At 72.9% G+C, this 57,276-nt stretch carries 47 protein-coding genes, 4 tRNA genes and 1 pseudogene (1 of these 52 running past the window's edge); 25 read left to right on the top strand and 27 right to left on the bottom strand.

Going from position 1 to position 57,276, the window contains the following annotated elements; genetic code table 11:
- From glxA to ABTY56_RS13015, 4 genes are all read right to left on the bottom strand, one after another.
- A protein-coding gene (glxA, locus tag ABTY56_RS13030) for a radical copper oxidase GlxA (protein ID WP_502893096.1) crosses the window boundary here: on the bottom strand, positions 1-568 show its 5' portion. Its footprint begins 1,364 nt before the window's first position; 568 of the gene's 1,932 nt are visible here — the first part of the coding sequence; the start codon lies at positions 566-568; its stop codon lies beyond the left edge, outside the window.
- A 16-nt stretch (positions 569-584) separates the two neighbouring features.
- On the bottom strand, positions 585-2,768 hold the full coding sequence (locus ABTY56_RS13025; protein WP_350628781.1) for a glycosyltransferase family 2 protein: 2,184 nt from the start codon (positions 2,766-2,768) through the stop codon (positions 585-587).
- Between the two features lie 390 nt (positions 2,769-3,158).
- Positions 3,159-3,890, bottom strand: a complete 732-nt coding sequence (locus tag ABTY56_RS13020; RefSeq protein ID WP_350628779.1) for a 3-oxoacid CoA-transferase subunit B — start codon at positions 3,888-3,890, stop codon at positions 3,159-3,161.
- 4 nt (positions 3,891-3,894) lie between these two features.
- A complete protein-coding gene (locus tag ABTY56_RS13015; RefSeq protein WP_350628777.1) occupies positions 3,895-4,656 on the bottom strand; it encodes a CoA transferase subunit A in 762 nt (253 codons plus the stop codon).
- Between the two features lie 416 nt (positions 4,657-5,072).
- On the opposite strand from ABTY56_RS13015, the gene ABTY56_RS13010 reads away from it, so the two are divergent.
- The 6 genes from ABTY56_RS13010 to ABTY56_RS12985 all read left to right on the top strand — a co-directional run bounded on the left by ABTY56_RS13010 (position 5,073) and on the right by ABTY56_RS12985 (position 11,109).
- A complete protein-coding gene (locus tag ABTY56_RS13010) occupies positions 5,073-6,344 on the top strand; it encodes a substrate-binding domain-containing protein (RefSeq protein ID WP_350628775.1) in 1,272 nt (423 codons plus the stop codon).
- A gap of 5 nt (positions 6,345-6,349) precedes the next feature.
- Positions 6,350-7,147, top strand: coding sequence for an ABC transporter ATP-binding protein (locus ABTY56_RS13005; protein WP_350628773.1), 798 nt, complete (start codon positions 6,350-6,352; stop codon positions 7,145-7,147).
- Positions 7,148-7,203: 56 nt separating this feature from the next.
- On the top strand, positions 7,204-8,007 hold the full coding sequence (locus ABTY56_RS13000) for an ABC transporter ATP-binding protein (protein WP_350628886.1): 804 nt from the start codon (positions 7,204-7,206) through the stop codon (positions 8,005-8,007).
- Entirely contained in the window at positions 8,007-8,873 is an 867-nt protein-coding gene (locus ABTY56_RS12995; protein WP_350628771.1) for a branched-chain amino acid ABC transporter permease, read from the top strand. Before ABTY56_RS13000 ends, ABTY56_RS12995 begins: the two co-directional genes overlap by 1 nt.
- A 248-nt stretch (positions 8,874-9,121) precedes the next feature.
- A complete protein-coding gene (locus ABTY56_RS12990; RefSeq protein ID WP_350628769.1) occupies positions 9,122-10,207 on the top strand; it encodes a branched-chain amino acid ABC transporter permease in 1,086 nt (361 codons plus the stop codon).
- On the top strand, positions 10,204-11,109 hold the full coding sequence (locus tag ABTY56_RS12985; RefSeq protein ID WP_350628767.1) for an alpha/beta fold hydrolase: 906 nt from the start codon (positions 10,204-10,206) through the stop codon (positions 11,107-11,109). The genes ABTY56_RS12990 and ABTY56_RS12985 overlap by 4 nt, the downstream gene beginning before the upstream one ends.
- 180 nt (positions 11,110-11,289) lie before the next feature.
- Here the strand turns inward: ABTY56_RS12985 and ABTY56_RS12980 are convergent, their stop codons facing one another.
- Positions 11,290-12,570 (bottom strand): polysaccharide deacetylase family protein, encoded by a 1,281-nt coding sequence (locus ABTY56_RS12980; RefSeq protein ID WP_350628766.1) that lies wholly within the window; start codon positions 12,568-12,570, stop codon positions 11,290-11,292.
- Between the two features lie 453 nt (positions 12,571-13,023).
- Positions 13,024-13,611, bottom strand: a complete 588-nt coding sequence (locus tag ABTY56_RS12975; RefSeq protein ID WP_350628885.1) for a DedA family protein — start codon at positions 13,609-13,611, stop codon at positions 13,024-13,026.
- Between the two features lie 626 nt (positions 13,612-14,237).
- Here ABTY56_RS12975 and ABTY56_RS12970 point away from each other — a divergent pair.
- Positions 14,238-15,329 (top strand): LLM class flavin-dependent oxidoreductase, encoded by a 1,092-nt coding sequence (locus ABTY56_RS12970; RefSeq protein ID WP_350628764.1) that lies wholly within the window; start codon positions 14,238-14,240, stop codon positions 15,327-15,329.
- Positions 15,330-15,594: 265 nt separating this feature from the next.
- Here the strand turns inward: ABTY56_RS12970 and ABTY56_RS12965 are convergent, their stop codons facing one another.
- Positions 15,595-17,562, bottom strand: coding sequence for a putative bifunctional diguanylate cyclase/phosphodiesterase (locus ABTY56_RS12965; RefSeq protein ID WP_350628762.1), 1,968 nt, complete (start codon positions 17,560-17,562; stop codon positions 15,595-15,597).
- A 590-nt stretch (positions 17,563-18,152) separates the two neighbouring features.
- Complete coding sequence (locus ABTY56_RS12960; RefSeq protein ID WP_350628760.1) at positions 18,153-18,578, bottom strand: OsmC family protein; 426 nt, start codon at positions 18,576-18,578, stop codon at positions 18,153-18,155.
- Positions 18,579-18,862: 284 nt separating this feature from the next.
- Between ABTY56_RS12960 and ABTY56_RS12955 the strand changes: the two genes are divergently transcribed.
- Positions 18,863-19,198: a chorismate mutase gene (locus tag ABTY56_RS12955; RefSeq protein ID WP_350628758.1), complete on the top strand. Its 336-nt coding sequence runs from the start codon at positions 18,863-18,865 to the stop codon at positions 19,196-19,198.
- A gap of 197 nt (positions 19,199-19,395) precedes the next feature.
- On the top strand, positions 19,396-20,217 hold the full coding sequence (gene lepB, locus ABTY56_RS12950) for a signal peptidase I (RefSeq protein ID WP_350628756.1): 822 nt from the start codon (positions 19,396-19,398) through the stop codon (positions 20,215-20,217).
- A gap of 103 nt (positions 20,218-20,320) precedes the next feature.
- On the opposite strand, the gene ABTY56_RS12945 is transcribed toward lepB, so the two are convergent.
- The 3 genes from ABTY56_RS12945 to ABTY56_RS12935 form a co-directional block, all read right to left on the bottom strand.
- The gene (locus tag ABTY56_RS12945) at positions 20,321-21,382 is read right to left on the bottom strand and encodes an EamA family transporter (RefSeq protein WP_350628754.1); all 1,062 of its coding nucleotides are present in this window, start codon (positions 21,380-21,382) and stop codon (positions 20,321-20,323) included.
- A gap of 227 nt (positions 21,383-21,609) precedes the next feature.
- The gene (locus ABTY56_RS12940) at positions 21,610-24,057 is read right to left on the bottom strand and encodes a transglycosylase domain-containing protein (protein ID WP_350628752.1); all 2,448 of its coding nucleotides are present in this window, start codon (positions 24,055-24,057) and stop codon (positions 21,610-21,612) included.
- 224 nt (positions 24,058-24,281) lie between these two features.
- A tRNA-Lys gene (locus ABTY56_RS12935) sits at positions 24,282-24,355 on the bottom strand.
- A 123-nt stretch (positions 24,356-24,478) separates the two neighbouring features.
- Between ABTY56_RS12935 and ABTY56_RS12930 the strand changes: the two genes are divergently transcribed.
- Complete coding sequence (locus ABTY56_RS12930; RefSeq protein ID WP_350628750.1) at positions 24,479-25,273, top strand: DUF998 domain-containing protein; 795 nt, start codon at positions 24,479-24,481, stop codon at positions 25,271-25,273.
- A complete protein-coding gene (locus ABTY56_RS12925) occupies positions 25,270-26,280 on the top strand; it encodes an alpha/beta fold hydrolase (RefSeq protein ID WP_350628748.1) in 1,011 nt (336 codons plus the stop codon). Before ABTY56_RS12930 ends, ABTY56_RS12925 begins: the two co-directional genes overlap by 4 nt.
- 91 nt (positions 26,281-26,371) lie before the next feature.
- Here the strand turns inward: ABTY56_RS12925 and ABTY56_RS12920 are convergent, their stop codons facing one another.
- From ABTY56_RS12920 to ABTY56_RS12900, 5 genes are all read right to left on the bottom strand, one after another.
- Complete coding sequence (locus tag ABTY56_RS12920) at positions 26,372-27,043, bottom strand: GOLPH3/VPS74 family protein (protein WP_350628747.1); 672 nt, start codon at positions 27,041-27,043, stop codon at positions 26,372-26,374.
- A 73-nt stretch (positions 27,044-27,116) separates the two neighbouring features.
- Positions 27,117-27,190: transfer RNA gene (locus tag ABTY56_RS12915), tRNA-Lys, on the bottom strand.
- Positions 27,191-27,250: 60 nt separating this feature from the next.
- On the bottom strand, positions 27,251-29,344 hold the full coding sequence (locus ABTY56_RS12910; RefSeq protein WP_350628745.1) for an ABC transporter ATP-binding protein: 2,094 nt from the start codon (positions 29,342-29,344) through the stop codon (positions 27,251-27,253).
- Complete coding sequence (locus ABTY56_RS12905; RefSeq protein WP_350628743.1) at positions 29,341-30,372, bottom strand: ABC transporter permease; 1,032 nt, start codon at positions 30,370-30,372, stop codon at positions 29,341-29,343. The genes ABTY56_RS12910 and ABTY56_RS12905 overlap by 4 nt, the downstream gene beginning before the upstream one ends.
- 16 nt (positions 30,373-30,388) lie before the next feature.
- Positions 30,389-31,369, bottom strand: a complete 981-nt coding sequence (locus ABTY56_RS12900) for an ABC transporter permease (RefSeq protein ID WP_350628741.1) — start codon at positions 31,367-31,369, stop codon at positions 30,389-30,391.
- Positions 31,370-31,782: 413 nt separating this feature from the next.
- Between ABTY56_RS12900 and ABTY56_RS12895 the strand changes: the two genes are divergently transcribed.
- Entirely contained in the window at positions 31,783-33,486 is a 1,704-nt protein-coding gene (locus tag ABTY56_RS12895; RefSeq protein ID WP_350628739.1) for an ABC transporter family substrate-binding protein, read from the top strand.
- A 466-nt stretch (positions 33,487-33,952) separates the two neighbouring features.
- The gene (locus ABTY56_RS12890; RefSeq protein ID WP_350628737.1) at positions 33,953-35,167 is read left to right on the top strand and encodes a low temperature requirement protein A; all 1,215 of its coding nucleotides are present in this window, start codon (positions 33,953-33,955) and stop codon (positions 35,165-35,167) included.
- 61 nt (positions 35,168-35,228) lie between these two features.
- Here the strand turns inward: ABTY56_RS12890 and ABTY56_RS12885 are convergent, their stop codons facing one another.
- The gene (locus ABTY56_RS12885; protein WP_350628735.1) at positions 35,229-36,203 is read right to left on the bottom strand and encodes a LysR family transcriptional regulator; all 975 of its coding nucleotides are present in this window, start codon (positions 36,201-36,203) and stop codon (positions 35,229-35,231) included.
- Between the two features lie 269 nt (positions 36,204-36,472).
- On the opposite strand from ABTY56_RS12885, the gene snpA (ABTY56_RS12880) reads away from it, so the two are divergent.
- From snpA (ABTY56_RS12880) to ABTY56_RS12865, 4 genes are all read left to right on the top strand, one after another.
- The gene (gene snpA, locus ABTY56_RS12880) at positions 36,473-37,144 is read left to right on the top strand and encodes a snapalysin (protein WP_350628733.1); all 672 of its coding nucleotides are present in this window, start codon (positions 36,473-36,475) and stop codon (positions 37,142-37,144) included.
- Positions 37,145-37,445: 301 nt separating this feature from the next.
- On the top strand, positions 37,446-38,069 hold the full coding sequence (snpA, locus tag ABTY56_RS12875; protein WP_350628731.1) for a snapalysin: 624 nt from the start codon (positions 37,446-37,448) through the stop codon (positions 38,067-38,069).
- Between the two features lie 175 nt (positions 38,070-38,244).
- Positions 38,245-38,904, top strand: a complete 660-nt coding sequence (locus ABTY56_RS12870) for a pentapeptide repeat-containing protein (RefSeq protein ID WP_350628729.1) — start codon at positions 38,245-38,247, stop codon at positions 38,902-38,904.
- Between the two features lie 197 nt (positions 38,905-39,101).
- On the top strand, positions 39,102-41,168 hold the full coding sequence (locus ABTY56_RS12865) for a phosphocholine-specific phospholipase C (RefSeq protein ID WP_350628727.1): 2,067 nt from the start codon (positions 39,102-39,104) through the stop codon (positions 41,166-41,168).
- Positions 41,169-41,232: 64 nt separating this feature from the next.
- Here the strand turns inward: ABTY56_RS12865 and ABTY56_RS12860 are convergent, their stop codons facing one another.
- The 3 genes from ABTY56_RS12860 to ABTY56_RS12850 all read right to left on the bottom strand — a co-directional run bounded on the left by ABTY56_RS12860 (position 41,233) and on the right by ABTY56_RS12850 (position 43,006).
- Positions 41,233-41,877 (bottom strand): dihydrofolate reductase family protein, encoded by a 645-nt coding sequence (locus tag ABTY56_RS12860; RefSeq protein WP_350628725.1) that lies wholly within the window; start codon positions 41,875-41,877, stop codon positions 41,233-41,235.
- 101 nt (positions 41,878-41,978) lie between these two features.
- The gene (locus ABTY56_RS12855; protein ID WP_350628723.1) at positions 41,979-42,182 is read right to left on the bottom strand and encodes a DUF397 domain-containing protein; all 204 of its coding nucleotides are present in this window, start codon (positions 42,180-42,182) and stop codon (positions 41,979-41,981) included.
- The gene (locus ABTY56_RS12850; RefSeq protein WP_350628721.1) at positions 42,179-43,006 is read right to left on the bottom strand and encodes a helix-turn-helix domain-containing protein; all 828 of its coding nucleotides are present in this window, start codon (positions 43,004-43,006) and stop codon (positions 42,179-42,181) included. Before ABTY56_RS12850 ends, ABTY56_RS12855 begins: the two co-directional genes overlap by 4 nt.
- A gap of 110 nt (positions 43,007-43,116) precedes the next feature.
- On the opposite strand from ABTY56_RS12850, the gene ABTY56_RS12845 reads away from it, so the two are divergent.
- Genes ABTY56_RS12845 through ABTY56_RS12835 form a run of 3 tightly spaced genes read left to right on the top strand, consistent with a single transcriptional unit; the run spans position 43,117 to position 43,953 of the window.
- A complete protein-coding gene (locus tag ABTY56_RS12845) occupies positions 43,117-43,383 on the top strand; it encodes a hypothetical protein (protein ID WP_350628719.1) in 267 nt (88 codons plus the stop codon).
- A 7-nt stretch (positions 43,384-43,390) separates the two neighbouring features.
- On the top strand, positions 43,391-43,606 hold the full coding sequence (locus tag ABTY56_RS12840) for a hypothetical protein (protein ID WP_350628717.1): 216 nt from the start codon (positions 43,391-43,393) through the stop codon (positions 43,604-43,606).
- Complete coding sequence (locus ABTY56_RS12835; protein ID WP_350628715.1) at positions 43,600-43,953, top strand: hypothetical protein; 354 nt, start codon at positions 43,600-43,602, stop codon at positions 43,951-43,953. Before ABTY56_RS12840 ends, ABTY56_RS12835 begins: the two co-directional genes overlap by 7 nt.
- A gap of 9 nt (positions 43,954-43,962) precedes the next feature.
- On the opposite strand, the gene ABTY56_RS12830 is transcribed toward ABTY56_RS12835, so the two are convergent.
- Positions 43,963-44,769: a phosphoribosyl-dephospho-CoA transferase MdcG domain-containing protein gene (locus ABTY56_RS12830; protein WP_350628714.1), complete on the bottom strand. Its 807-nt coding sequence runs from the start codon at positions 44,767-44,769 to the stop codon at positions 43,963-43,965.
- Between the two features lie 232 nt (positions 44,770-45,001).
- Here ABTY56_RS12830 and ABTY56_RS12825 point away from each other — a divergent pair, with 232 nt between their 5' ends.
- Positions 45,002-45,232 (top strand): hypothetical protein, encoded by a 231-nt coding sequence (locus ABTY56_RS12825; protein WP_350628712.1) that lies wholly within the window; start codon positions 45,002-45,004, stop codon positions 45,230-45,232.
- An 85-nt stretch (positions 45,233-45,317) separates the two neighbouring features.
- On the opposite strand, the gene ABTY56_RS12820 is transcribed toward ABTY56_RS12825, so the two are convergent.
- Entirely contained in the window at positions 45,318-48,524 is a 3,207-nt protein-coding gene (locus tag ABTY56_RS12820) for a S41 family peptidase (protein WP_350628710.1), read from the bottom strand.
- A 438-nt stretch (positions 48,525-48,962) separates the two neighbouring features.
- Between ABTY56_RS12820 and ABTY56_RS12815 the strand changes: the two are divergent.
- Together ABTY56_RS12815 and ABTY56_RS12810 are read left to right on the top strand one after the other, a co-directional pair.
- A pseudogene (locus ABTY56_RS12815) lies at positions 48,963-49,295 on the top strand (chitinase); the annotation flags it as partial.
- A 61-nt stretch (positions 49,296-49,356) separates the two neighbouring features.
- On the top strand, positions 49,357-50,559 hold the full coding sequence (locus ABTY56_RS12810; protein WP_350628708.1) for an MFS transporter: 1,203 nt from the start codon (positions 49,357-49,359) through the stop codon (positions 50,557-50,559).
- Here ABTY56_RS12810 and ABTY56_RS12805 read toward each other — a convergent pair.
- From ABTY56_RS12805 to ABTY56_RS12790, 4 genes are all read right to left on the bottom strand, one after another.
- Positions 50,552-51,184, bottom strand: coding sequence for a DJ-1/PfpI family protein (locus ABTY56_RS12805; protein WP_350628707.1), 633 nt, complete (start codon positions 51,182-51,184; stop codon positions 50,552-50,554). The two genes, ABTY56_RS12810 and ABTY56_RS12805, sit on opposite strands and share 8 nt — an antisense overlap.
- Entirely contained in the window at positions 51,184-52,155 is a 972-nt protein-coding gene (locus tag ABTY56_RS12800) for a GlxA family transcriptional regulator (RefSeq protein ID WP_350628705.1), read from the bottom strand. The genes ABTY56_RS12805 and ABTY56_RS12800 overlap by 1 nt, the downstream gene beginning before the upstream one ends.
- A gap of 141 nt (positions 52,156-52,296) precedes the next feature.
- Positions 52,297-52,370 (bottom strand) — tRNA-Lys (locus tag ABTY56_RS12795).
- 67 nt (positions 52,371-52,437) lie between these two features.
- Positions 52,438-53,346, bottom strand: coding sequence for an NADP-dependent oxidoreductase (locus ABTY56_RS12790; RefSeq protein ID WP_350628703.1), 909 nt, complete (start codon positions 53,344-53,346; stop codon positions 52,438-52,440).
- 184 nt (positions 53,347-53,530) lie between these two features.
- Here ABTY56_RS12790 and ABTY56_RS12785 point away from each other — a divergent pair, with 184 nt between their 5' ends.
- Both ABTY56_RS12785 and pgi read left to right on the top strand, forming a co-directional pair.
- On the top strand, positions 53,531-55,114 hold the full coding sequence (locus tag ABTY56_RS12785) for a Na+/H+ antiporter (RefSeq protein ID WP_350628701.1): 1,584 nt from the start codon (positions 53,531-53,533) through the stop codon (positions 55,112-55,114).
- Positions 55,115-55,405: 291 nt separating this feature from the next.
- Entirely contained in the window at positions 55,406-57,067 is a 1,662-nt protein-coding gene (gene pgi / locus ABTY56_RS12780; RefSeq protein WP_350628700.1) for a glucose-6-phosphate isomerase, read from the top strand.
- A 146-nt stretch (positions 57,068-57,213) separates the two neighbouring features.
- Here the strand turns inward: pgi and ABTY56_RS12775 are convergent.
- Positions 57,214-57,276: transfer RNA gene (locus tag ABTY56_RS12775), tRNA-Lys, on the bottom strand.

Genomic DNA, 57,276 nt, shown 5'->3' with positions numbered 1-57,276 from the left:
GGACGGTCACCGGGGCGGTGGTGGCGTACTCGCGGCCGTTCGGGGCGACGAAGACGGTGCCCTTCGGGAAGGTCCGGGCGCGCTCCGGGCTCTCGTTGCGCACCCGCATGACGCCGGCCGCCTTCTTCACCGCGCCCGCCAGCTTCTCGTACCGCTGGGTGCCGCCGGCGACCAGGACCCGGCCGTCCGGCAGCGAGGTGTGCCCGCCGCAGAACATGTCGGCCGGGGTGGGTATCAGTTTGTAGGTGTTCTTGACCGGGTCCCAGAGCAGGCTCTTGAAGGTGCCCGCGTTGAACTGCTTCTCGTCGTTGCCGGAGCCGGCCACGATCAGCACCTTGCCGGTGCGCAGCAGGGTGGCGTGGACGGCGTTGACCCGGAACTCGGCGGGCAGCGTCAGGGTCTGCCAGTGGCCGTACTGCGCCTTGTACTCGGGGCGGTTGATCACGTACTGGTGGTACTGCTGGGTCGCGAAGCCGAGGACGGCCGGCGCGTTCATCCCCGCCACGGTCAGTGCGACGGTGCTGCCGAGGGCGAAGCGCTTGGTGCGGCCGGTCTTGTGGATCCTCACGGTGATTGCTACTCCCTCAGTGGATGGGGGTGCCGCTCTCGTGCTGCGGGGCCCGGACGAACTGTGCGGCGGGGTGCGCGGGTTGCACCGGCTGCTGCGGGCGCTGCGGGTGCTGATCGTCCTGCGGGCGCCGAGCGAGCTGAGCGAGCTGAGCGGGCTGAGCGGGCTGCGGGGCCCGGGGGTCGCGGGCGTGGCGCGGGCGGCGCTTCTCCAGGAGTACCTTCGGGGTCGCCGGGCCGCCCGTGACGGTGAGGGTGGCGGTGGGCCGGGTGCGGCGGCGGCGCACGGTGTCACCGGCCAGGATCAGGAGCGGCAGCAGGGTCAGCGCCAGGGCGATCCAGGCCCAGGCGCGCATCGCGACGTGGTCGTAGCCGGTGACGTACGAGGCGGTGATCGCGCCGCCGAACACCAGCGTCCAGAACAGGTGGAAGCGGAAGGTGCCGAGGCGGTCGGTGCTGGCCGAGCGGCCCTTCGGGGTCACCTCGAAGCGGCTGCGGCGACGCACCAGCGCCTGGAGCAGCGCGGCCGCGTAGATCGGGCCGCAGAGTGCCGACATCACCATGCCGGCGACCCCGGACGAGCCGGCCGGCTCGTGCGGACTCACGTTGTGCTTGCGGTTCCAGGTGTAGAGCAGGAGTTGGAGGGCGGCGGCGTCGCTGTAGAGCATCATCCAGATCTCGGAGGAGACGTGGACGCCCGAGGCGCCGAAGCCCAGGTAGAGCACGCTGGACAGGCCGCCGAGCAGCCAGGTGAGCGCGGCCATCGGGTAGAAGAGCACCATCAGCGAGTAGTTGAGCAGTCGGCCCGGTGAGAGCTGCCAGAGCACCCGCCAGTACCGGGTGAGCAGGGTCTCGTAGGTGCCCCGGCTCCAGCGGAGCTGCTGGGAGAAGAAGTCGGTCCAGGAGGACGGGCCTTCGCCGACCGCGAGCACGTCCGGGGTGTACACGGACTTCCAGCGCTCTCCGCTCTCCGGGTTCCGGCTCCGGTGGAACTCCAGACCGGTCGCCATGTCCTCGGTGATGGAGTCGGACAACCCGCCGATCGACTGGAGCGCGCGGATTCTGACGGCGTTGTTGGTGCCGACGAACATGGGCGAGCCGTAACGGTTTCCGGCGCGCTGGATGAGGGCGTGGAAGAGGTACTGCTGGCTCTCGGAGAATTTGGTGACGGCCGAGCCCGAGCTGCGGTAGTTCCCGTACACCTGGGGGCCGACCACGAATGCCACGTCGGGGTCGCGGAAGTAGCCGAGCATGCGCTCGCAGAAGTCCGGCAGCGGAACGTGGTCGGTGTCGACGGACACCCAGAAGTCGTAGTCGTCGCCGTGTGCCTGGAGCCAGGCGTTGTAGTTGCCGTGCTTGCTCCTGGCGCGGAACCGGCCCTCGGGGCGGTTCCAGTGCGGCCGGCCGGCGCGGGTGAAGTGGCGGACGCCCAGCTCGGCGCAGAGCTCCCGCATTGCAGAATCGTTTCCCTCGTCCAACAACCAGACGTCGTACGGTCCGTCGTGCCGCACGGCGCGGGCGGCGACCAGCGTGGCCCGGACCATCTCGGGCGGCTCCTTGCCCGGCACGCAGGTGGTGAGGAAGGCGACCCGGGTGCCCCGTTCCGGGGTCACGGGAATCGGATCGCGGGCGACGAGGGTGGCGTGGGTGTTGGAGACCACGTTGACCAGCCGGAAGACCTCGACCACGGCGATGATCCCGATCATCACCTTGTCGCCGAGCAGCACCAGGGCGTTCGTCTCGTCCAGCCGCTCCGGCCAGTGCTCCGGCAGCAGGAGCCAGATCAGCAGCACCGCCTCCACCACGGGGGCGGCCGTCAGCAGCAGGGCGGCCCGGATCCGGTGCGGCTCGCGGCGCAGCAGGCTGCGATAGCGGACACGGTAGGGGGCGCGGTACGGGGCGGCGGGGGGCTCAGGCGGCGAAGCGCCTGCTGCGGGCGGGGACGCTCGGCCGGACAGGCGGGCTGTCGCGGGGCTGGGGCGGGCCGGCTCGGGGCGGGCCGGCTCGGGGCGGTAGATCCCGCCGCCGAGGTCGCCGTCATCGTCCGGGTCGTGCGCCGGGCCGGCGAGGCGGCTGAAGTGGCCGTAGTCGTAAGGGGCTTCGGGTACGGATAACTCGCTCAGGGCGGCCCCGTCGAGCTGCCCGGTGCCTCGCCCGCGGGCCGTTCCGATGCCCTTTCGTCGCGAGAACGGCGTGGTCATAGCTGCTCCCCCCGGAGTTCACCTTGCGGTACTGCTCGGCCTCGTCGTGGAGTCGCCGTCCAGACAGAACACGGCCCGGTGAACTGCGGCCTTTCCAGGCAGTTCACCGGGCTGTTCGGCACATGAAGTGTGCGACTGGTTCAGTTGTGCGCCTGCACGGTGACTCGAATGCGGGACCCGGCGAACTCCCCGGCTTCCCCTCCGGGCACTCAGATCCGCTAGGTGGCCAACTCTCCCGGAGCGTCACGGTGTTTGCAACCGTTCCGAGAAACGATCACCACCCAGGCATGAAGACCCCACGGTTCCAGGCCAACCTCGCGCCCTGAAGTGATATGGATACGAATTCCGCCCGGGACCGAGCCTTGTGGCACGCCGGAGCGGTCGCCGGGGTCACCCGGGAGGCAGCAGGGCGGCTCCGGTCGCCGCCCGGACCTCGTCGAACCCGACGCCCGGCGCGGTCTCCAGCACGCACAGCCCCGCCGGGGTCACGTCGATCACCGCGAGATCGGTGACGATCCGGTCCACGACTCCTCGGCCCGTCGCGGGCAGCGACAGCTCGTCGACGATCTTCGGTGAGCCGTCCCTGGCGGTGTGCTCCATCACGACGATCAGCCGACGGGCCCCGTGCACCAGATCCATCGCACCGCCCATGCCCTTGACCATCTTGCCGGGGATCATCCAGTTCGCGAGGTCACCGGCGGCCGACACCTGCATCGCGCCGAGCACCGAGACGTCGATCCGGCCGGCCCGGATCATGCCGAAGGAGAAGGCGGAGTCGAAGTACGAGGCCCCGGGCGCGACCGTCACCGTCTCCTTCCCGGCATTGATCAGGTCCGCGTGCTCGGCGCCCTGCTCCGGGTACGGGCCGACGCCGAGGATGCCGTTCTCGGAGTGCAGCACCACCTCGACGCCCGGCGGGAGGTGGTTGGGGATCAGGGTGGGCAGGCCGATGCCCAGGTTCACGTACTGCCCGTTGCCCAACTCCCGTGCGGCGCGGGCGGCCAGGGCGTTGCGCGGGTCGAGGGCTGTGGCAGTCTTCGTCGCGGCGCCGGCGTCGGGGGTGGCGTCGGGGCCGAGGGTAGCGTCGGCGCCGGGGCCGGGGGTGCTGCTCGGGGCGGACATCGGATCAGGCCTCCTGGAGCGCGGGGCGGACGGTCCGGCGCTCGATGCGGCGGTCCTCGGGGTCGGCGGCCACCACCCGGTCCACGTACACACCGGGCAGGTGCACGGCGTCCGGCGGCAGCTCTCCCGGCTCGACGATCCGGTCCGCCTCGACCAGGGTGATCCGGCCCGCCGCCGCGCAGAGCGGGTTGAAGTTACGGGCGGCCGCGTGGAACACGCAGTTGCCGTGCCGGTCCGCCACCTCGGCGCGGACCAGCGCGAAGTCCGCCCTGATCGCCTCCTCCAGCAGGTACCGGCGGCCGCCGAACTCCCGGACCTCCTTGGGCGGCGAGGCCAGGTCCACCGAACCGTCCGCCGCGTAGCGCCACGGCAGCCCGCCCTCCTCGACCTGGGTGCCGACCCCGGCCGGGGTGAAGAACGCCGGAATGCCGGCGCCGCCCGCCCGCAGCCGTTCGGCCAGCGTGCCCTGCGGGGTCAGCTCCACCTCCAGCTCGCCGGAGAGGTACTGCCTGGCGAACTCCTTGTTCTCCCCGACGTACGACGAGGTCATCCGCGCGATCCGGCCCGCCCGCAGCAGCAGGCCCAGCCCCCAGTCGTCCACCCCGCAGTTGTTCGAGACCACGTGCAGACCGGCCGCGCCGGCGTCCACCAGCGCGCCGATCAGGGTGCTCGGGATGCCGCAGAGGCCGAAGCCACCGACGGCAAGCACGGCGCCGTCGGGGATGTCCCCGACCGCGTCGGCGGGGGAGTCCAGGACCTTGTCCAAGGGATCACCTCGTGAGGGAGTGGGAGGAAGCGGGAGTGGGAGTGGGCGGGAGCCGAAGTGCGCGAGTGGGAGTGGGAGTGGCGGGAGCGTGGGGAGTGGGAACGGAGGAGAGGCGCGGGTGCATCGGCGCGGTGGGCCGGGCCCACCCCTGCCCGGCGGGCTGTCCCGGCTCGACGCCGCCCCTCCACCGTCACCGGGCACGGGCCGACGCGGCCATGGCGGCCACCGCCACGGGTGGGCGCGGACCCGTGTCGGCAGGCCACACCCGGCTGTCCCGGGGGCGTCACCGGACCGGCGGTATGTCGACCAGGGCCACATCCCGCCGGGCCGATGCGTCGCTCGGCCACATGTCGCCGCTCCCACCGCACACCTACGGTTCCGGCATCCACCCCGCCGCACCTCAGGAGTCGGTCACCATGCGCAGCTCGACAGCCCCCACCAGGACCGCCTCCGGCGTAGGCCCGGGCGAGTCCCTGACCGGCGGACCGGCCCGGAAGCTCGCCGTCCTCGCGGCGTGCGTCCTGCTCGCCGCAGGTTGCGCCAAGGCCGGTACCGCCGGGACGAGCGCGGCGGACGGCGGCGGCAAGGGCCCGGTCAAGGTCGGCCTGGTGTACTCCAAGACCGGACCGCTGGCCGCCTACGGCAAGCAGTACCTGGAGGGCTTCAAGGCCGGACTGACCTACGCGACCAAGGGCACCGGCGCGGTCGACGGGCACAGGATCGAGTTCGAGGAACAGGACGACGCGGGCGACCCGGCCAAGGCGGTGTCCGCCGCCAAGGACCTGATCGGCAAGGGCTACAAGGTCCTGGCCGGCTCCACCGCCTCCGGCGTGGCCCTCCAGGTCGGCCCGATCGCCGCCCAGAACAAGGTGCTCTTCATCAGCGGCCCGGCCGCCGCTGACAAGGTCACCGGTCTGAACACGTACACCTTCCGTTCCGGCCGCCAGTCCTACCAGGACATCAGGACCGCGGCCTCGTTCGTCGGTGACGCCAAGGGCAAGAAGGTCACCGTGCTCGCTCAGGACAACGCCTTCGGGCAGGCCAACGTGGCCGCCGTCAAGGCGGTGCTCGGTGCCGAGGGAGCGACGGTCGACCAGGTGCTCGCCCCGCCGAGCGCCACCGACCTCACCCCCTTCGCCACCCAGGCCAAGGCCGCCAAGCCCGACCTGCTGTTCGTCGCATGGGCCGGCGACACCGCCTCGGCCCTGTGGACGGCGCTCAACCAGCAGGACGTGTTCACCGGCACCAAGGTCGTCACCGGCCTCGACCTGGCGGCCTCCTACCCGCTGTTCGGCCCGGCCGGCGAGAAGATCTCCTTCCTGAACCACTACTTCGGGGGTGCCGCCGGCACCTCGGTCGAGAAGGCCATGGACGAGGCCGTGACCGCCGCCGGAGGGAAGACCGACATCTTCACCCCTGACGGCTTCACCGCCGCCCAGATGATCGTGCACGCCGTCGAGGCCAACCACGGCTCCGCCGACGACACGTCGGCCCTGGTCAAGGCGCTGGAGGGCTGGAGCTTCGACGGGGTGAAGGGCAAGACCACGGTCCGCGCCGAGGACCACGCCCTCCTCCAGCCGATGTTCCAGGTCCGGCTGACCGGCACCGGGGCTGCTGCCAAGCCCTCGGTGGAGAAGACGCTGACCGCGGACGAGGCGGCGCCCCCGGTCACCCCGATGGCGGGCTGACCCCGATGCCCGCCCGTACTGCCACCACTCCTTCCACGTCGTCCGTGCGCTCCTCCTCCCCGGTGCTGAGACTGGACGGGCTCGGCTGGTCCGTCCGCGGCGTACCGATCGTCGAGGACGTCTCCTTCTCGGTCGGCGAAGGCGAGTTCATCGCCTTCATCGGGCCCAACGGCGCCGGCAAGACCTCCCTCTTCAACCTGATCTCCGGCATCTACCCGGCGACCCACGGCAGGCTCCACCTCGACGGCGCCGACGTCACGGCCGAGAGCGTGCACGCCAGGGCCCGCCGGGGGCTCGGCCGCACCTTCCAGACCTCCTCCCTCTGGCCGGGCATGACGGTCGCCGACCATGTCCGGCTGGCCGCCCAGGCGGCCGCCGGTCCGCGCGCCTCCTACCGGCTCTGGCGCCGCGCCGACCGCTACGAGGAGCAGCTGGCCGACACCCTGCACCGCACCGAACTCACCCATCGCGCCGACACCCTGGCCGGCGCGCTCTCGCACGGGGAGAAGCGCAAACTGGAGCTGGCCGTCCTGCTGGTCTCCGACCCGCGGCTGATCCTGCTGGACGAGCCGATGGCCGGTGTCAGCGCGGAGGAGGTGCCGGCCCTCACCGAGCTGATCCGTTCCGTGCACCGTGACCTGGGCCGGACCGTCCTGATGGTCGAGCACCACATGGACGTCCTGCTCGGTCTGGCCGACAGGCTTGCGGTCATGCACCACGGCGCCCTGCTCGCCCTGGACACCCCCGAGGCCGTGATGGCCGACCCGACCGTGCAACAGGCCTACCTGGGCGAGGCGTTGTGACCTCCTCTCCGCTCTCCTCGCCGCAGTCGTCCAGTACTCCTCGGCCGTCCTCCTCGTTGCCGTCGGCGGCCGAACCCCTCCTCTCCGTCCGTGATCTGCGGGTGGTCATCGACGGGCTGCACATCCTGCACGGTGTCGACCTCGACGTGGCTCCCGCCGGGGTCACCGCGCTCCTCGGCCGCAACGGCGCCGGCAAGACCACCACCGTCAAGGCCGTCATGGGCTTGGTACCGCGTACGGGCAGCATCCGGCTCGACGGTGCCGAACTCTCCTCCCTTCCCACGCATCTGGTCGTTCGCCATGGCATCGGTTACGCGCCCGAGGACCGGGGGATCTTCGTCGGACTGACGGTCGCCGAGAACCTCCGCCTCGCCGAGCGCGGCGCCCGGGGCGGGGAGAGCGCCGCCGAGCCGAACTACACGCTCGTCCACGAGCTCTTCCCCGAACTGAAGCACCGCGCCGGACAGTTGGCCGGGACGCTCTCCGGTGGCCAGCAGCAGATGGTGGCGATCGGCCGGACGCTGCTCAACCGCAACCGGTTGATCATCGCCGACGAGCCCACCAAGGGCCTGGCGCCGAAGATCGTCGCCGAGGTGGCCGAGGTGCTGGCGCGTGCGGCCGAGGCCGTGCCCGTCCTCCTCGTCGAGCAGAACCTCGCCCTCGTCCGCCGGCTGGCCGGCAGCTGCGCCGTCCTGGCGGACGGTCGTACCGCCCACCGCGGGGACACCGCCGAGCTGTTGGCCGACGAGGAAGCCGCCCGCCGCCTGCTCGGCGTCGGCTCCCGTCACCCGCTCGCCGGCGGGCCCCGGCCCGCCGCCTCCCCGGCCACTCCTGCCGTCACCACGGAGGTGAAGCCCTGATGGACACCGTCGTCCTCCTCTCCTGTACCGGGCTCGGTCTCGGTGCGCTGTACTTCCTGGTCGCCTCCGGTCTGTCGCTGATCTTCGGTCTGATGGACGTGCTCAACTTCGCGCACGGCGCCCTGCTCTCCATCGGCGCGTACGCCACCTGGTGGGCGGGCGCCGAGGCCGGTCTCTCCTTCTGGCTCGCGGTGCCCTTCGGCACCCTGGTCGGGACGGCCGCCGCTGTCCTGCTGGAGCTCTTCCTGATCCGGCCGCTCTACAGCCGCCCGCGCGATCAGATCCTCGCCACCGTCGGGGTCGGGCTCGCCGTGCCCGCCCTGCTCATGGGGATCTGGGGCGCGGACGCCCGCCCCTTCCCCCAGCCGGCCCTGCTGTCCGGCACCTGGCACGTGCTCGGTGCGACCGTCCCGGTCAACCGCTTCGTGCTGGTGGCTGCCGCCGCGCTGCTGTTGCTCACTCTTCGGTTGTTCCTCGCCCGCACCCGCTACGGGCTGGTCGTCCGGGCCGGCGTCGAGGACCGGGCGATGGTCACGGCGCTCGGCATCGACGTCCGGAAGGCGTTCACCCTCGTCTTCGCCATCGGCGGGGCGGCCGCCGCGCTCGGCGGCGCCCTCGGCGGCCTCTACTTCGGTTCGGTCAATCCCGGCCAGGGGACCGGCCTGCTCATCTTCGCCTTCGTCGTCGTGGTCATGGGCGGCATGGGATCCGTGACCGGGGCCGCCGCCGCCTCGGTGGGCGTCGGCCTCGTCCAGCAGTTCGCCAACTACTACACCGGCGCCGGGCTCGGCGACCTCTCGGTCGTCGTCCTGCTCGCCGTGCTGCTTCTGGTCCGACCCCGTGGACTCACCGGGAGGCTCGCGTGACCGCCGAAACCCCGATCACGAGCACCGGAGGCCCCGCGGCCCACCGCAGCGCCGCCGCGACAGGGGGGACTGACACCAGCCCTGCCGTGACCGCCGTGCCGACAGAGGGGACTGACACCAGCTCCGCCGACACCGCCACTGTGGCAAGGGGGACTGACACCAGCCTTGCCGAGAACCATTGTGAACACACTCGCGAGCCCGGCGCCATCCCTCGAACAGGTGATTCAGTCACTAATCGCTGGACAGTGGTGCACAGAGCGCTACGCTGGTGGCCGATCGCCCTGCTGATCACGCTCCTTGTCGCCCCATACAGTGCGCTTCCCCTCCCGGGACTGCTCGACGGGCCGCTCGGCAGCCCCGGAAGCCTCCAACTCCTCGCCCTGTGCCTGCTCTACGGGGCTCTCGCCACCGGCTACGACCTCCTGCTCGGCCGTACCGGACTCCTCTCCTTCGGCCACGCGCTCTACTTCGCGACCGGCCTCTACGCCACCGACCTCGGCATGCTGGAGCTGCAACTGCCCTTCGCCGCCGCCGCGGTGTTCGGCGTCGCCTGCACCGTACTGCTGGCCCTGCTGCTCGGCTCGGTGAGCCTGCGCGTCACCGGCATCGGCTTCTCCATGGTCACCCTCGCCTTCGCCCAGGCCGGCTCCATCCTCGTCCAGCGGAACCCCGGTGGCGTCACGGGCGGCGAGGAGGGTCGCTCCGCCCCGGCCGATCTGCTGCCCTCCGGCCTGCTGGGGATCGAGAACACCGCCAACCTCTACTGGATCGCCGTCGGCTACCTGGTGCTGACGGTCGCCGCGGTGCACTGGGTCGTCAACTCGCCGATCGGTCGGGTCTGGGAGGGCATCAAGGAGAACGAGCGCCGGGTCGAGGTGCTCGGACTGCGGCCCTACGGGTACAAGTTGGTCGCCTTCGTGCTGGCCGGCGCGCTCGCCGGGCTGGGCGGGGTGGTCTATCTGCTGCTGACCGGCGGCGCCACCCCGCAGGCCGCCTCCTCGGACGCCACGCTCGCCCTCCTGGTCATGGTCGTCCTCGGCGGGTCCGGAACCCGCTGGGGTCCACTGCTCGGCGGTGTCCTGTACACCTGGGCGAGCCACCGGCTCGGCGACCTCGCCAACTCCACAGCCGTTGCGGACCTGCCCGCGGCGCTGCGCGTGCCGCTCTCCCAACCCCTGTTCCTGCTGGGCGCGTTGTTCGTCGCCGTGGTCTACCTGCTGCCCGGTGGCCTGGCTAGACTGCCCGCCCGTATCCGCGCCGCCCGATCCGCCCGGTCGGCCCGGACGCCGGCCGGCGTCCGGACCGACCGCCCCACCGGAGGTACCCCCGCGTGAGCCAGTCACCGCTGAAACCCGAGGAGTTGACCGTTCCCGTGCCCGGCGGGGACCTGACCGTCCTGCGCTGGCCCGCCGAGGAGTCCGGGGCGCCGACGGTCGTGGCGGTGCACGGGATCACCGCCAACGGCCTCGCTTGGTACGAGGTCGCCCGCCGGCTTGCCGGGCGGGTCACCCTGCTCGCGCCCGACCTGCGGGGCCGCGGCGCCAGCCGCTCGGTCGCCGGACCGTACGGGCTGGCCCGGCACGCCGACGACGTGGCCGCGCTGATCACCGCCCTCGACGCGGGGCCCGCCGTGGTCGTCGGCCACTCGATGGGGGCCTGGGTCGCCGCCCTGGCCGCTGTGCGGCACCCCGGACTCGTCCGCCGGGTCCTGCTGGTGGACGGTGCGGTGACCTTCCCGCTGCCGGAGGGCGTCCGCGAGGAGGACGCCCTGGCCGCGGTGCTCGGGCCCGCACTGGCCCGGTTGTCCATGACCTTCCCGGACCACGAGGCCTACCGGGAGTTCTGGCGCCGACACCCGGCCTTCGATGGTGCATGGTCCGAGGGGATCGACGCCTACACCCAGCGCGACCTCGTCGGCACGGTGCCCGAACTGCGCTCCTCCTGCGTGCTGGAGGCCGTGCAGACCGACGGCACCCAGGTGCTCCTGGACCGGGAGGCGGCCGCCGCCGTGCACCGGCTGCCCTGCCCGGCCGAACTGCTCTGGGCGGAACGCGGCCTGCTCGACGAGCCGCAGGGCCTCTACGACCACCAGCGGATCGGGCTGGCCGGGCTGGACCCGGACCGCGTTCCGGCCTCGCCGGTGCCGGACACCAACCACTACTCGATCCTCTGGGGCGAGGATGGGGCCGACCGCATCGTCCGCAGCCTGCTCGCGAACACCCCCGCCGCGGGGTAGCCCCCGCCCGGCCCGACCCGGGACAGCAGCGGCCGGCGGGTCCGAACACCCGTCGGCCGCAACGCCCCCGACGGACTCTCTTCCCGTCGGTCCTGTCTATGGCGGTCCTGACCCCGGCGGTCCTGCTGCCCGCCGTCCCGCTCCCGGCGCTCCTGCTCCCGGCCGTACCCCGCCGGCGCGTCAGCCGGCGGTGCCGAGGAAGCCCTCCCAGCCGCCCGCCGGCGCCTGGCCGACGTTGAGCGAGCGCAGCTTGCGCAGGGTGGACTGGTCCTGCACCTCCAGCCACTCGACCAGCTGCTTGAAGGAGACCAGCCGGACGTCCGGCTTGCCCGCGATCTCCTTGAGCGCCTGCTCGACGGCGTCCATGTAGATGCCGCCGTTCCACTGCTCGAAGTGGTTGCCGATGAAGAACGGTGCGCGGTTGCTGTTGTAGGCGCGCTCGAAGCCCGCCAGGTAGGAGCCGGCGGCCTGGGTGCGCCAGTCGTTGTAGCTGGCCGGGTCGCCCTTGGTGCTGCCCTTGGACTGGTTGGCGAGGATGTTGTAGTCCATCGACAGGACCTGGAAGGTGTGCCCGGGGAACGGTATGGACTGCAGCGGGAAGTCCCAGACCTTGCCGTCCTGCACCTTCTGCGGCCATATCTGGAGGCCGCCCGATGAGCTGGCGTCGTACTTCCAGCCGAGCTTGGCGATGGTCGGCAGCAGCGCTTTCTGCCCCTCCAGGCACGGAGTGCGGCCGCCGATGAGCTCCTTCTTGTAGTCGAAGGGGAGCGGATCGACGTCCGTGAAGCCGGTGTTGGTCCGCCACTGGGTGACGAAACCGATGGCCTGGTCGATCTCGCTCTGCCAGTCCTCCGGGGTCCACATGTTGACCCCGTTCTTGTCCGGGCGGCTGGAGCAGAAGTGCCCGTTGAAGTGGGTGCCTATCTCGTGTCCGGCCAGCCAGGCCTGGCTGATGAGCTTGAGCGTGCTCTTCACCGCGCCGTCCGACAGGTACGGGATGTCCGAGGCGCCGACCGAGTGCTTCGGCGGGTGGTACAGGTCGGCCTTGCCCTTGGGCAGGGCGTAGATCCCGGAGAGGAAGAAGGTCATCGTGGCCTTGTACTGCTCCGCCAGCTTCAGGAAGCGGGGGAACTGCCCGTCCTCGGTGCCGCCGGCACCGTCCCAGGAGAAGACCACGAACTGCGGCGGTCGCTCGCCCGGCTTGAGCTTCTCGGGCTTGGGCTGGTTGGGCTGCGGGCCGGTGTCGGCATTGGAGCCGTCGCCGATCGGGGTGCCCTTGGGCACCACCGGCTGGGCCTGACCGCCGGTGCCACCGCCCTGGGTGGCACTCGCGCCGCCAGAGCCGGGAGAGGTGGAGCCTTGACCCGACCCGGATCCGCCGCTGGAGCAGGCCGAGACCGCGCCGAGGGCCGCGGTCGCAGCGGTTGCACTGAGCACCGTCCTGCGCGAGATGCTGGTCATGGTCTCCCCTGGGTGCCGATACCGGTGGTGAGGACGGTCCGCAGCCGCACCGGTCAAATCGGGCAATTGATGATTATTCCGGCGCTAGCATGTCATGTCGCCGCGGCGGCTTCCAAGGCCGCCGGGCTCCGATGACTCTCAACACGTCGGGTGCATCCGGCTGGGCTGCAGGGATTCGGTATCTGTTGCCGTCCTGTGACGCTTCGCACTTCTCGCGGCCCGCGCAGTACGGTACCGCCGGTCCGTCCTGGATTGGTGGCGGTTCGTCAGCGTTCGGCCCGTTTGATCGCCCTTTTGGGAAAATTTTTGCCCCTTGATGGGCGGCGCGACCCCAGGACAGGTAGGGCGCCAAGGCAGGCAGGGCCTCAACCCGGGCAGGGCCTCAACCCGGGCAGGCCCCAAGGCAGGCCGAAGGTCGCCGGGGCGGCGAGAGTCGGCCGTCCCGGGGGCCGATCAGAGCGCGGCGAGCCGTCGGTTGCGGCGCACGATCCGCGCGATCGCGGTGCTGATGGCGGTGGCCGCCGCGCAGGAGACCACGAGGCTCAGCCAGGCGGTGTTGAACCAGTGGCTGTTCAGCCAGCCCAACGTGACGATGTAGGCGGCCCAGATCAGCGCGGCCAGCGCCGACCAGTGCAGGAAACGGTGCGGATGGGCGGGGGAGTGGCCGATGGCCACATCGAGGACGGTCCGCCCGGCCGGGACGAACCGCGCGATCACCACCATCGCGGCGGCCGCGCCGTGCGGGCGTTCGATCAGGGCCTCCTGGACCCGGACCACGCTGGCCGCCAGTTTGGGGCGCCGGGCGAGCCGGCGGTGCAGCATCGGGGCACCCCGCCGTGCCAGGTGGAGCAGCAGCAGATCGCCCAGGAAGGAGGCCACCGCCACGCCCAGGCCGAGCAGCAGCGGGGCCCCGTTGATCTGTGCCGTCTTGAGCACGGCCAGGATGACCAGCGTCCCGCTGGGGATGAAGGGGAGGAGGGCGTCGCCGAGCACGGCGAACAGAGCCAGGGCGCAGATCCACGAGGATCCGATCGCCGCCACGAAGTTCAAGGCCCTTACTCCCTCCACGCCGCCCGAGCGAGCAGGTGGCTGTAGGGGTCAACGCTAGCGCCTCGACTTTTCATGGCATGAAGCACCCCGGTATGCCACAGATCACGACCACCGGTTCCGGCCGCTCCGCAAGGTGTCGGGCCGCACGTGCGGAGTCGTGGAGGAGGGGGCGCCTCCGTCGGGGAATGCCGCCACGAACCGAACGAGCCCCCGGGGCGGGGTGCCGCGCCGAGGGCTCGCAGTGATCGTCCGGAGCTGGTCCAGCCCGACGATCTTGCTGGTGGAGTGCGGATCCCGCTCAGCGATCCGCTCCTGATCACCAGCCTGCCGGATGTCGGCCCCGGTCGCGAGCCCTGGCCCTGGCGACTTCCGGCGCTGGCGTGAAGTCGCCAGCCGTGTCCGTCCGCTGGCTCTCCGTCAGCCGAGCGGCTGGTCGATGGCCCCCGGAGGAATGGCCGAAACGCGCTCGGACCGGGGGCGAACGGTACCCGGCCCACGGGAACAGTGAGCCGTCGGTCGTGGTTGACGCCGGTCGGCAGCAGCGACCGCCGGGCCGTCCGGGACCGGCGCGTCGCCACACGGAGGCCGGCTCAAGGACAGCCAGGAGGGCGGACGGCATGACCACCGAGGACCAGCAGGAGCACGGGACCGAGCCGGTGGCCGGCGCGGCGATCCAGGGCACCGCCCGCGGCACGGCGCCCGCTCCGCTCTCGATCCTCGACCTGGCGACCGTCGGCGCCGGCTACACGCCCGCCGAGGCCCTGGCGGCCACCACGGCGCTGGCCCGCAAGGCCGAGCAGTGGGGCTACCACCGCTTCTGGGTGGCCGAGCACCACGGCATGCCCGGCGTCGCCAGCTCGACCCCGGCCGTCCTGCTCGCCCACCTCGGCGCCAACACCACGACGCTCCGGCTCGGTTCGGGCGGCGTGATGCTCCCCAACCACGCCCCGCTGGCCATCGCCGAGCAGTTCGGCCTGCTGGAGGCCCTGCACCCCGGCCGGATCGACCTCGGGCTCGGTCGCGCCCCCGGCACCGATCCGGCCACCGCCCGCGCGCTGCGCCGCGGCCACGCCGACGGCGCGGACGCCTTCCCCCAGCAGCTCGCCGAGCTGACCCACTTCCTCGACGGCGACTTCCCCGCCGGGCACCCGTACGCCCAGCTCACCGCCGTCCCCCGGGGGGAGGGGCGCCCGCCGGTCTGGCTGCTCGGGTCCTCCGGCTTCAGCGCCCAGCTCGCGGGCCGCCTCGGCCTCCCGTTCGCCTTCGCCCACCACTTCAGCAGCGCCAACACGCTCCCGGCCCTGGACCTCTACCGGTCGTCCTTCCGTCCGTCCGCCGTGCTCACCGAGCCGTACGCCCTGATCGGCGTGAGCGCGGTCGCCGCCGACGACGAGCCCTCGGCCCGTCGCCTGGCCCGCTCCGCCGCGCTCGGCATGCTCCGGCTGCGGCGCGGCAACCCCGGCCCGATCCCCACCCCGGAGGAGGCCGAGCAGTACCCGTACAGCCCGGTCGAGGCGGACTTCATCGACAGCTGGCTCGACAACGTCGTGCTCGGCGACCCGGGTCGGGTCGCCGACGGACTGGAGGCCCTGCGCAAGCGGACGGGGGTGGACGAGCTGATGGTCACCTCGCACATCCACGGCCATGAGGCCCGCCTCCGCTCGTACGGCCTGATCGCCGAGGCGTACGGCCTGACCTCCGAGGCCTGACCACCGAGGCCTTTCGGTAGAGGCCTGACCACCGAGGCCTGACCACCGAGGCCTGACCACCGAGGCTTGACCACCGAGGCTTGACCGCCGAGGCCTGCCGCGGTGGTCAGGCCCGCTCGCAGGGCACGGCCTGACCACCGGGCCCTGCTTCCGGCGGCGCACGGCCGGGCCCCCTCGGGCAGCGGACACCGGCCCCCGGCGTCCCGGCCTCGGTCCACCATGCCTCCCCGAGGCCCGCCTTCCCGCGCTCCGCCTCCGGCTGCCGTTACCGCCCGTCCAGGGCGGGGCGGCCGTCGCGGAGTATGGCCGCGACCAGCGCGGCCTCCCCCGGTCGGGCGAAGTACCAGCCCTGGGCGGTGTCGCAGCCGGTGAGCCGCAGCCGCTCGGCCTGGGCTGCGCTCTCGATGCCCTCGGCGGTGACGGTCAGGCCGAGGGTGTGGGCCAGTTGCACCATCGCGCCGACGATCTGCTCGTCGGCGTCGCTGCGGCGGGTGCCGAGCTCGGCGAGGCCGGGGCGGTCGGCGGGGGCCGGATCGCGGAAGCCCTCGATGAAGGTGCCGTCCAGCTTCAGCACATGCACGGGCAGCCTGGAGAGGTAGGCCAGGTTGGAGTAGCCCGTGCCGAAGTCGTCGATCGCGATCCGCACACCCATGTCCGCGAGGGCCTGCAGGGCCTGCAGCGGGCGTCCGCCGGGGCCGAGCAGGGCGCTCTCGGTGATCTCCAGCTGGAGCAGCCGGGCGGGCAGGCCGGTGTGTTCGAGGGCGCGGGCGACGTCGGCGACGACGTCGGAGTCCCAGATCTGGCGGGCGGCCAGGTTGACGCTCACGAAGGTCTCGGTGTCCGGGAACTCGCTGAGCCACTGGCGGGCCTGGCGGCAGGACTCCTCCAGTACCCACTTCCCGAGCGGAACGATCGCGCCGGACTCCTCGGCGAGCGGGATGAACCGGTCCGGGGAGAGTGTCCCGTAGCGGGGGTGGCGCCAGCGGACCAGGGCCTCGGCGCCGTGCACCGCGCCGTCGGCCAGGCCGACCAGCGGCTGGTACTCGATGGTGAACTCGCCGCGTTCCAGGGCCGGTCGCAGCGCGGTGGCGAGCAGCTGGCGGGTGAGCTGGTGGGCGCCGCGGTCCGGGTCGTAGAGGGTCCAGCGGGCGCGGCCGTCGGCCTTGGACCAGTAGAGGGTGGCGTCGGCGTCCTTGACCAGGTCGGTCGGGGTGGTCTCGTGCACGGACCGTTCGACCACGCCCACGCTGGCGGTGATCACCAGCCGGTGCCCGGCGACGTCGAAGGGACGTTCCAGCACTTCCAGGATCCGGCCGGCCAGCTCGGTCAGCTGCTCGCTGCCCAGACTGTCGGTGACCAGGACGGCGAACTCGTCACCGCCCATCCGGGCCACCAGATGGGTGTCGTACCCGTCGAACCCGCGCCGCAGCCTGGTGGCGACGGCGATCAGCAGCTGGTCGCCGATGTGGTGGCCGAGGGCTTCGTTGATCGCCGCGAAGCCGTCGAGGTCCAGGTAGCAGACGCCGACCCGACGGCCTTCGTCGGCGGTCGCGCCCGGAGCGGGCTCCCCGGCCGTCGTGAGGCAGGCGGCGTCGAGCCGTTCGAAGAAGTAGGCCCGGTTGGGCAGCCGGGTCAACGGGTCGTGCAGCGCCTGGTACTCCAGTCGGTCGCCGAGCCGGCGCTGCTCGGAGATGTCCTCCACCAGCGCGAGGGTGTAGAGGGGCTCCCCGGCGCCGTCCCGGATCAGCGAGACGGTGACCTTGCTCCAGACCTCGTGGCCCTCGCGGTGCTTGAGCTGTTTCTCCACGCGGAACCGTTCCCGCTCCCCGTGGACGAGTTCGGAGAACAGCCTGGCCGGCATGCCCTCCGGGTCGATGATCTCGTGCAGGTGGGTGCGGACCAGCTCGCCGACGCCCCGTCCGATCAGTGTGGCGAAGGCGGGGTTGACCTCGATGATCCGGTCCTCGGGGTCGATCAGGGCCATCCCGATGACCGCGTCGCAGAAGGCGGCCCGGAAGCGGGACTCGCTGGCCCGCAGCGCGGCCAGCAGCCGGTCGGTGCCGCCGTCCGCCCGTCCGGTCCCGTCGGCGGCGGCCCGGTGCGTGCCGTCGGTGAGCGGGGTCGAGCAGGTGGGGCAGAGCAGCACCTCGGGTTCCTCCAGCGTCCGGCAGGCACCGGGAGCGGAGGCGGGTCCGGTGGACGGCCTGGCGGCGGATCCGGCGGCGGGTCCCATCGTCGGCCCCACGGCCGTTCCCACTGCAGCCCCCACTGCAGCCCCCGCTGCGGGCCCGGTTGCGGCTCCGGCGACGGCTCCGGCCGCGGTGCCGGGGACCGGCGCGGAAGCCGGGTCGAGGAACGGCGCGGCGAGGTGGCGGTGGTGTGGTGATTCCTCGTGCCGCACGCCCGGGTGGTGTGCGTCGGCCCCCTCGTTCTGGCCCGGCACGGCATGCTCCCGTCCGCTGCTGACGCTTGACGATGGTCCGGCCGGTCAGTCGGGATCCCGGCGGCCGGCTCCGCACTCTGTCGCGGTCCTCGGAGTCGGTCCGCTGCGGGGCGCCCGCCGTGGGGCGCTGTCGCGCGGGGACCCGCGTGAAGAACAGGGCGCTTCGGCCGATCATAGGCCGCGACGACAACGCGCGGTGACCGCCGCGAGGGTGATTCGCCCGCTTTGTGATCATGGGTGGCGGTACGTGCAGACGCCCCTGGTGCACATCACATGATGTGCACCAGGGGCGCGTGCGCCGAAGTCGCGCCCCTGGGCGCCGGTTGCGCGCCGGGGTGGGACCGGGGCGGGCGGAAGTGGCGGAGGAAGCCGCCGGGCCGTCAGGCCAGCTTCGCCGTGAGGGTGATGGTGGTGCCGGTCAGGGCCTGGCTGACCGGGCAGTTGGCCTTGGCGTCCTCGGCGGCCTTGACGAAGCCCGCCTCGTCCAGGCCCGGCACGTCGCCCGTGACGGTCAGATGGATGCCGGTGATGCCCTCGCCCGGCTGGAAGGTGACGTCGGCCTGGGTGTCCAGGGTGCGGGGCGGGCTTCCGGCGCCGGCCAGGCCGTGCGAGAGGGCCATCGAGAAGCACGCCGAGTGGGCGGCCGCGATGAGCTCCTCCGGGCTGGTCATGCCGTTGGGCTGCTCGGCGCGGGCCGGCCAGGACACCGGGTACGTGCCGATCCCGGACGAGACGAAGGTCGTCTGGCCCTTTCCTTGGAGGAGGTTGCCCTCCCAGGCCGTACGAGCGGTGCGAGTGGTTGCCACGATCGGTACCTCCACTACTGGGGGACTGCTCAGCGGTCACTTCCGGTCATGCACGCACCAGCGTACGGGGAGCCCGGCGTCCGGCCCGGCGTGTCACGCCGCGTCGGGACGGGCCGGACGGTGCGGGTCGCAGAGGGTGTTCCGGGGTTCCGGACGGCTGTCCGGATCGTGGACGGATCCGCTCAGCGGTGCGGGGCGTGAGCGGGTGCCCTGTTAGATTTGCCCGGGCCCGAGCCCGGCCGCCGTACGGTCGGGCGCCCACTCAGACACCGGGAGCCGCCCCGATGACGGACCACTCCACGACCCCCGACGCCGGCCTGCACGAGGGGATCGACGACGCCGTACGGGCTGAGCTGACCAGCCTGCGCGAGAGCATCGACAACATCGACGCCGCAGTGGTCCACATGCTGGCCGAGCGCTTCAAGGCGACCCAGCGGGTCGGCCGGCTCAAGGCCGAGCACAAGCTGCCGCCGGCCGATCCGGCGCGCGAGCGCGACCAGATCAAGCGGCTCCGCGAGCTGGCCGCCGGCGCGAAGCTGGACCCGGTCTTCGCTGAGAAGTTCCTGAACTTCATCATCGCCGAGGTCATCCGGCACCACGAGGCCATCGCCCGCGCCTGAAGGGGGAGCTCCGGCTCCTGAGGGGGAGAACCGCAGGAAGGGGGGACCCCGCAGCGCCGCCGGAAGCCGTCCGCAGCCCGCGCAGAGCGGGACGGAGGCGCCCGGCGATGTCGGTGGCGGCTAAATGCCCGATTTCGCCAGGCTCCGCGGGTGGCGTAGCGTGCAGGTTCCCCGGCCGGAGAGGTGGAGCAGCGACGATGGCGGTGAACCTGCCCGAAACGCCCAGCGGAGCCCCCAGCGATTCCGCCGCCCAGGACGCCCCGCACACCCACCGGGTGTCCGGCGGCCGTGCCGACGCGCGCCGCAGGGCCCGTGGCTCGCGCGGGCGCCGCGGCACCCGCCCGGGCGACGGGGGCGAGACGGGCCGCTCGGGCCGCCGTCCCCGCCCGTGGTGGATCGAGCTGCCGGCGATGATCGTGGTCGGCCTGGCGGTCGCGCTGCTGATCAAGACCTGCCTGTTCCAGGTGTTCTCCATCCCGTCCGGCTCGATGGAGAACACCCTGCGGATCGGCGACCGGGTCGGTGTGAACAAGCTGGCGCCGCTGACGGGCTGGGAGCCGCAGCCGGGGCAGCCGGTGGTCTTCAAGGACCCGGGTGGCTGGTTGCCGCCGCAGGCCACCGACCCGAACCCGCTCACCAACGGCGTGAGCTCGGCGCTCAGCTTCGTCGGGCTGGTGCCGCCGAAGGACGACAACTACCTGGTCAAGCGGGTCATCGCGACCGGCGGCCAGACCGTCCAGTGCGAGGGGACCACCCTGAGCGTCGACGGACGGAAGGTGGACGAGCCGTACCTGCACCCGGGCGACGACTCCTGCGCGGGCCTGGACTTCGGTCCGGTGAAGGTGCCCTCGGGCTACGTCTGGGTCGAGGGCGACCACCGCAGCGACTCGGCCGACTCCCGCTACCACCAGCGCGGCCCCGGCGGCGGCGCCGTGCCGGTGAGCAACGTGGTCGGGCCGGTGTCGGGCGTCGTCTGGCCGATCAACCACCTCGACTGGTTCGGCTGGACCGGCCGCTGACCCCACGCTCGGCGGCCGCCCGCACCGGCGACCGACGGCCCTCCACCGGCCACCGGCCACCTGCCGGCTCCACTGACGGGAGTCGGCAGGTGGCCGTTGCTTCCTACGGAGCCGTGGTGGACCCCGTTCGAGCGGTCCGAGCCGCCCGGTCCTCCGCGGGCGGGACGCTGGCCACCGCGGCCACGGGGGCAGCCGCGTCCGGTGCCACCGACGTCTTCTCCGCCGCCTTCTCCTCGGCTCCTGACGTGCTCACCTGAGCCGCGAAGGCCCCGGCCAGCACCAGCAGGCCGCCCGCGATCTGCGGCAGCCCCAGGTGCTCGCCGAGCAGCACCCAGGCCAGCACGGTGGCGACCACGGCTTCCAGGTTGGCCACCACCCCGGCGACCGGCGGCGAGAGGTACCCGACGGAGATCACGCCGGTCAGGTAGGCGAGCACGGTTGCGATCAGGACCATCCACGCGGCCGGGACGAACGCGGGCAGGGTGTGCCCGTTCATCACCACGTCGCCGCCGAGCGGGCTCCAGTCGGCCTGCCAGGGCCGGGCGACGGCGGTGAGCAGGACGGCGCCGACGAGGAGCCCGTACGCGCTGACGGCCAGCGGGTCGACCGGGCGGTCGCCCCGGCGGCCGGCGTCGGCGAGCACGAAGTAGCCGACCTGGCAGCAGGCGGCGCCGAGCGCGAACAGCACGCCGAGGGCGTCGAAGCTCAGGCCGTTCCAGACCTCGACCACGCAGGCCAGCCCGGCCACCGCGATGCCGGCGCCGATGGCCGAGCCGCGGCTGATCGGCTTGCGCTGCACGAACTTGACGTAGCCGATCAGCAGCGGCGGTCCGAGGTACTCGATGAGCAGGGCGACGCCGACCGGGATGCGGGAGATCGCCGCGAAGTAGCAGGCCTGGACGCCCGCCACGGCGAGCAGGCCGAAGCCGAGCAGCAGGCCGGGACGGCGCAGGACGGCGTCCCGGTGCCGGTAGGCGATCGGGAGGAGCGCCACGGCGGCGCCGGTGACCCGTAGCCACACCACGTGCAGCGGGGAGAGGCCGGCCTCGATCAGCGGCTTGGCCGCAGTACCGGAGCCGCCGAAGGCGAAGGCGGAGACCAGCGCGAGGCCGAGGCCGAGGGTTCGGCCCGGGGGGAGGGTGGGGGAGGCCGTTGATCTGTGCACCGCCGCATTGTGACAGTCATACCGATACTTCGGTAAGGCGCCATTTCGGCATTTGGTCCTGCACTCAACTGTGCGCAGTGGCGCAATCACCGAGTCGACCGATCGGGCCCGGACAGCCGGGCCCGATCGGTCGATCAGCGGTCTTCCCCCAGGTCAGCCCTGGGCCGGCCCTGGGCCGGCCCTCAAGGCCAGACCCGGGCCGGCCACCGGGCCGGCCCCCTGGCAGGTCAGCCCCCGGACCCCGACGAGGTCCCCGTGCCCGCGCCGACGAGCGCGTCCGTCCCGCCGGTGGGCTGGGTGGTCGGCTGCGAGGTCGGGTCCGTGGTCGGCTGCGTGGTCGGCGTCGGCCGTGTGGTGGGTCGCCCGGTCGGCCGGGTGGTGGGCTGGCTGGTCGGCTGGTCGCTCGGGGGAGCCGTCGGGCCCGTGGTGGCCCCGTCGGTTCCGTTCGCGGGCGACTTCGAGCCGGAGTCCGACGGGGTGGTGGCGCCGCTGGTCGGGCCGCCGGTGGGGGCGCTCGTCGACGGGGTGCTGCTCGGCGTGCTCGGGGCCGTCGGCAGGTCGTCGGCGCCCGAGAAGTCGTCGCCGGCCGGGGTCGGGAAGTCGCTGACCGGCCGGCCCTTGAGCGCGGCCTTCATGTAGGCCGTCCAGATCTGCGCCGGGTACTGGCCGCCCGCCGCGCCGTCGATCCCGCCGACGCCGCTCAGGCTGACCTGGGCGCCGGAGCCCGGGTCCTGGCCGAACAGGGCGACGGAGGTGACCAGCTCGGGGGTGTAGCCGACGAACCAGACCGACTTCTGGTCGTCGGTGGTGCCGGTCTTGCCCGCCACCGGGCGGCCCAGCCCCTTCGCCCGCCAGCCGGTGCCGCCCGGGTCGGTCACCACACCCTGGAGCATCGAGGTGACCTGGTTGGCGGTGTCCGCGCTGATCGCCTGGGTGGTCTTGTGCGCGGGCAGCGGCACGGCCTCGCCCTCGCGGTCCACCGACTGCACCAGCCACGGGGTGATCTGCTTGCCGCCGTTGTCCAGCGTGGCGTACACGCCGGCCATGTCGAGCACGCTCGGGGTCGCCGCGCCCAGCGGGATGGAGGGCACCGGGTCGAGTCCCGGGGTGTTGCCGGGCAGGCCCAGGGCGATGCCGGTGTCCTTGACCTTCTGCAGCCCGGTGTCCTGCGCGAGCTGCGCGAACGCCGAGTTGACCGACCAGTCGGTGGCCTGCTGCAGGCTGATCTGGCCGTAGCTCTTGTCGCCCTCGTTCGGCGGCGCGTACGGGGTGCCCTTGCCGCCGCGGACCTTCCGGCCGCTGGTGCCGTCGTAGGTCGTGCGCGGGGTGACGGTGCGGCCGTCCTGGGTCCTGGCGTCGTTCTCGAAGGCGGCCGCCAGGGCGATCGCCTTGAAGGTCGAACCGGCCTGGTAGTCGCGTCGGGTCGCGTTGTCGACGTAGTGCTTCACGTAGTCGACGCCGCCGTACAGGGCGACGACCGCGCCGGTCTTCGGGTCCACCGAGGCGGCGCCGGCCTGGGCGGCCGCGTCCTTCTTCCGCTTGTCCGGGTTCAGGGTGTCGCGCAGCTGCGCCTGGACGGAGTCCTGCAGGGCCTGCTGGCGGCCCGGGTCGATGCTCAGCTTGATCGTGTAGCCGCCCTTGGCCAGCTCGGTCTCGCTGATGACGTTGTTCGAGGTCAGGTACTGGGTGCCCGCGTCCACCAGGTAGCCGGCCTGGCCGGACAGGCCCGGGTTGGGCTGCGGGTCCCGGACGTCCGGGAAGGTGGTCGCGGCCCGCTCCTCGGCCGGGAGCCAGCCCTCCTTGACCATGCCGTCGAGCACGTAGTTCCAGCGGTTGACGGCGTTCTGCTTGCCCGCCGCGGTCGCGGTGGCCACGTCGTAGGCGCTCGGCGCGTTCAGCAGGGTGGCCAGGTAGGCGCCCTGCGCCGGGTTGAGCGCTGAGGCGTCGACGCCGAAGTAGGCCTGGGCCGCGGCCTGGATGCCGTAGGCGCCGCGGCCGTAGTAGGAGGTGTTCAGGTAGCCCGAGAGGACGTCGTCCTTGCTCTCGGTGGCGTCCACCTTGATGGCGATGAAGAGTTCCTTCACCTTGCGGGTGATGGACTGCTTCTGGTTCAGGTACGTGTTCTTCACGTACTGCTGGGTGATGGTGGAGCCGCCCTGGGTGCCCTCGCCCTTGGCGGTGTTGACCGCGGCCCGGACCAGACCCTGGACGTTGACCGCGCCCTCGTTGTAGAAGTTCCGGTCCTCGGCGGCCAGCGCGGCGTGCTGGGCGGCGGGGGAGACCTTGTCCAGGGTGACGTTCTGCCGGTTGGTCTGGCCGGTGCGGGTGATCACCGAACCGTCCGAGTAGAGCCAGGTGTTGCTCTGCGCGGTCGCGGCGGCGTGCGCGTCCGGGACCTTCACCAGCGTGATCCCCAGCACGAACAGGCCGACGCCGAGCACCAGCGCCGAGGCGAAGCCGAGCAGGGTCATCCGCCAGGTGGGTATCAGCCGGCGCCAGCCGGTGCGCTTCGGTCGGCGCGGCTTTCCGCTGCCGGACCCGCCGGGGCCGCCGGACCCGCCGACTCCACCGGCGTCGCCGGAGAAGGCGGCCGCGCCGGTGGGACGCTTGAACCGCTTGACCGGCCGGAGGTTGATCGACGGCGTGCGACGGCCGCTCTGGGCGTTTCGGGACAAAGCGCGGCCTTTCCTGCGGGCGGACCGAAGCAGCCTGCACGGGCGAGGGACATCGGTGGGTGGGGACCTTTGTCCCGATTCCGGTTCTACTGCCTGGACGAGCAGGACGGGCCTGATGGCTCCGTCGGGGCGCCGATCGAGACCGACATCACACACAAATCGGACTTCGAGGGCCAAAAAATCGGGGAGCCCCTCGCTGTTGCGAGAGGCTCCCCAACTGTCTGTGCGCCGCCAGGGACTCGAACCCCGGACCCGCTGATTAAGAGTCAGCTGCTCTAACCAACTGAGCTAGCGGCGCCTGCTGACCTGGAAAACAATACACGGTTCCGAGGGGTGCCTCGAACCACTTCCGGCGACCGGCGTCCGATCCGCCCCTTTCCTTCCGGTTGGGCCGGAGTTCACCCCTGGTTAGGGTGGAACCGTGCCCAGCCCCCAGCCAGGACACCGCACCGCGCGGACGGCGGTCGCCGCCCTGCTGCTGCTCAGCGCCGTGGCGTACACCGCCTGGGTGCTGGAGGTCGTGCTGAGCACCGGCCTCGACCCGGTACAGGCGTACATCAGCGAACTCGCCGCCGAGGACCAGCCGCTCGGTGGCCTGTTCCGGGCCACCGACCTGGCCGCCGGGCTCTGCCTGCTCGCCGCCGCCGGTACCGCCCTCGCGAGCGGGCTCGCGCGCGGGACGGTGGACGGGGAGGAAGCCGGGCGGGCCCGGGGCTCCCGGCGTCGCCGGTGGGCGCTCGTCGGCTGGTCCGCCCTCGCCGTGTTCGGCGCCGCGACCGTCGCCGACTCCCGACTGCCGCTGAGCTGCTCCCCCACCAGCGACGAGATGTGCGCCGCCCGCGAGACCGCCGGGCTCGTCCCCGCGACCCACACCGCGCACGCCGTCACCAGCAGCCTCGCGATGCTCGGCGCGCTCACCGCGCTGGTCTCGCTCACCGTCGCCGCCCGCCGCTACGGCTGGTGGCCGCCGGTGCGCCGGATCGGGCCCTGGCTGCTGGGCGCCGAACTGCTGGCCACCGGCTGGAGCCTCGCCGCGATCGCCGCCTTCCAGGCCGGGCGCGGCACCTGGGCACTCGGGGCCGGCCAGCGGCTGCAGGTGCTGCTGGTCGCGCTCTGGCTGGCCGTCCTGGCCGTGGGCGTCGCCCGGTCCGCCCGGCGGGACGGGCCGGAGCAGCACGACCCGGCCCGGCCGCTCCCGCAACGGAGGCCGGCATGACCGGATTCGGCGCCCCCCGAAACCCCGGCGCCCCCCGAAACCCCGGCGGCCCGGGTGAACCCCGAAACCCCGGCGGCCCGGGTGAACCCCGGGCCCCTGGCGGCCCCGGCAGCGAACCCGGAGACCCCCGCCGGCCCGAGGACCCCGGCACCCGGGCGCGTTTCCTGCGCATCGGCGGCGTCCCGCTGCACGTCCGCACCGAGGGCAGCGGCCCGGTCTGCCTGCTCAGCGGCGGCCTCGGCAGCAGCTGGTTCGACTGGGACCTCGTCGTCCCCTTCCTCACCCCCTACCGCACCGTGGTCCGTTACGACCGCCCCGGTTACGGGCTGAGCGCGGGAGAGCCCGCGACCGGTCGGCCCGCTCCGACGGCGGCCGACGAGGCCGGGCGGATCCGGGCGGTGCTGGACGGCCTCGGGCTGCACGAGCCCTGCACCGTCGTCGGCCACTCGCTCGCCGGCTTCCACGTCGAGGCCTTCGCCCGGCTGCACCCCGAGCGGACCGCCGGGCTGGTCCTGGTCGACGGCAGCGTCGAACCGGCGGCCCGGCCGTACCCGGCGCCCGCCGCCCGCGACCTCGCGGCCCGGGCGGTGGCCGGTGCCGCCACCGCCCTCGCCGTGCCCTACCTGCTGGGCCCGACCGTCCGCCGGGCCGTGGCCCGGTTGTCCACCGTCCGCCATGAGGACCTCGCCCCGGAACCGCTGGTCCGGCACTGCTACCGCACCGGCCGCGCCCTGCGCGCGCTGCTGCGGGAGAACGTGCGCTACCTGGACACGGCGGCCGAACTGGACGGGCTGCGGCGCACCCGACCACTGCCCGAGGACCTGCCGATCACCGTGCTGGCCGCCGACGACGGCTGCCGGACCCGCCGCACCGAGGCCTGGCTGGCCGAGCAGCGGGAACTCGCGGCGCTGCTCGGCGCCGACTTCCGCACCACGGCCCCGGCCGGGCACCTGGTGATGTTCGACCGCCCGGACGCGGTGGCCACGGCCGTGCTCGACACCCACTGAGACGCCGACCGGCCGGCCGGGGGCGACAGGGGCGTCGGACGAGGCAGAGGAACGCCGAGGCGACGGGAAGGCCGAGGCCCCCGCCCCGGGCTCAGTTGCTGGAGCTGACCCGCCTGACCGCCTGCGGGATGGGCAGGTCCCAGGCCAGCTTCCGTACGGCGCGTCTGACCGGAGCGCCGGACCGGCCGGGGTAGAGGCGGTGTTCCAGGCCGCTGACGCCGATCAGGCCGGCGAGTTGCCGGTCCCGCTCGACGCTCGGCCGGTCACCGCCGCCGGGGGGATCCGTCAGGCGGGGATCCGACGGATGGGGGTTCAACAGGGTGGCCGCCACCCGGTCGGCCGTCTGCTGCCTGAGTTCGGGCCGGGTCAGCAGGTGGGTGCGCCACGGCAGGCCGAGGATCCGCTTCTCCGCCACGGTGTAGCACCCCTGCGCGACCAGCCGGTCGAGGTGGAACCGGTGCCCGGGCGGGTTCGGCACCCGGGTGATCGCCTGGTCGAGGACGGGGCGGAACCGGCTCTTGCCCTTGGCCTCCAGGCGGGCCAGCACCCCGGCCTCGACCTCGTCCCGGGCGCCGAAGGGCTGGTAGCCGGTGATGTGCCGCTTCTCGACGGTGATCGCGCCGGCGAGCAGCAGCTCGGCGAGGACGGCGCCGGCGACCGCGTGGTGGAACTCGCTGACCGGGGCCCGGAAGCGCCCGTGCTTCGGGTGGGCGCAGAGCAGTATCAGTTCCTCGGGGAGAGGACGGGAATCGGAAGATGTCACGGGAACCAGCCATACCCCACCGGGAAACGACTCAGGCCGCCCACCGAAGTGAGCGGCCTGAGACCTTGCCATGTGCGCCGCCAGGGACTCGAACCCCGGACCCGCTGATTAAGAGTCAGCTGCTCTAACCAACTGAGCTAGCGGCGCTTGCTGACGTCGAAGACATTACACGGCGCGGGCCCGTTCCACCGAATCGTGCGCGAGTGATCACTTACCGTGATCACCCCGGGGTGGGGGCTCCGGGTGGTGGCAGGCCGCCTGGTGGTCCGCCCGGGCCGTCCCCGGCGCGCCGCTGGTCAGGGCCGGCCGCTCCTGCTCGCAGCGGGTCCGGTCCGCCGGGGCGGTGAGCGCGGCGTAGCGCGGGCAGCGGGTGCGGAAGGGGCAGCCGGTGCGGCGCTCGGTGGGGGAGGGCGGGTCGCCGGCGAGCAGGATGCGGTCGCGGGCGCGTTCGGCGGCGGGGTCGGGGAGCGGGACGGCGGAGAGCAGGGCGCGGGTGTAGGGGTGGCGGGGGCGGTCGAAGACGGCGGAGACGTCGCCCTGTTCGACCGTCCGGCCGAGGTACATCACGCTGACCCGGTCGGCGAGGTGCCGGATCACCGAGAGGTCGTGCGAGACGAACAGGTAGGAGAGTCCGAGCTCGGCCTTGAGCGACTGCAGCAGGTTGAGCACTCCGGCCTGGATGGAGACGTCCAGCGCGGAGACCGGTTCGTCCAGCACCAGCAGCCGGGGGCGGACGGCGAGTGCCCGGGCGATCGAGACGCGCTGGCGCTGGCCGCCGGAGAACTGGTGCGGGTAGCGGATGGCGTGGTCGGGGTCGAGGCCGACCTGGCGGAGCAGTTCGGGCACCCGGCGGGCGATCTCGGCGCGGGGGGCGCGCTGGGCGAGCAGGGGTTCCGCGACGATGTCGCCGATCGGCATCCGGGGGTCGAGGCTGGCCATCGGGTCCTGGAAGACGATCTGCAGTTTGGCCCGGAGCCGGTGGGCCTCGGCCCGGGTGAGCTTCGCGGTGTCGTGGCCGAGCAGTTCGATCCGCCCGGTCTCCGGGGCGCCGAGCCGCAGCAGTTCGAACAGCGTGGTGGACTTGCCGGAGCCGGACTCCCCGACCAGGCCGAGGGTCTCGCCCTCGCGCAGGTCGAGGTCGACGCCGTCCACCGCGTACACCTCGCCGACCTTGCGCTTGAACACCGTGCCCTTGAGGAGCGGAAACGTTTTTCCGAGACCGCTCACCGTCAGTACCGGTGTCAGGTCGGCGCGGTTCCCGGGAGTGGGGGCGGCGGGCAGCTCCGGGACGGGGTAGACCTCCTCCGGCGCGGGCCGCCGCTCGGCGAGCTCCGCCGACCGTACGCACGCCGAGAGGTGCTCGTCCGCGCCCTCCAGGACGGGCTCCGACACCGAGCAGCGCTCCTCCGCCAGCGGGCAGCGCGCCGCGAACGGGCAGCCCGGCGGCAGCTCGGCCATCGGTGCGGGAGCACCGGGGATCGGCACCAGCGGACCGCCGCGCCCGTCCAGCCGGGGCAGCGCGCCGATCAGCCCGAGCGAGTACGGGTGGTGCGGGGCCGCGAACAGCTCGTCCACGCCGGCCGTCTCGACCACCCGCCCCGCGTACATCACCGCGACCCGGTCGGCCGTTCCGGCGATCACCCCGAGGTCGTGGCTGACCAGGACGAGCGCGGCACCGGTCTCCCGGCGGGCGGTGCGCAGCACGTCCAGCACCTGGGCCTGGATGGTGACGTCGAGCGCGGTGGTGGGCTCGTCGGCGAGCAGGATGTCGGGCTCGTTCGCGACGGCCATGGCGATCATCGCGCGCTGGCGCATGCCGCCGGAGAACTCGTGCGGGAAGCTGTCCAGGGCCCGGTCGGGCGCCGGGATGCCGACCAGGTCGAGGAGTTCGGCGGCCCGGCGCCGTGCGGTGGCCTTGTCCACCCGCTGGTGGACGCGGACCGCCTCGGCGATCTGGTCGCCGATCCGGTAGACCGGGGTGAAGGCGGAGAGCGGGTCCTGGAAGACCATGGCGACCCTGCGGCCCCGGATCGCCGCGAGCTCCTTCCCGGGGAGTCCGACCAGCTCCCGTCCGTCCAGCCGCACCGATCCGCTGACCCGCGCCGTCCCGGGCAGCAGCCCGAGCACGGACAGTGCGGTGACGGACTTGCCGGAGCCGGACTCGCCGACGATGCCGAGGGTCTCGCCGCGCCGCAGTGTGAGGTCGACCCCGCGGACGGCGGGGACCGGGCCGTGCGGCCCGGCGAAGTCCACCCGCAGGTCCCGGACGGTGAGCAGTGGGGTTTCGAGGGCGGTGGTCACGGGCGCTTCCTACGGCTGACGGAACGGCTGCTGCCGAGCGGGCCGCCGTCGGAACGGCGGGAGCGGTCGGACTGAGGTGAGCGGCGGGAACGGCGGGGCGCGGCCGCGGAGGTGGGGTCGAGGGCGTCGCGCAGCCCGTCCCCGATCAGGTTGACGGCGAGCACGAAGAGCACCAGCAGTCCGGCGGCGAAGTAGAACAGCCAGGGGAACACCGGGGCCTCGCTGGTCCCGGCAGCGAGCAGGGTGCCGAGGGAGACGTCCGGTGCCTTGACCCCGAAGCCGAAGTAGGAGAGGGCGGTCTCGCTCATCACGGCGCCGCCGACCGCGATGGTGGCGTCGATGATGAGGAAGGAGGCGACGTTCGGCAGGATGTGCCGGCTGATGATCCGCAGCGGGCGCACACCCATGAACCGTGCGGCGCGGACGAATTCGCGCTCCCGCAGGGAGATGGTCATCGAGCGGACCACCCGGGCGGTGATCATCCAGTTGAACAGTGCGAGCAGCAGGACGAAGGCGATCCAGCCGGCGCTCTTCAGCCGTGACGAGACGATGGTGATGATCAGGAAGGCGGGGAAGACCAGCAGCAGGTCCACCAGGAACATCAGTGCCCGGTCGGCCCAGCCGCCGAAGTAGCCGGCGCAGGCGCCGACCACGGAGGCCAGCACGGTGGAGAGGAGCGCCACCAGCAGCCCGATGACCAGCGACTTCTGCAGCCCGCGGACGGTCTGCGCGAACACGTCCTGACCGACCCCGTTGGTGCCGAACCAGTGCTCGGCGGAGGGGGGTTGGTGCAGCGCGGAGAAGTCGGGGGTGGCGTAGTCCCAGGGCGTGAGGAACGGCCCGCCGAAGGCGAGCACGAACAGCAGCAGCACGACGGCCGCTCCGACGAGCGCCCCGCGGGCGGCGAGCAGCCGGGCCAGGACGAGTCGTCCGCGGCCGGCGGCCCGGGGCGTGCCGGCGGAGAGCGGGAGTCCGGCGGGCCCGGCCGGCTCGGCGGGTTCGGCCGGCTGGGCGGAGAGGGTGGTCATCTCGGGTCTCCTCCGGTCAGGACCGCACGCGCGGGTCGAGGGCGGCGTGCAGGATGTCGGCGAGGAAGCCGGAGACGAGGACGACGACCGCGGTGAACAGGTTGATCGCCACGACCGAGTTGACGTCCTGTTCGTTGATCGACTGGATCAGCCACTCGCCCATGCCGTGCCAGCCGAAGATCGTCTCGGTGAAGATCGCGCCGGTGAAGATGCCCAGGAAGCTGTACGCGAACATGGTCGACATCGGGATCACGGCGGTGCGCAGCCCGTGCTTCAGCAGTGCCCGTCCACGGGTGAGGCCCTTGGCCTCGGCGGTGCGCAGGTAGTCGGAGCCGAGCACGTCGAGCATGGTGCCGCGCTGGTATCGGCTGTAGGTGGCGAGGCCGCCGAGGGCCAGCGAGACGGTGGGCAGCAACAGGTGCAGTGCCCAGTCGGACAGGTGGGTGCCGAGGCCGCCGGTGAGCCCGGGGGTCTCGTAGCCGGTGAACGGGATCACCTCGTGGCCGGCCGCGTCCTTGGCGGCGATGGCTCCGTTCTTGAGGAACAGCGCGACCAGGAAGACCGGCGTCGAGAGCAGCACGAAGGACAGCACGGTCAGCAGCCGGTCGGAGATCCGGTACTGGCGGACGGCGCTCCACGCCCCGGCGGCGACGCCGAGGACGATGCCGAGCAGGCTGCCGAGCAGCAGCAGCCGCAGGGACACCCAGACCCGGCGGCCGAAGTCGTCGGAGACCGGGGTGCCGTGGATGGTCCGGCCGAGGTCGCCGTGCAGCAGTTCGCCGGTCCAGCGGCCGAAGCGCTCGACGACCGGGGCGTGGTCGTTCAGGTTGAGCGCGGTGAGCTGGTGCTCGACCGACTCGGCGGACGGGCGCGGGACCTTGGCGTCGAAGTAGGTGCGCGGCTGCAGGGCGGTCGCGGATATCGCGTACGCCAGGAAGACGGCGGCGATCAGCAGCGCCGCGTAGTAGCTCAGCCGCTTCGCCAGGTAGCGGAGCATCAACGGCCGCCCGGGGTGGGGGCGAGGCCGACGCGTCTGGTGGGCATCGGGTTTCGGCCTTCGGTCGGGGCCCGGTCGGGCCGTCAAGTGGCAGGAGTGGAGCCGGAGTCGGGAAAGCGCAGGTCAGAGTGAAGCACTCGGGGACGGCGGCGGTGTTGCGGCGGCATTGCCGCGTGTGACGTTTGGATCAGGCGTGCGTTCCTCCCCCTGGTGGCGGATCTGATCCGCTGTTACGTTCCTCTGGCTCGGTGCCGGATTGAGTGCCCACGCTCAAGCCGACTCATGCCTGCTGCGCCCCAACTCGCATCCAGACTCACGTTCGACCGGCGCGCGACCCGCGCCGCGACTCCCGCCGGACTTCCGTCGGACGCCCGCCCGACTCCCGATCCGCAGACCTCACCAGGGGGACCCCCATGGACGCTTCCACCACGGCCCGCCGCCTCGGCCGGGCCACCGCCCTCGCCGTCGCCGCCGCGCTGGCGGTCACCGCGTGCACCTCGGGCGGAGGCGGTTCGGGCGACGGCGTGGCCAAGAGCGAGTCGCCGAGACAGGACTCCCAGGACATCAACGCCAAGCCGCTGGACCAGGTCAAGGACGGCGGCGAGGTGCGCTTCCCGCTGTACCAGTGGATCACCCAGTGGAACCCGTTCCAGGTGGACGGCCGGTACGGCGACGCCGTCGAGATCATGCGCACGCTGGAACCGGACCTCTTCACCACCGACGCCTCCGGCAACTTCCAGCCGGTCACCGACTACCTACAGGAGGCCAAGGTCACCTCGTCCTCCCCACAGGTGATCACCTACAAGCTCAACCCCAAGGCGAAGTGGTCGGACGGCAAGCCGCTGAGCTACCTGGACTTCAAGGCGGACTGGGAGGCGAGCAACGGCAAGAAGGACGGCTACGACATCGCGGACTCCGCCGGCTACGAGCTGATCTCCGCCGTCGAGCAGGGGGCGGACCCGACCGAGGTCAAGGTGACCTTCTCCGAGCCGTACGCCGACTGGCAGAACCTGTTCCGCCCGCTGATCCCGGCCGCGGGTATCGGGACGGCGGACGACTTCAACCAGGGCTGGGTGGAGAAGTTCCCGATCACCGCGGGCCCGTTCAAGGTCGGGACGGCGGACAAGACCGCGCAGACCCTGTCCCTGGTCCCGGACCCGGCCTGGTGGGGGACGAAGCCCAAGGTCGACCGGATCACCTTTCGGGTGATGTCCCAGTCGGCGACCACGCAGGCGTTCCTCAACAACGAGATCGACTTCGCCGCAGCCGGCACCGCGGCCGCGTACGGGCAGCTCAAGGACTCCAAGGATGCCGTGATTCGTGCCGCGAGCCCGTGGGACGAGGTGCACATCTCGTTCGGCCAGGGCGGCGCGCTGGCGGACCAGAAGGTCCGCCAGGCGCTCGGGAGGGCGCTCGACCGGTCGGCGCTGATCAAGATCGCGAACAACGGCGTCCCGGTGGAGTTCAAGCCGCTCGGCAACCACATCATCATGCCCAACCAGACGGGCTACCAGGACAACTCCGGCGACTGGGCGAAGTTCGACCTGGGCGCGGCCAAGAAGCTGCTCGACGAGGCGGGGTGGAAGGAGGCGGGCAGCGGTCAGCCGCGCACCAAGGACGGGAAGCAGCTGGAGCTGCACTGGGTCATCAACGACGCCACCCCGCAGGCGCAGTTGGACCTGGCCACCGCCGCCTCCGCGATGTGGCTGGCGGCCGGGGTCAAGGTCGACCTCGACAAGGTCCCCTCCAACGACTTCTTCACCAAGTACGTGAACACGGGCAAGTTCGAGATCGCCAGCTGGCGGAACACCGACTCCTTCCCGCTCTCCGCGTCGCTCACCAACTTCCGCCTGCCGGTGGGGGACAACGTCTTCGGCAACTACTCGAAGCTCGGCACGCCGGAGATCGACGCGCTGCTGAAGAAGGCGGCCGGCACGCTCGACCCGGCGGAGGCCGCGAAGCTCTACAACCAGGCGGACGCGAAGATCTGGGAGCTCGGCCACACCGTCGAGCTCTACCAGCGGCCGACCGTGGTGGCGGCTCGCAAGGGCCTGGCCAACTACGGTGCGTTCGGTCTGGCCGGCACGGACTACGCCAAGGTCGGCTGGGAGAAGTAGCCGCCGCGGACGCGACCAGCCGGGCCGCACGGCAGGCGCTGGCGAGCAGCGCGGTGATCACGAGGCCGGTGGTGCGGACACGGGAAGGTCGGCTCTGCCGCCCTCGCTGTCCCGCCACCCGCCTTGACCTTCCGCGTTGCCCGCAGACCGTCCGTGTCTTGGGCCCCGCAGGGCCCGCGCTCTTCCGACCGGGGATGAATCTAGCGGCGCGCCGGCCCCTCGCGGCGCATCACACGGGGCGCGTCCGGAAACCCGTCGAGCTGTCACCCACTTCGCGCACCGATGCGTCAACTGCGGCTGACGGCAAGGAAGAAAGGGACAATCGGGGTCATCGTCGACGCGGTGATCGGGGCCTCGGTGCCGGCGTACTGCCCGGCCCGCGCGCCGTGCCGGTGCGTGCGCCGGGCCCGGGGCGCTGCCAGGATGCGCGGGACGATCCGCCCCTCCCGACCCCGGAGCAGCCCCGATGGCCAGTGATCCCGCCGCCCCGGCACCCCGCGCGCGCCACGTCGACCCACCGCCGGTGCGCCGGATGGTCCCGCGCGACCGCCACGAGCCGCACCGGGTCGCCACCCCGCTGGAGCTCTTCTTCGACCTCTGCTTCGTGGTCGCGGTCGGCCAGGCCGGGCGGGAACTCGCCCACTTCCTCGCGGCCGGGCACTACGGCGAGGGCCTGCGCGGCTACGCGCTGGCCTTCTTCGCGATCTGGTGGGCCTGGATGAACTTCACCTGGTTCGCCTCCGCGTACGACTGCGACGACGTGCCGTACCGGATCACCACGCTGGTGCAGATCGCCGGGGTGCTGATCCTCGCCGCCGGGGTGCCGCGGCTGTTCGCGACCCAGGACCTGGCGCTGGCGATCACCGGATACGTGGTGATGCGCCTCGCGATGGTCACCCAGTGGCTGCGCGCGGCGGCCGCGGAGCAGGGCGAGGCCCGCCGGGTCGCGCTGCGGTACGCGGCGGGGATCACGCTCTGCCAGATCGGCTGGGTGGTGGTGCTGTTCCTGTCGGACGACGTCCGCCCGTACGTCATCCCGATCGGTGTGCTGTGCGAGCTGGCGGTACCGGTGATCGCGGAGCTGCGGATGCAGACCTCCTGGCACCCGCACCACATCTCCGAGCGGTACGGGCTGTTCACCCTCATCGTGCTCGGCGAGACGGTCGCGGCGGCGACCGTCGCGGTGCAGTCGGCGGTGGACGAGAACGAGGAGCTGGGCCGGCTGGTGCCGGTGGCGGCCGGCGGCCTGCTGATCTGCTTCGCCGCCTGGTGGATCTACTTCGCCCGGCCCGTCCACGAGCACCTGCGCTCCAACCGGCAGGCCTTCGCCTGGGGTTACGGGCACTACCTGGTGTTCGGCTCGGCGGCGGCGATCGGCGCCGGGCTTGAGGTGGCGGTGGAGTCGGCCGTGCACAAGGCGGAGATCTCCGAGACCGCCGCGACCGCGACGGTCACCGTGCCCACGGCGGTCTACCTGGTCACGGTCTGGTTCCTGCACTCCCGCCACACCAAGCGCGGGGTACTCGCCCAGGCGGTGGCGCCGGTCGGGGCCGCGCTGGTGCTGGCCTGCACCGCGTTCGGCGGCTCGGGGGTGCTCGCGGCGGGCCTGGTCTGCGCGCTGCTGGTGACGGCGGGGGTACTGATCCACGGCCGGGAGAGCAGGGTCGCCGGGGTGTCCTGACTCCGCCGCAAGGGAGTTCCGGCTCGGCCCCGGCGGCGTCCTCGCTCCGCCCCGGAGGGCCCTAGCCCCGCCCCAGCAGTACCGGTTCGTGCCGCGACAGCCAGGCCAGGTAGGCCGGGTTGACCCTGGCCAGATCCAGGTAGGCGGCGCGCAGTTCGCCGTACAGCGCGTCCAGCGCCGGCGGGCTGAGCGCGCGCGGACGCCAGGTGAACAGCAGCCGGACGGCCAGAGGGTCCCCGTGCACCGGGCGGACGACCGTGCCGGGCCCCGGCGGGGCGGTCGGCTGGCAGGGGCGGACGGCCTCGCCGGAGGCGACCAGCTCAGCGGCGGTGGCGTTGTCCCGCACCTGCAGCACCCGGGGGTTGAGCCCGGCCTCGCTGAACACCCGGCGCATCGCCGCGTACTCGTGGTCGGCGGTCGGGTCGACCATCCAGGTGTCCTCGGCGAGGTCGGTGAGGCGGACGACCTGGCGGGCCGCGGCCGGGTGCCCCGCGGCGAGCTCGACGTACTGCGGCTCACGGGCCATCAGCACCCGCTGCTCGGCGTCCGGCGGCACCCGCAGCGGGAAGCCCTCGCTCTCGTGCACGAAGGCCACGTCCAACTGGTCGGCGGCGACCATCCGCAGCAGCGCGCCGGCCGAGACGTCGACGTGGATCGTGGTGTCGGTGTCCGGCAGCCGCTCGTGCACCCGGCGCAGCCAGGCCGCGACCGCGCGGCTGCCGACGCTGCCGATGCGCAGCCGCCGGTGCCGGCCGGGCCCGGTCGCGTCGCGGGCCTCCTGGCGGGCGGCGGCCACCAGCGCGGCCATCTCGGTGATCACCGGCCGGGCCCGGGAGAGCACCGAGTGGCCGAGCGGGGTGGGTCGGCTGCCGGTCTGCTCGCGGGTGAACAGGGTGCCGCCGATGGCCCGTTCGATGCGGTGCAGCTGGGTGGTGAGGGAGGGCTGGGTCATGCCGAGCTGGAGCGCGGCCTTGCGGAGGCTGCCGCTGTCGGCGATCGCGCACAGCACCCGGAGGTGTCTCACGTCGAGCTCCACGTTCCGGAGCATAGACGCCTCCGCGCCAGATCGCCAAGGACATGACAGGCAGTCAAAGGTGCTTCGACGGAACGTGTGACGGGTCCCGGTGGGTATGCGGCGGTGCTATCGCCGGTTGACATCATCCGCGACCGGCCCGGGCTGTCCGAAGCTCGGGGCAGCAACCCGCCGCGGCCACCGGCCCCGGCGGTCCCCCACCGCGCGCCGCCGCCGTGCCCGGCCCCCACCGGTCCCGGCGGGGCAGCGCACCGCGAACCCGGAGCCCCCACATGAAGCGATCCGTGCTGTCCGCCGCCCTGGGCCTCGCCCTCGCGGCCGGCCTCGCGACCCTGCCCGCCACCGCCGCCGTCGCCGCGCCGGCCGCACCCGCGACCCCGGCTGCCCCGGCCGTCCAGGGCTACACCCCGGCCACGTACGCCGGTTCGGCCGCGGAGGTCGCGAACAACCGGGCCTTCTTCCGGGCCGTGGTGGCCTCGGTCGAGGCCAAGCGGGCCGCGAACCCCTGGCTGCTGACCGTCACCGTCACCTACGACACCGCCAACGCGCCCTCCTTCGCCGACCAGATAGCCGGCGCCGCACGGATCTGGAACGGCTCGGTGCGCAACGTGCAGCTCCAGGAGACCGGCGGCAACGGCGACTTCTCGTACTACGAGGGCAGCGACAGCCGGGGCTCCTACGCCAGCACCGACGGCCACGGCCACGGCTACGTCTTCCTCGACTACCAGCAGAACCAGGAGTACGACTCGCTGCGGGTGACCGCCCACGAGACCGGGCACGTGCTCGGCCTGCCCGACGACTACTCCGGCCCGTGCAGCGAGCTGATGTCCGGCGGCGGCCCCGGCCCCTCCTGCACCAACCCCTACCCCGACGCCAACGAGCGCAGCCAGGTCGACGACCTCTGGGCGAACGGTCTTGCGGCGGCGAACAAGGCTGCCCGGTAGAGGAGTTCGGGCGCGGCGGGCCGCTCGGCCGGAATCAAGCGGCCCGCCGCTCCGGGTACTTCCCCGCCTCGGAGCCTAGCCGCCACCGGAACGGAATGCCAGGGGCACGGTTGAGTCAAGACGAGGAAAAGACGGCTCAAATCGGCCGTGCCCCAGGGGTATTGCACCGAGCTATCGCAGGTTGACATCATCCGCGCGGCCGCGGGGCTGCCCGAAGCTCTGGGACATCACCCGTTGACCAGGTGTCCCCCAGGGCCGGCCCCCAACCGGCCACGGCACCCCAGGAACCGGAGACCCCCACATGAAGCGATCCGTGCTGTCCGCCACCCTCGGCCTGGCCCTCGCGGCCGGCCTCGCCGTGCTGCCCGCCACCGCCGCGGCCGCCGCCCCGGCCGCCCCGGCCACGCAGGGCTACACCGCCTCGACGTACGCCGGTTCGGCCGCCGAGACCGCGGACAACCAGGCCTTCTTCCAGGCCGTGATGGCCTCCGCGAAGGCCAAGCAGGCCGCCAACCCGGGCCTGGCGACCGTCGTGGTCACCTACGACGCCAGCTCCGCCCCGACGTTCCGCAACCAGATATCCCAGGCCGCGCAGATCTGGAACAGCTCGGTCGGCAACGTCCAGCTGCGCTCCGGCTCGGCCGCCGACTTCCGCTACTACGAGGGCAACGACAGCCGGGGCTCCTACGCCAGCACCGACGGGCACGGGCGCGGCTACATCTTCCTCGACTACCAGCAGAACCGGCAGTACAACTCGGTGCGGGTGACCGCCCACGAGACCGGGCACGTGCTCGGCCTGCCGGACCACTACTCCGGCCCGTGCAGCGAGCTGATGTCGGGCGGCGGCCCCGGCACCTCCTGCACCAACCCCTACCCGAACAGCACCGAGCGCAGCCGCGTCAACTCCCTCTGGGCGCGCGGCTGATCCACCGGACACCCCCGGGCCGGCCGCACACCGCTGCGGCCGGCCCGGGGCGTCAACGGCGCCGACGGCGGCGCCGAGGCCGGCGCCGAGGCCGGTGGCGTGGAGGGACAGGACTGTCGGTGCCGCGTGCGAGCATGCGGGCGAGACCCTCCGCCCCCGACCGCAAGGTGCCGACATGACCCGCTCCGCCCCCGACCGGCTCGACGACCTGCCGTACGCCGAACTGCTGCGCCCGCACACCGGGCCGCTGCGCAGCGACGAGCGGTACGACACCGTGCACTTCGACGGCGGCGAGCACACCGACGAGTCGGTCGCCGGGGCGGCCTTCCTGGAATGCGCCTTCACCGGCGTCGCGCTCAGCGGGGTCAAGCTGCGCCAAGCCCGGTTCAACGAGGTCTGGGTGCAGGCCGGCCGCTGGGTGGCCTGCGACCTCAGCGACTCCGAGTGGCAGGACAGCTCGTTCGTCGGCGGCGTGCTGGCCGGGGTCGCCGGGTACGGTTCGGCGCTGCGCCGGGTGGTGTTCCGCGGCTGCAAGCTGGAGGCGGTCAACCTGCGGTCGGCCGTGCTGCGGGACGTCGTCTTCGAGGACTGCCTGCTGCGCGACGTGGACTTCGGCGAGGCGAAGCTGACCTCGGTGTCCTTCCCCGGCTCGACGCTGGAGGAGGTCCGGCTGCGCGGCGCGACGCTGAGCAAGACCGACCTGCGCGGGGCCGTCCGGCTCGGGCTGGCCGACGGGCACCAGGGGCTGCGCGGCGCGGTGATCAGCTCCACCCAGCTGCTGGAGCTGGCTCCGCAGTTCGCGCAGGCGCTGGGGATCGAGGTCAAGGACCGCTGACCGGCCCCCCTCCGTCCCTCCCCGGCGTTTCAGTCCCGCGTTCAGCCCGGCGTCGCTCGGTGACCGCAGGACGAACAGTCCGCCAAACCTGCTGCGCGCATCTGGTGGCCCGCTCCGCACCGGTGGAGACTTCTCCGCGATCGAGTGAGCCCCGACTTGTGTACACAACATCGCCAGCGAAGGGACGGGCCGGGCTGATGGCCGAGCTGAGTCGTAGGAAGTTCGTCACGCTGTCCGGGGCGGCCGCGGCCGGTCTCGCCGTGGCCGGCACCGGTGCCGCGGGCGCCGCCGCGGGCGCTCCCGCGGTGGCCTCCACCACCACGCTCCGGCAGAGCGGCACCATCAGTGACGTGCAGCACGTGGTGATCCTCATGCAGGAGAACCGCAGCTTCGACCACTACTTCGGCACGCTGCGCGGCGTGCGCGGCTTCGCCGACCGCAGCGCGATCCAGATCGCCGGCGGCTACAGCGTCTTCAACCAGCCCAACGGCCTGCTCTCCCGCCAGTACCCGTGGCAGTTCAGCCAGACCAAGCCGGCCGGCGGCGCCGACCCCGAGCGCCTCGCCCAGTGCAACGGCGACCTCAGCCACGGCTGGAGCGACCAGCACAGCGCGTGGAACAGCGGCAAGATGGACAACTGGGTCTCCGCCAAGGGAAACGTGCGCACGCTGGGTTTCCTCACCCGTCAGGACATCCCGTTCCACTACGCGCTGGCCGAGAACTGGACCATCTGCGACGCCTACCACTGCTCGGTGCTCAGCGCGACCGGCCCGAACCGCACCTACCACTGGTCCGGTCAGATCGACCCGTCCGGCGCCGCCGGCGGCCCGGCCTACGACGGCGGCGACGAGAAGGGCCTGCGCTGGCAGACCTTCGCCGAGGCCCTGGAGAACGCCGGGGTCAGCTGGAAGGTCTACCAGAACGCCGCCGACAACTACGGTGACAACGCCCTCGCCTACTTCAACCAGTTCTCCGGCGCTGCGGCGGGCAGCCCGCTGGCCGTCAAGGGCATGGGCTCGGTGCCCAAGGTCACCGGCCGCACCCCGGACGACATCGTCGCCGCGATCAAGGCCGACGTGCTGAACGGCACCCTCCCGCAGGTCTCCTGGATCGTCCCCGACCAGGCCTCCTCGGAGCACCCGTACGCCACCCCGGCCGACGGCGCGCACTTCGTCCACAACGTGATCGACGCGCTCAACGCGGACCCGAACGTCTTCAACTCGTCCGTCCTGTTCATCAACTACGACGAGAACGACGGCTTCTTCGACCACGTCCCGCCGCCGGTCGCCCCGGCCGGCACCCCGGGCGAGTTCTACAACGGCACCAACATCGGCCTCGGCTTCCGCGTCCCGATGATCGCGGTCTCGCCGTGGACCCGCGGCGGCTGGGTCAACTCCGAGACCTTCGACCACACCTCGGTGCTGCGCTTCCTGGAGGTCTGGACGGCCGCCCTCGGCAGGCCCGCCACCAGCCCGAACATCAGCGACTGGCGTCGTCGTGTCTGCGGCGACCTCACGAGCGTGTTCGACTTCGCCAACCCGGTGTACGGCCTGCCGGGGCTGCCCGACACCTCGCAGACCATCGGCCTGTCCGCCTGCGGCCCGCTGCCCAACCCGGCCCCGGTGAACAACCAGCTGCCGCTGCAGGAGTCCGGCACCCGCCCGGCCCGCGCCCTGCCGTACCAGCCGAACGCCAACCTGGACCACCTGGAGTTCGGCTCGGGCGGGGTGATGAAGGTCTGGATCGCCATGGCAAACGGCGCTTCCAAGTCCTCGCACTTCGCCGCCTACGCCAACGCCTACCGCAGCGGCGGGCCCTGGCAGTACACCGTCGACCCGGGCGGCAGCACCAGCGACTTCTTCAACTGCGGCACCGGCTTCGGCGGCGGCCCGTACGACCTCACCGTCGTCGGCCCCAACCGCTTCCTGCGCCGCTTCAAGGGCGATGCGACGAAGGCGGGCAAGAACGCCGCCGTCACCGCCTCGTACGCGGTGGAGGCCGGCACCGGCAAGCTGGCCATCTGGTTCAAGCTGGCCAACACCGGCAGCAGCCCGATGACCTTCACCATCGCCTCCAACAACTACCGCACGGACGGCCCCTGGACGTACCAGGTCCCGGCCGGCGGCAGCGTCAGCGACTACTTCAACGCCGTCGCCTACACCAACGGCTGGTACGACTTCACCGTCACGGTGGACGCCGACAGCAGCTGGTCGCAGCGTTTCACCGGCCACCTGGAGACCGGCGCGCCCAGCGTCAGCGGCTGACAGCCGCTCCCTGCGCACGGCACACGGGCCCCACCACCCGCCGTCGGGTGGTGGGGCCCTCGCGTCACCTGCGCCAGAACAGGTGGTGCGTGACGCCGCTCGGGCTGGGCACGACCTCCAGGTGGAACCGGTCGAGCAGCTCCTCGGGGGACTCCCAGAGCCGCAGTCCGGAGCCGAGTTCCACCGGCGAGACGGCGATGTGCATGGTGTCGACGAGGCCGGCAGCGAGGAACTGCCGGATCGTGGTGACACCGCCGCCGAGCCGGACGTCCTTGCCCTGCGCCGCCGTCCGCGCGCGTTCGAGGACGGCGGCCGGGTCGCCGTCGACGAAGTGGAAGGTGGTGTCGGAGAGCGTGATCGACGGACGCAGGTGGTGGGTCATGACGAACACCGGAGTGCGGAACGGGGGCTCGTCACCCCACCAGCCGCGCCACGCGTCGTCCTGCCAGGGCCCGCGCTGCGGCCCGAACTTGTTGCGGCCCATGATCTCGGCACCGATGTCGCGGGCGAAGTCCCGGGTGAAGTAGTCGTCCAGGCCCCGGCTCCCCCCGGCGTCCGTGCGCATCGGCCAGCTCGCCGTGGCTCCGGCCCAGGCGAACAGCCGCTCGGGGCCGTCGAGGCCGAACGGCCGCTCCAGGCTCTGGTGCTCACCGGCAGCGATGCCGTCACTGGAGACGTTGAAGTTCATCACTCTGAGCAGTTGGTTCACGGGTTTCCTCGTCAGGTCCGGTCGCGCCCTCGTGCGACGGGCGCCGCACGCCGTGTCGTCGGAGCGGACGCGGCCGGATTGACATCGGCCCGCGGTGATTTTCAGAGCGTGCCGAACTCCCCGGTTCGGACGGCGGAGACGAAGGAGTGCCAGGACTCGGCAGGGAAGACGAGAGCCGGGCCCGCGGGGTCCTTGGAGTCGCGGACGGGGACGGTGTCGGATGCGACCAGGTTCCCCGCGACCTCGACGCAGTCGCCGCCGTTGCTGCTGTACGAAGACTTGAACCACTGAGGCTCGGCGGTCACGGCAGTTCCTCTCGTAGCTGGCTGATCAGGGCCACGGACTCGGTTTGTGAGAGTGCCACGGCTTGCAGTTGATAGTAGGCCGTGAGCATCGGCGGCACCGCGCCGCTGTCCCGTTCCAGGTGCCCTTGGTGCGCCGATTCCGCGTAGGACATCAGTGATCGGTCCGGCAGGGTGAGGATGTTCACCGGCAGGTCAAACGCTCGTTCCTCGCCCATGGCGAACGGAGCCACCTGGAGAACGGTGTTGGGCATCCGGGCGAAGGCGGCGAGCTCATCGAGTTGGGCCGCCATGGTGGCCTCCCCGCCGACCGGCCGTCGGAGGCAGCTCTCGTCCAGAACGGCGTGGATCAGTGGCGGGGATTCCCGGCGCAGGTTCGCCTGTCGGCGCGCGAGATAGGTGACCCGCTCCTCGGCTTGGTCCTCCGTGATACTGCCTCGCCGGACCGCGCCCGACGCGATGGCCCGTGCGTAGTCCATGGTTTGGAGCAGTCCCGGCACGATGCCCAGCGCGAACAGCCTCAGCTCCACCGCCTTGGACTCGTGCGCGACGTACTCCGGGAAGCCTTCGAGGATGGTCGACGACTTGAGATCGCGCGACTTGCGAACAAATACGTTCTCGAACCCAAACGCCTTGTCAAGTTCGCGCGCCAGACGGGCGGTTGGGGGGCGGCGACCAGTTTCCATGGCCGATACATGCGTCGGCGAGTAGCCGATGGCATGTGCCAGTTCATCCTGGGTCCAGCCCCTTGCCTCCCGTGCGCTGCGGACATCTGAGCCGAACTTGGCGGCAGGAGACGAATCGGGGTCCAGTTCAACCTTGTTCATGCGCGTCGATTCCCTCTCCCCAAGCAGATCCGACAGGTTGAAGACCTTCTCACCCTAGCTCACAGTTGGCATCCCTGGGTAGTCATTCGGCTACGGAAAGGAGCTGCCTCGTGACGCGCAAGAAGCCCCCCGTGGGGCCGCCGGCCTACCGCCCGCAGGTCGGTGAGCTGGTCAAGGACGTGACGACCGATCAGGACGTCGTCTACATGGACACGCGAGGTGGGCTCGCCTACGTGCGGCCGGTGGGTGGCGGGCTGGAGCGGACCGTCGATCCCGCCCGGATCCGCCCGCTCCCGGGCGAGCCGACGGTCGTCCTCCGCCTCGTCCCCGCCAAGCGGCGCGGCCGGCCCCGCGTCGACACCGAGGGCGCCGCGTGAGACGCCGATGACCGACCCGCCGACCTGCCCCGCACCGAACTGCTGTGCTCCGGTCGACCTGCTCGGCGACGCCACCGAGGCCGGCCGCACGTGGAACTGCCCGGAGTGCGGCCGGTGGGGCGTCGCCTGGTCTCCGGCCTACCTGGCGAACCAGCCCTTCGAGGAGCCCTTGATCGCCCTCGGCCGCCGCCCCCGCTTCCGGAGGAGGGACGAACTGTGCTGACGATCGCCTTCCTCGGCCGCACGATCCTCGGCCTGATCCGCGAGCCCCGCAGCACCTGGTCCTGGGTCTGGGGCGGGTACCTCCGGTTCGCCCCGCCGGTCCTGTGGTTCAGCCCCGAACGCCGCCGAGCGGTAGCGGCCGCCGCGCGGATGCTCGCGCAGGAGCGGCAGCTCCGCGAGACGTGCCGCGAGGCCGCCCGGGACGCGCTCCGTGCCGAGTTGCTTGAGGCAACGGAACGACTCCGCCGGGCCGCGGCACGGTACGCCGCGGCCCGGGAGCTCGCTGCGGTGCCCCGTCGCCGTCGCCGTCGGCCTCCCGCCTCCCGGCCGCCCAACCGGCCCGACTGAAACGGCGGCTCACGCGTACGGGCCCCGGGGGAACCACGGGTCGTGGACCTCCCGGGGGCCGTACGGCGTCAGCAGGGTGAGGGTGTGCACCCCCGCCGCGTACTCGGCCAGCTGCACCGAGCCGTGCCGGGTCTCCAGTTCGGCCTGCACGGGCACCGGCAGCTTGGTGAGCGCCCGCCGCAGTTGCAGCGCGTCGCGCCGGCTGATCGGCTGCGGGGAGCGCAGCACCAGCCGGAGCGGGCTCAGCGGGCCGGTCACCAGCACCCCGCTGCCCAGCTCGTAGCCGACCGCGCCGATCGGGCCCCAGGGCATCCGGTGGTCCGCCACCAGCCGGCCGACCTCCGGCAGCAGGGCCAGCGCCGGGATCCCGGTGAGCCGTTCGGGGGCCAGCCGCTCGCGCCGCCCGGCCAGGTGCTCGGGCCGCAGCGTCCGGGCCACCGCCGCCCAGGGCGCCAGCGCGTCCAGCCGCTGCCCGTGGCGCGGACCGCGCACGGTGACCGGGAACCAGAGCTCGGGCGCGGCCTCCGGGTCCCGGGTGCAGCGTTGCGGGTGCGGCAGGTCCGCCGGGTCGCCGACCACGGCGGGCGCCCGGCCGACCGTCACCCAGGGGTGCGCCCGCAGCACCGCGCGCGCCCAGTCCGGCAGCTCGCCGCCCGCGAGGGGCCGCAGCGAGCTGGGGCACTGCATCAGCAGCAGGTCGTGCGCGCCGGGCAGCCGCCCGTCCAGCGCGGCCAGCGGGCCGACCCGCCGACGCGGTCCGTCGTGCGGGTCCTCGGCGGTGCGCCGGGCGTGGCTTCCGGAATGTACGACGGTCACAGCGGGCTCCAGACGGTGGCGTCAGTTCGGCCGACGGCTCCACCCTGCGCCCGGCGGGCACCGTCCGGCTACGGCCGTTGGGCGCGTCCACCAGGGACCAAGGGCTCAACCGGGGCCCGAGGGCTCAACCGGGGCCCGAGGGCTCAACCGGGGCCCGAGGTGCGTCGGCCCGGTCACGGTGTGAGAGTGGGGGCAGCCCGGTAGTCCGACATTCCCCTCCGGAGGAGGAGTCATGGGCATCTTCGACAGGTTGTTCCACCGGCCGCCGCACCACGAGGCCACCGGCGAGGACGCCGCCCAGCGGGCCGCGCTCGCCCACGACGAGGCCGCCGACGCGTTCGGTGAGGACGTCGAGCGGAGCAGGGGCGCGCAGGAGCGGATGGCCCAGGAGCGGACGGCCCAGGAGGAGGCCGACCGGCGCGCCGCCGAGAACATGACGGCCGAAGGCGACCCCTGGGACTGAGACGCCCCGGCGTCGCCGCCTGGCAGGGCCCCCGCGTCGCCTCCGCCATCCCTGTTGCCCCCGCCGTCTCCGTCGCCCCCGTCGATCACCGCTCCCGCGGTGGCAGCGGCGGGCGCCGCAGGTCCGGCCGGGGCGTGGAATCCGGCGGGGGCGCCGCGGCGGGCGCGTCCTCCAACAGATCCAGGGCCAGCTGGACGGCGGTGACCAGCTCGGGGTGGCGTCCCCGGGCCCAGTCCCGCGGGGTGCGCAGCACGTGCACGTCCGGTTCGACGCCGCGGTTCTCCACCGACCAGCCGAGGCCGCCGCCGAACCAGGAGGCGTTCTTCGGCACCGAGATCTGGGTGCCGTCGCCGAGGGTGTGCCGCCCGGTCATTCCGACCACGCCGCCCCAGGTGCGGTTGCCGATCACCGGGCCGAGCCCGAGCAGCTTGATCGCCGCGATGATCACGTCCCCGTCCGAGCTGGTCGCCTCGTCCGCGAGGGCCACCAGCGGGCCGCGCAGGGCGTGCCGCGGCCACCGGACCGGCTGGCGGTCCCGGGTGAAGTCCCAGGCCAGGACGTGCCGGGTGAGCTTCTCCAGGACCAGTTCGGAGACGTTGCCGCCGGCGTTGCCGCGCACGTCCAGGACCAGTGCGGGCTTGTCCAGTTCGCGCCGCAGGTCCCGGTTGAACTGCGCCCAGCCGGAGCCGCCGAGGTCCGGGATGTGCAGGTAGCCGCACCGCCCGTCGCTGAACTCCCGTACCAGGGAGCGGCGTTTGGCCACCCAGTCCTGGTAGCGGATGGGTCGTTCGTCGGTCAGCGGGGTGACCGTGATCCGTCGTACCGGGCCGTCCGGGCCGCTGCGCAGGGCCAGTTCCACGGTGGTGCCGCCGGTGCCGGCCAGCAGCGGGAGCGGTCCGCGCACCGGGTCCAGCGGGCGCCCGCCGATCGAGAGCAGTTCGTCGCCGTCGCGCACGCCCTGGGCGGCCAGCGGGGCGCGGGCGCGCGGGTCGGAGGACTCGCCGGGCAGCACCCGGCCGACCAGCCAGCGCCCGTCGGGGCTGCGGTGGGCGTTGGCGCCGAGCAGGCCCAGCGGCTGCTGGCCGAGCGAGGGCCCCTCGCCGCGCCGGGACGGGGTGACGTAGGCGTGCGAGGTGCCCAGTTCGCCGAGGAGTTCGCGCAGCAGGTCGGCGAAGTCGTCGGGTGAGCAGACGCGGTCCAGCAGCGGCTCGTACTGGGCGACCAGGGCGGGCCAGTCCAGGCCGGACATCCGCTCGTCCCAGAACTGGTCCCGGACGATCCGGGCGGCCTCGTGGTAGGCCTGGCGCCATTCGGCGGCCGGGTGCACGGTGTGGGTGATCCGGCGCAGGTCGACGCTGGTGCCGGCGGAGGGGGCGGTGACCGGGACGACCCGCAGCGTCCCGGCCGAGTAGACGGCGATCGAGCCGCCGTCGCCGGAGACGGCGTAGCCGTCCAGCTTGTCCACCAGCGTGCTGCGGCTGCCCCGGGCCAGGTCGAAGTACTCCAGCGAGGGGCGGCCCGAGGTGTCCTCCGGGCTGGCGAAGGTCTGCCCGAGGGTGCCGGCGATCGGCCAGCGCAGCCAGACCAGGCCACCCCGCACCGCGTCGGTGGCCGAGTACTTGGAGGCGATCACCGGGAACTGCAGCAGCCGGTCGCCGATGCCCGCGGGCTCGACCCGGACGGTGCCGTCGCCGCCGTCCCCGCGTGGGACGCCGTCCTCCACCGGTGCCGAGAACGGCGAGGGCGTGTCGGCGGTGAGCGGGACGAGGTACGGGCGGCAGCCGACCGGGAAGGAGAGGTCGCCGGTGTGCACGTCGTGGACCGGGTCGAAGCCGCGCCAGGAGAGGAAGGCCAGGTAGCGGCCGTCCCGGGTGAACACCGGCTGCTCGTCCTCGAAGCGACCGTCGGTGACCTCGGTGACGGGCGCGGGTGCCTCGGTGCGGGTGAGCCGGATCCGGCGCAGCGAGCGCCCGGCGACCGGCTGGGACCAGGTGATCCAGTGCGAGTCGGGGGAGAAGCGGGCGCTGGAGACCGGGCCGTACTCGGAGGCGGCCAGCTCGCGCACCTCGCCGTCGGCGGCGGAGACGAGCAGCAGCCGCCCGTCCGAGGCGACGGCGGCGAGGCGGCTGCCGTCGGGGGCGGCGGTGAGCTCCAGGACGCGGCCGAGCCGTCCGGTGGCGAGGACCCGGTGGCGGTGCTTCTCCCCGCCCTCGTGTCCGGGCAGCGGCATCACCTCGATCGCGTCGGCGCCCTCCGCGTCGGTGACCCAGGCCGCCTCGCCGGTGTGCCCGAGCATCACCGGCAGCCGGGTGCGCACCCCCGGGGTGTCGGCGAGCGCGCGGGCCGGGCCGTCCTTGTGGGTGAGCCAGTACTGGCTGCCGCGCACGGTGATCACCCCGGCCCGGCCGGTCTGGTCGCACGCGAGGTCCTTGACCTGGGACGCGGCGCCGACCTGGTACGGGCGGCGGCCGGCCCGGGCGCCGCCGAGCGGGACGGTCAGCCGGTGCGGGGCGGGGGCGTCCAGGCCGTCCAGCAGCCAGAGGTCTCCGCCGTGCTGGTAGACGATCCGGGTGCCGTCGGTGGCGGCCTCGCGGGCGTAGTAGGAGGCGTGGTCGGTGTGCCGGCGCAGGTCGGTGCCGTCCGGGCGGCAGGAGTAGAGGTTGCCGATGCCCTCGTGGTCGGAGAGGAACGCGACCCGCCCGGAGACCGGCATCGGGGCGGCGAGGTGCCCGGTGTGGCCGGGCAGGATCTGTTCGCCGTCCGCCCAGAGCCGGCCGACGGCACCGCCCCGGTAGCGCTTCCAGGCGGCCGGATCGTGCGGGGCGGAGCCGGTGAGCAGGACGGTCCGCTCGCGGCTCATCTGGGCGTCGCCGACCGGTCCCCAGGGCATCCGGCGGCCGGGGGAGCCGTCCGGCGGCAGGGCGTGGGCCCAGGTGTAGTGGCCGAAGGGCTCGTGGAAGGAGGTGACGGCGAGCACCTCGCCGTCCGGCAGCCAGCCGCGCACCCGGGTGTCCTGGCTGCCCCAGAAGCTGAGCCGGCGGGCCTCGCCGCCGTCGACGGGGGCGGTCCACACCTCGGGGGTGAGGCTCAGCCAGCTGGTCCAGGCGAGGGTGGTGCCGTCGGGGGAGAAGCGCGGGTGGCTGACCCGGGTGCGGTCGCAGGTGACCCGCCAGGCCCGGCCGGTGACGGCGCCGTCGGCGTCCAGCGGGGCGGTCCAGACGTCGTCCTCGGCGGTGAAGGTGAGCAGGCCGCCGTGCAGGTGGGGGTGGCGGAGGTAGCTGGGCGGGGTCACCCCTCCATCCTTCGACGGGGTGTCACACCCGGCAACCGGAAGGGGACGCGGGAGAGCGTCGGAACCGGTCTGGACCATTGACAGGGCGTCGGCGGATCCACTTCAGTGGTCTAGTCCAACTTGGGTGCCTGGCCGGGCCGTTCCCCCCACTGGCGCGTGCTCCGGCGCGCCCTCGGACGTCCCCCACGACCGCGCCACCGCAGGAGCACCCGCATGCGCAGAACCCTGAGAACGGCCTCGCCGCCGGCACCGCCTCCGCGGTCGCCGCAGCCACCCTGGTCGGCGTCACCCTGGGCCTGGCGCCCGCCGCCTCGGCCGGCGAGTTCCTGGTCAACGGCGGTTTCGAGTCCGGCTCGCTCGGCCCCTGGAACGCTTCACCGCCGGCGCCACCCAGGCCAGCGCCACCGTCTACACCCACGGCTGGTACGGCCAGGGCACCTGGGCGGCGCCGACTTCCACGTCGCGATGACCGACATGCTGCTCAAGGGCTTCCCGGTGGCGGGAAACGCCGGCAACGTGTTCCCCGCGCTGCCGGCCTCCAAGGTCGCCATCGGCATGCCGGCCACCACCAACGCGGGCAACGGCTACATCGCCCCGGCCGAGGTGGACAAGGCCCTGGACTGCCTCACCAGGCTCGCCAACTGTGGGACGTACGTGCCGCGTTCGGGTGCCCAGCCGAACCTGCGCGGGCTGATGACCTGGTCCGTCAACTGGGACCGATTCGGCGGCGGGGAGTTCTCCAGGAACTTCGACGGCTACTTCGGCCGCTGACCCGACGCCCGCGGGACCGTGCTTGAACCTGACACCCGTGTGAGGTTCGAGCATGGTCCCCATGGCGACCACACAGCTCCCGACCCCCGCACCCCACAAGCCCTTTCCGCTCCCCTCACTGCTCGCCCTGGCCACCGCCGTCTTCGTCACCGCGCTCACCGAGACCCTGCCCGCCGGGGTGCTGCCCGGCATGGGGGAGTCCCTCGGCGTCAGCGAGTCGGCGGCCGGGCAGACCGTCACCGTCTACGCGATCGGCTCCGCCGTCACCGCGATCCCGCTCACCGCGGCCACCGCCGGCACGGGCCGCAAGCGGCTGCTGCTCACCGCCATGGGCGGCTTCGCCCTGGCCAACACGGTGACCGCGGTCTCCGGCAGCTACCCGCTCACCCTGGCCGCCCGCTTCCTCGCGGGCGTCGCGGCCGGCCTCGCCTGGGCGCTGCTGGCCGGGTACGCCCGTCGGCTGGTGCCGGTCGAGCAGCAGGGCCGTGCGATGGCCGTCGCGATGGCGGGGGTGCCGGTGGCGCTGTCGCTCGGAGTGCCGATCGGCACCTTCCTCGGCCGGATCTCCGCTTGGTGGGTGCCGTTCCTGGCCATGACGGCACTTGCGGTCGGCGTGGTCGGCTGGATCGCGGCGCTGCTGCCCGACCAGCCCGGACAGCCGGACGGTGAGCGCACGCCCGTCCGGCGCGCGCTCACCGTGCCCGGCGTCGGGCCGGTGCTCACCGTGACGGTGCTCTTCGTGCTCGCGCACACCATCCTGTTCACCTACATCGCGCCCCTCCTCGACCGGGCCGGCCTCGGCGGCGCCACCGGCACCGTGCTGCTGGTCTTCGGCCTGGCCTCGCTGGCGAGCATCTGGCTCACCGGCGCCCACATCCACCGCCGGCTGCGGCAGTTGACGATCGGCGGCGCGCTGCTGGTCGCGGTGACGGCGGGCACCCTCGCGGTGGGGTCCGGCAGCGCGCCGGCGGTGTACCTCGCGGCGCTGCTCTGGGGCCTGGGCTGGGGCGGTGCCCCGACCCTGCTGCAGACCGCCCTCGGCGACGCCGGCGGCGAGCACGCGGACGCCGCCCAGTCCGTGCTGGTGACGCTGTGGAACGTCGCGATGGCGGCCGGCGGGGTGGTCGGCGGCGTCGTCCTGGGCGGACTCGGCACCGACGCCCTGCCCTGGACGGTCCTCGCGCTGATGCTCCCCGTCCTCGCGGTGGCCGTCGGCGCCCGCCGCCACGCCTTCCCGTCGGCGCGTCGGTCCGCCGCTAGCTGATCGCCAGCCCGTTCGCCCTCATCCGGGCGACCAGTTCGGCCGGCGCGGTCGCGGTGGAACCCGCCGAGTACGGCGGCTGCGGGTCGTACTCGATGAGCAGCTGGATCGCCTCCGCGACCGGGTCCCCGGCCAGTCGGCCGGTCAGCGACAGCGCAAGGTCGATCCCGGCCGAGACCCCGGCCGCGGTCGCGTACTTGCCGTCCGTCACGATCCGCTCGGTGCCGGTCGGCTCGGCCCCGAACTTCGCCAGCTCCTCCAGGCAGGCCCAGTGCGAGGTGGCCCGCCGTCCGGCCAGCAGCCCGGCGGCCCCCAGCACCAGCGATCCGGAGCAGACCGAGGTGGTCCAGGTGGTGGTCGCGTCCACGGCCCGCAGCCACTCCAGCACCGGTCCGTCCGAGAGCTGCGCCAGGGTGCCCGGCCCGCCGGGGACGAGCAGCACGTCCGCCGAGTCCACCTCGCCCAGCTCGGCGTCCGCGGTGACCGCCAGGCTCATGTCGGTGCGCACCGGCCCGCGCCGGGCGGCGGTGAACACCACCTCGGCGCCGGGGATCCGGGACAGCACCTCGTACGGGCCGACCGCGTCCAGCGCGGTGAAGTCGTCGTAGAGCAGGAAGGCGATGCGCATCAGTGTCCTCCGTCGTGACTCGGGTGGAAGCGGCGTCGGTACTCGGCGGGCGGGGCGGCCAGGGCCCGGACGAAGGCGCGCCGCATCGCCTCCGGGGTGCCGTAGCCGCAGCGGCGGGCGATCTCCTCGATGCCGTCGTCGGTGTCCTCCAACCGGCGCCGGGCGGCCTCCAGCCGGATGCCGTCCACGTACCGGCCCGGGGTCACCCCGACCTCGGCGGCGAAGGCGCGGGCGAAGTGCCGCGGCGACAGCGCCGAGCGGCGGGCCAGCGCCTCGACCGACAGGTCGGCCTCCGGGTGCTCGGCGATCCAGCGCTGCACCTCGCGCAGTGGCTGCCGGGCCGCCACCTGCGCGGCCAGCTGGGTCGAGAACTGGGCCTGGTTGCCGGGCCGCCGCAGGAAGACCACCAGGTGACGGGCGATCAGCAGTGCGGTCTCCCGGCCGAGGTCCTCCTCGACCAGGGCGAGCGCCAGGTCGATCCCGGCGGTGACCCCGGCCGACGTGGCGACGCGCCCGTCCCGGACGTGGATCGGGTCCGGGACCACCTCGACGTCCGGGAACCGCCGGGCCAGCGCCTCGCAGTACGCCCAGTGCGTGGTCGCCCGGCGCCCGGCCAGCAGTCCGGCCTCGGCGAGCAGGAAGGCCCCGGTGCACACCGACACCACCCGCTCGGCCCCGCCGGCCAGCTCCCGGATCCGCGCCACCAGTGCGCCGTCCGGGTGTTCGGCGCCCGTCCCGCCGGGGACCAGCAGGATGTCCACCGGCCCGACCTCGGCGAGGTCCGCGTCCGGCAGCAGCCGCAGCCCGCTGGTGCAACGCACCGGCTCCCCGCCCGGCGAGGCGGTGACCACCCGGTACGCGCCCGGATGCCCGGAGGCTGCGCCGGCGCCCGTGAACACCTCCACGGGGCCGGTCACGTCGAGGCTCTGCACGCCCTCGTAGAGGACGACCAGCACGCTGCGTGCTCTCATGCGGCCAGCCTGGCAGCGGGTCGGGGTGGCAGCAATGACCTGCTGCCCACCTTTCCTGCCACCGCTCCGGGGCGGCCCGCCGGTCGGAGCCGGAAACGCCGGAAGGCCCCTCGCTCTCGCGAAGGGCCTTCCGGCTGTCTGTGCGCCGCCAGGGACTCGAACCCCGGACCCGCTGATTAAGAGTCAGCTGCTCTAACCAACTGAGCTAGCGGCGCCTGCTGACGTGGAGAACATTACCTGGTCAGCGGCCGAAACACACAATCGGCCCGGGGTGGCCCCCGCTCAGGCGGTCAGCACCACCTTGCCCCGGACGTGCCCGGTGCCGACCAGCCGGTGGGCCTCGGCGGCCTTCTCCAGCGGGAGGGCCTCGGCGATCTCCAGCCGCAGCCCACCCGCCTCCCACAGCCGCACCAGCTCGGCCAGCCGGGCGGCCGTGCGCTGCGTGCGCAACGGCCGGACGCCCAGTCGCGCGGCGCCCTCGAAGTCGACCACCGTCCCGATCCGCGCCCGGTCGGCGACCAGCTCGACCGAGGCCTCCAGCGCGCCCCGCCCGGCGGCGTCGAAGGCGGCGCTCACCCCGTGTGGCGCGGCCGCCCGGACCCGCTCGACCAGCCCCTCGCCGTACGCGACCGGGATCGCGCCCAGCTCGCGCAGGTACGCGTGGTTGCGCTCGCTCGCGGTGCCGACCACGGTGGCGCCCCAGGCGCGGGCCAACTGGACGGCCACCGTGCCGACCCCGCCCGAGGCGCCGTGCACCAGCACGGTGTCGCCGGGGCCGACCCCGAGCAGGGTGAGCGCCGTGTGCGCGGTCTGGCCGGAGGCGGAGAGGGAGCCGGCCTGCTCCCAGGGCATCCCGGCCGGCTTGGCCACCAGCTGGTCGGCGGCCACCGTGACCAGCTCGGCGTGACTGTCCAGCAGCCGGAAGCCCAGCACCTCGTCGCCGACCCGCCAGCCCCCGCTGTCCGGCCCCAGCCGGTCCACCACCCCGGCGAACTCGTTGCCGAGGACGAACGGCGGCTCGACCGTCAGCCCCGGCGGCCGAAACCCCTCCCGGACCGCCAGGTCCACCGGCTGCACCCCGGCCGCGTACACCCGCACCCGCACCTCGCCCGGGCCCGGCTCCGGATCGGGCACCACCCGGACCCGCAGGACCTCCGGACCGCCGGACTCCGTGACGACGACCGCCTTCATGTCTGCTCCCCCTGCTCGACCGTTCGGCGCTCGACCATTCGACCGCTCTCGTGAACCGGTCCCGATCCTTCGACCTGAAGTGCGCTTGAGGTCAAGCCATCGCCGGTGTGTCTTCCCGGATGGGCGCATTGTCAGATTTATCCTGGGCGGCGCTCAGCCGTCCGTCGTCGAGAGGAACCTCCCCGTGGGCCAGCTGCCCCTGTTCTTCCTGGTGCTGCTCGCCTCCGTGGTCACCATGCCGCTCGGGCGCAAGACGGGAGTGCCGCAGCCGGTCCTGATGACGCTGCTCGGCATCGTCATGGCGCTCGTCCCGCAGATCCCGGACGTCTCCATCGAGCCCGAGCTGATCCTCCCGCTGGTCCTGCCGCCGCTGATCTTCGCCGTCGCCCGGCGCTCCTCGGTGCGCTACTTCAAGGCCAACATGCGCTCGATCCTGCTGCTGGCCGTCGCCCTGGTGGTGGTCACCACCGCCGTGGTGGCCACCACGGTGCACTGGCTGCTGCCCGCCCTGCCGCTCGCCGCCGCGATCGCGGTCGGCGCGCTGGTCTCCCCGCCCGACCCGGTCGCCGCCGTCGCGGTGGCGGGCAGCGTCGGCCTGCCCCGCCGCCTGGTGTCGATCCTGGAGAGCGAGGGCCTGTTCAACGACGTCACCGCGATCGTCATCTACTCGCTGGCCATCGAGGCCGTGGTCAGCGGCGACTTCTCGGTCGGCCACGCGGTGCTGCGCTTCGTCCTGTCCGCGGTGCTGGCCGTGGTCGTCGGAATCGTGCTCGGCTGGATCAACGCCAAGCTCGCCGAGCGCCTGGACGACCCGACCCAGCAGGTCGCGCTCAACCTGCTGGTGCCGTTCGCCGCCTACACCATCGCCGAGGAGATCCACGGCTCCGGCGTGCTCGCCGTCGTGGTCTGCGCGCTCTACCTCGCCGAGCGGGCCTCCGACGCCGAGGCCGTCTCCTACCGGCTGGTCGGCAACGCGTTCTGGGAGGTGGTCGAGATCCTGATCACCGGCGTCGCCTTCGGACTGATCGGCCTGGAGCTGGCCACCGTGCTCAAGGAGGCGGGCCGCGGCTGGACCGGCTTCATCGGCGACGCCGCCGTGGTGATCGCGGTCGTCGTGGTGGTCCGGCTGCTGTGGCTGCTGCCGGCCGGCTGGGTGTCCCGGAGGCTGCGCAGCGGCGACGACGAGGACACCCCGTTCAGCTGGAAGGAGAGCGTGGTCCTCTGGTGGTCCGGCATGCGCGGCGTGGCCACCGTCGCGCTGGCGCTCGCCATCCCGCTCACCGTGCACTCCGGCGCGGGCTTCCCCGAGCGCGGCCGACTGGTCTTCATCGCCTTCAGCGTGGTGCTCTTCACCCTGCTGGTGCAGGGCCTGACCCTGCCCTGGCTGGCCAAGCGGCTCCGGCTGGACATCGACCAGGACAAGCACGAGCAGGCCGTCCGTCAGCTCTGGTGGCGGGCCGCCAAGGCCGGGCTCACCCGGCTCGGCGAACTGGAGGAGCTGGACCGGCTTCCCGCCGAGGTCGCCGACCGGCTGCGGGACCGTCAGCACGACCGGCTCGCCCGGCTCTGCCCGGAGAACTACGCGGAGGAGGAGGCCGCCGAGGCCAAGCTGCGCCTGTCCCAGTGGCGGGCCGCCCGGGACGTCGAGCAGGAGATGATCGCCGCGTCCCGCCGCGAGATGCTCGTCGCCCGCAGCGAGCCGGGCGCCGACCCGGAACTGGTCGACCAGGTGCTGCGCGGGCTCGACCTGCGCTCGGAACGGAAGTGACGGCGGGCCGGCCGTGCGGGAGCGATGTCACGGCGGGCCGGGTGGTGCGGGGCCGAAGTGACGGCGGGCCGGGTGGTGCGGGGTCGAAGTGACGGCGGGCCGGGGCGCTCCGCGGTGACGGGTTGTCCGCCGCCGGGCGGAATGTGCGCGACCGCCCCCGAGGTTGCATAGGCTGAACCCGGGCAGGCCGTCAACGGAGTCGGCGCACCACCAGTACCCGCACGACCTCGCGAAGCACCCTCACGCCTGGCCCTGCCGGTTTCTGCACCCAGATGAATCGAGGACCCACCGATGTCGGAGACCCGCGCCGACGCCCGCACCCCGCTGGACCGCACCCCGCAGTGGGGCGCCCTGGCCAAGCACCGGGCCGAACTGGGCGACACCCACCTGCGCGAGCTGTTCGCCGCCGACCCGGAGCGCGGCCGCCGCCTCACCCTGCAGGTCGGCGACCTGCACGTGGACTACGCCAAGCACCTGGTCACCGACGAGACGCTGGAGCTGCTGCGCGAACTCGCCGCGGCCACCGGCGTCGCCGAGCTGCGGGACGCGATGTTCCGCGGCGAGAAGATCAACAACACCGAGCACCGCGCCGTCCTGCACACCGCGCTGCGCGCCCCGCGCGGCGCCGTGATCGAGGTCGACGGCGAGAACGTGGTGCCCGCCGTGCACGCCGTCCTCGACAAGATGGCCTCCTTCGCCGAGCGGGTCCGCAGCGGCGAGTGGAAGGGCTTCACCGGCAAGCCGATCCGCGCCGTCGTCAACATCGGCATCGGCGGCTCCGACCTCGGCCCGGCGATGGCCTACGAGGTGCTCCGCTCGTACACCGAGCGCGACCTCGACGTCCGCTTCGTCTCCAACGTGGACGGCGCCGACCTGCACGAGGCCGTCCGCGACCTCGACCCGGCCGAGACGCTGTTCATCGTCGCCTCGAAGACCTTCACCACCATCGAGACCATCACCAACGCGGTCTCCGCCCGCGACTGGCTGCTCGCCGGCCTGGGCGGCGACCCCGCTGCGGTGGCCAAGCACTTCGTCGCGCTGTCCACCAACGCCCGGGGCGTACAGGACTTCGGCATCGACACCGCCAACATGTTCGAGTTCTGGGACTGGGTCGGCGGCCGCTACTCCTACGACTCGGCGATCGGCCTCTCGCTGATGGTCGCCATCGGCCCGGACGCCTTCCGCGAGATGCTGGACGGCTTCCACCTGGTCGACGAGCACTTCCGCACCGCCCCGGCGGAGCAGAACGTCCCGCTGCTGCTCGGCCTGCTGGGCGTCTGGTACGGCGCGTTCTTCGACGCCCAGGCGCACGCGGTGCTGCCGTACTCGCACTACCTGTCCAAGTTCACCGCCTACCTGCAGCAGCTGGACATGGAGTCCAACGGCAAGTCGGTGACCCGCGACGGCACCCCGGTGGACTGGCAGACCGGCCCGGTGGTCTGGGGCACCCCCGGCACCAACGGCCAGCACGCCTACTACCAGCTGCTGCACCAGGGCACCAAGGTGATCCCAGCCGACTTCATCGGCTTCGCGAAGCCGGTCGCCGACCTGCTCCCGGGCCTGGTCGCCCAGCACGACCTGCTGCTGGCCAACTTCTTCGCCCAGACCCAGGCGCTGGCCTTCGGCAAGACCCCGGAGGAGGTCGCGGCCGAGGGCGTGCCCGCCGAACTCGTCCCGCACAAGACCTTCAAGGGCAACCACCCGACCACCACGATCCTGGCCGGCGAACTGACCCCGTCGGTGCTCGGCCAGCTGGTCGCCCTGTACGAGCACAAGGTGTTCGTCCAGGGTGCGATCTGGAACATCGACTCCTTCGACCAGTGGGGCGTCGAGCTGGGCAAGGTGCTCGCCAAGCGGATCGAGCCGGTGCTGCTCACCGGTGAGGGCGCCGACCAGCTCGACAGCTCCACCGCCGAGCTGGTCGCCCGCTACCGCGCGCTGCGCGGCCGCTGAGCCCCGGCCGGGCCGTCCGCCGCAGCGGACGGCCCGGACTGCTTTCCCGCCCGTTCTCCCCGGGGCCGCGTTTCCGGCCAGCTGTCCGGAGCCGGAAACGCCGGAAGGCCCTTCGCTCTCGCGAAGGGCCTTCCGGCTGTCTGTGCGCCGCCAGGGACTCGAACCCCGGACCCGCTGATTAAGAGTCAGCTGCTCTAACCAACTGAGCT

The sequence above is a fragment of the Kitasatospora sp. NPDC097691 genome, assembly GCF_040302665.1.
GTDB lineage: Bacteria > Actinomycetota > Actinomycetes > Streptomycetales > Streptomycetaceae > Kitasatospora.
This window is presented reverse-complemented; position numbering and strand designations above follow the sequence as displayed.

Excerpts from the sequence above, each read along its gene's own strand:
- ABTY56_RS12890 (WP_350628737.1), top strand. The coding sequence starts at position 33,953 with ATGGCCAGTGATCCCGCCGCCCCGGCACCCCGCGCGCGCCACGTCGAC.
- ABTY56_RS12900 (WP_350628741.1), bottom strand. The coding sequence starts at position 31,369 with ATGCTCCGCTACCTGGCGAAGCGGCTGAGCTACTACGCGGCGCTGCTG.
- ABTY56_RS12995 (WP_350628771.1), top strand. The coding sequence starts at position 8,007 with ATGGACACCGTCGTCCTCCTCTCCTGTACCGGGCTCGGTCTCGGTGCG.
- ABTY56_RS12825 (WP_350628712.1), top strand. The coding sequence starts at position 45,002 with ATGGGCATCTTCGACAGGTTGTTCCACCGGCCGCCGCACCACGAGGCC.
- ABTY56_RS12925 (WP_350628748.1), top strand. The coding sequence starts at position 25,270 with ATGACCGGATTCGGCGCCCCCCGAAACCCCGGCGCCCCCCGAAACCCC.
- ABTY56_RS12895 (WP_350628739.1), top strand. The coding sequence starts at position 31,783 with ATGGACGCTTCCACCACGGCCCGCCGCCTCGGCCGGGCCACCGCCCTC.
- ABTY56_RS13025 (WP_350628781.1), bottom strand. The coding sequence starts at position 2,768 with ATGACCACGCCGTTCTCGCGACGAAAGGGCATCGGAACGGCCCGCGGG.
- ABTY56_RS12965 (WP_350628762.1), bottom strand. The coding sequence starts at position 17,562 with ATGGGACCCGCCGCCGGATCCGCCGCCAGGCCGTCCACCGGACCCGCC.
- ABTY56_RS13010 (WP_350628775.1), top strand. The coding sequence starts at position 5,073 with ATGCGCAGCTCGACAGCCCCCACCAGGACCGCCTCCGGCGTAGGCCCG.
- ABTY56_RS12800 (WP_350628705.1), bottom strand. The coding sequence starts at position 52,155 with ATGAGAGCACGCAGCGTGCTGGTCGTCCTCTACGAGGGCGTGCAGAGC.
- ABTY56_RS12850 (WP_350628721.1), bottom strand. The coding sequence starts at position 43,006 with ATGAACAAGGTTGAACTGGACCCCGATTCGTCTCCTGCCGCCAAGTTC.
- ABTY56_RS13020 (WP_350628779.1), bottom strand. The coding sequence starts at position 3,890 with ATGTCCGCCCCGAGCAGCACCCCCGGCCCCGGCGCCGACGCTACCCTC.
- lepB (WP_350628756.1), top strand. The coding sequence starts at position 19,396 with ATGGCGGTGAACCTGCCCGAAACGCCCAGCGGAGCCCCCAGCGATTCC.
- ABTY56_RS12955 (WP_350628758.1), top strand. The coding sequence starts at position 18,863 with ATGACGGACCACTCCACGACCCCCGACGCCGGCCTGCACGAGGGGATC.
- ABTY56_RS12790 (WP_350628703.1), bottom strand. The coding sequence starts at position 53,346 with ATGAAGGCGGTCGTCGTCACGGAGTCCGGCGGTCCGGAGGTCCTGCGG.
- pgi (WP_350628700.1), top strand. The coding sequence starts at position 55,406 with ATGTCGGAGACCCGCGCCGACGCCCGCACCCCGCTGGACCGCACCCCG.
- ABTY56_RS12905 (WP_350628743.1), bottom strand. The coding sequence starts at position 30,372 with ATGACCACCCTCTCCGCCCAGCCGGCCGAACCCGCCGAGCCGGCCGGG.
- ABTY56_RS12865 (WP_350628727.1), top strand. The coding sequence starts at position 39,102 with ATGGCCGAGCTGAGTCGTAGGAAGTTCGTCACGCTGTCCGGGGCGGCC.
- snpA (WP_350628731.1), top strand. The coding sequence starts at position 37,446 with ATGAAGCGATCCGTGCTGTCCGCCACCCTCGGCCTGGCCCTCGCGGCC.
- ABTY56_RS12840 (WP_350628717.1), top strand. The coding sequence starts at position 43,391 with ATGACCGACCCGCCGACCTGCCCCGCACCGAACTGCTGTGCTCCGGTC.
- ABTY56_RS12980 (WP_350628766.1), bottom strand. The coding sequence starts at position 12,570 with ATGACCAGCATCTCGCGCAGGACGGTGCTCAGTGCAACCGCTGCGACC.
- ABTY56_RS12805 (WP_350628707.1), bottom strand. The coding sequence starts at position 51,184 with ATGCGCATCGCCTTCCTGCTCTACGACGACTTCACCGCGCTGGACGCG.
- ABTY56_RS12970 (WP_350628764.1), top strand. The coding sequence starts at position 14,238 with ATGACCACCGAGGACCAGCAGGAGCACGGGACCGAGCCGGTGGCCGGC.
- ABTY56_RS12810 (WP_350628708.1), top strand. The coding sequence starts at position 49,357 with ATGGCGACCACACAGCTCCCGACCCCCGCACCCCACAAGCCCTTTCCG.
- ABTY56_RS13005 (WP_350628773.1), top strand. The coding sequence starts at position 6,350 with ATGCCCGCCCGTACTGCCACCACTCCTTCCACGTCGTCCGTGCGCTCC.
- snpA (WP_350628733.1), top strand. The coding sequence starts at position 36,473 with ATGAAGCGATCCGTGCTGTCCGCCGCCCTGGGCCTCGCCCTCGCGGCC.
- ABTY56_RS12870 (WP_350628729.1), top strand. The coding sequence starts at position 38,245 with ATGACCCGCTCCGCCCCCGACCGGCTCGACGACCTGCCGTACGCCGAA.